A 56,637-nucleotide genomic window follows, 5' to 3' on the forward strand; every position below is an offset into this window, starting at 1 on the left:
CGTCTCGGGGCGGCGGTGGACCCGGCGGCCGAGGAGCATGCCGCGAACGCCTGGGACGAACAGCGGCTGCGGCTCTACCGGACCGGCCGCGACCATCTCCTCGCCCATGGCTACGAGCAGGTGTCGATGCGGATGTTCCGCCGTGCCGACGCCCCGGCGGAGGGCCGGGACGACTACGCCTGCCAGACCGACGGCATGATCGGTCTGGGCTGCGGTGCCCGCTCGTACACCGCTTCGCTGCACTACTCCTTCGACTACGCGGTGGAGATGCGGGAGATCCGCGGCATCATCGACGGGTTCACCGCGACCGAGGACTTCTCCCGGGCCGAGGTGGGCCGGTATGTGGACGCCGACGAGGCGCGCAGGCGTCATCTCCTCCAGTCGCTGCTCCAGGCCGTGGGCCTGCGGACCGAGGAGTACCGGCAGCGGTTCGGCACGGATCCGCGCGAGGACTTCCCGGCCGAGCTGGACCGCTTCGCGGCGCGCGGCTGGCTGGACGGGAGCGCCGGCGGCGATCTGCTGCGGCTCTCCCCCGAGGGGCTGGCCCACTCCGACGCGCTGGGCCCCGAGCTGTTCTCCCCTGCGGTACGGGCCGCGATGGCCGCGTACGAACGGAAGTGACTGCCGCCATGGACCTGACGATCCTCTACCGGGGCCCGCTGTCCTCCTGCGACTACGACTGTCCGTACTGCCCGTTCGCCAAGCGGCGCGACAGCCGGGAACAGCTGACGGCGGACCGGGCGGCGCTGGAGCGGTTCACCGCGTGGGCCGCGGCGCAGACCGGAGACCGGCTGTCCGTGCTGTTCACACCGTGGGGCGAGGGTCTGGTGAGGTCCTGGTACCGGCGGGCGCTGGCCGATCTGTCGCGGCTGCCGCACATCGGCCGGGTGGCCATCCAGACCAATCTGAGCGGCCGCACGGACTGGCTGGCCGGGGCCGACACGGACCGGGTCGCGCTGTGGTGCACGTACCACCCGGGTCAGACGCCGTACGAGCGTTTCCTCGGCAAGTGCCGGGAGCTCACCGCTCGCGGGGTGCGCTACAGCGTGGGCGTGGTCGGTTTCGACGCCCATCTCGACGAGGCGCGGCGGCTGCGGGCGGCGCTGCCCGAGGAGGTCTATCTCTGGGTCAACGCCGCCGAGGGGCACACCTACACGGACGAGGAGGCGGACCGCTGGACGGCGCTGGACCCGCTGTTCCCGTACAGCAGGCATCCGCACCGGTCGGCCGGGCTGCCCTGCCGCACGGGTGAGTCGGTCATCTCCGTGGACGGTGACGGCACCGTGCGGCGGTGTCACTTCGTCCGCGCGGAGCTGGGCAATCTCTACGACGGCAGCTACCGCCGGGCGCTCGGTCCGCAGGGCTGCCCGCTCGATGTGTGCGACTGCCACATCGGCTATGTGCATCTGGAGACGCTGCCGCTGTACGACGTGTTCGCGGGCGGGGTGCTGGAGCGGATACCGGCTCCGGGCCGTCCGGCCACGCCGCCGGCCGGGCTCGTGGTACCGAGCCCGGCCCGGCGTGCCCTGCCCCTGACGGTCCTGCGCGAGGCGCCGTGAGGGCGGTCCCCCCAGAGGGGAAGCAGGTCGGGTCAGAGGGGAAGCAGGTCGGGGCGCTTGGCCTCGGCATGGTCGCCGGAGGACTCGCCGCGCAGCCGCCGCCCGATCCACGGGACCAGGTATTCGCGCGCCCAGTGGATGTCGTCGCGCCGTTCCTCGAAGGTGCCGCGCTGTGCCTGCGGCGGCCAGGCCTGATCCGGATCGGCGGGCACGTCCACACCGAGCACCTGTGCCGCGCGCAGCGCGACGCGGGTGTGGCCCTCGGGGGACAGGTGCAGCCGGTCGTCGTCCCAGGCGCGCCGGTCCTGCACCGAGCGGAGCGACCACAGGTCCAGGACGGGGCAGTGGTAGCGGTCGGCGATGGACCGCAGATGGACGTTGTACGTCGCGATCTTGCCGCGCATGTGCCGCAGCACCGGCACACCGCGGGTGTCGAACCCGGTGGTGATCATGACGGTGCCGACCGCGTTGCTCAGATCGGCGACCGCGCGCTCGAAGCGCTCGGCCAGATCGTCGGGGTCGGTGCCCGGCCTGATGATGTCGTTGCCGCCCGCACAGAAGCTGACCAGCTCGGGGGCCAGCTCCTTGGCGCGGGGGACCTGCTCCTCGACTATCTGGTCGAGGAGGCGTCCGCGTACGGCGAGATTGGCGTACCGGAAATTCCCGTGCGCGGGATCCTCCGGGCTCGTCGCGGTGTCGGGGACCGGGAGCCGGTCCGCCAGCAGGACCGCGAACCGGTCCGCCCAGCCGACAAAGGCCCCGTCGGGGCCGGGGTCTCCGACTCCTTCGGTGAAGCTGTCGCCAATCGCCGCGTACGACCCGATGATCTCTGGTTGATTGTTTCTCGAATCGTCTGCCACAAGCGCATATCCTGCACCGTCGAATGTGACCTACGCGACCGTAATACGGGGTTGACGGGTGGTGAGATAGACCACCCGGTCAGTTTTTGGTAAAGCCGGAATAAGGACAGGGGCGGTGCGCCGACGCGCACCGCCCCTGTTCATGTCCGGCCGTCACCGCTCCATCAGATGGAGACGCCGTGCTGGCGCAGGTACGCGACCGGGTCGACGTCCGAGCCGTAGCTCGGGCCGGTGCGGACCTCGAAGTGGAGGTGCGGGCCGGTCGAGTTGCCGGTGGAGCCGGAGAGGCCGATCTGCTGGCCGCCGGTGACGGTCTGGCCCACGGAGACGCTGAGCGAGGACTGGTGCGCGTACTGGGAGTACATGCCGTCGGCGTGCTTGATGACGACCTCGTTGCCGTACGAGCCGCTCCAGCCGGCCGAGACCACGGTGCCCGGACCGATGGCGCGGACGACGGTGCCCGACGCGGCCTGGAAGTCCGAGCCGGTGTGGTAGCCGCTGGACCAGCTGGCGCCGGAGGCGCGGTACTGGGTGGTGACGTTGGCGTTGGCCACCGGGGTCGTCCAGCCGGAGCTGTTGCTCTGGGAGGCGCTGGTGCTCGTGGAGGTGGTGGACTTTCCGGCCTCGGAGGACGGGGCCGAGGAGCCCGCGGAGGAGGCGGCCTTCGGGGCCGACTGCACCTTCGGGGCCGCCGGGGCGGCGGGGGCGGCCTTCTTCGGCTCCGCCTTCGACGGGGCCGGCGCGGACTGCGCGGCATCGGCGGAACCGGACGCCTCGGCGCCGAGGGTCAGCTTCATGCCGGGGAAGATCAGGCTCGGGTTCTCGCCGACGACCTCGCGGTTGTCCTGGTACAGCTTCTGCCAGCCGCCCTTGAGCTTGTGCTCCGCGGCGATCTTCGAGAGGTAGTCGCCGGAGACCACGGAGTAGGACTTCGAGGCGCCGTGGGCGGTGGCCGCGGCACCCGGGGCGGTGTGCGCGGCGGCGACCGAGGCGGCGGTGGGCGCGGCCTTCTCCGCGGCGTGCGCTCCGGTGGCACCGATCAGCGGGAGGGCGAGGACGGCGCCGCCGGTCCCTGCGGCGAGGACACCGCGGACGATCGGGCCGGTCTTCGTACGACGGTGCTTACCCGTTGCGGGCATGGGGGAATTCCTCTCCGGCGCCTACGAGGTGAGCTGTCGGGTTCGGGCTGGAGATGCCCGGTCGCTCTCGGCGACTTCACCCCGAGCCGGTCCGGATCTCTCCGGGCCGGCGGCTTACCTGGGTCCCCCGCTCCTGCCACACGAGTGTGGGTGGGTGTGAATTCCGGGCGGCGGCAGGATTAGGCGATCCGTCCGGATTGACGGTGACCGTAAACGAGTCAGGACGACAGGAACAAGCCATCGGTTGCCTGCCGGAATCCCCGATTCAATTTCGGTCCGGAATTCCCGTCACACTCCGTGGATTACGGATCTTGGCATTCCGCGCGGCGCCCGGATCGCTCCCGGGCGCCGCCACCACACACCGTCACGGATATGATCCCGCTCACCAGCGGGCCATCATCTCTCCCATAAATAGGGCACGTTCTATTAAACGCCCCATTACGGACATGTCATGGTCATCGCTTCTGACGCAACCTCAGCACCCGGGCGTCCAGGTCGCCGCTCAGCCCGGTGTGCAGCCCGCGATGCAGCAGCACCGAACCCTGGTACTCCGCTCCGGTGTCCTGGCAGACATACGTCGCCGAGGCGTCCAGGCCGCGCAGCCGCAGGGCCGGCGGCCGCTGGCCGAACCGCTGTGCCTCAAGCCACATCAGCACCACGACCTCCTCGCCCAGCACGTAGCTCACCGCGCTCAGCCCGCCGCGCGGCGCCGCGAGCCGGTGCAGGGCCCCGTGCTGCACCACCGGGCGGATCTCCTTGTAGAGGGACACCCAGTCCCGCGCCTCGGCCAGCTCCTCAGGGCTCCACTCGGTGAGGTCGCCGCCGACCCCGAGCACCCCGGCCATCGCGCTGACGAAGCGGAACCGCAGCGAACTCACCCGGTTGTTCAGCTGGACGTTCGGGCTGTCGGTGACCCAGGCCGCCATCACCCGCGCCGGATGAATCTGCCCGAAGCCCTCCTGAATGGCGAGCCGGTCCAGCGGGTCGGTGTTGTCCGAGGTCCACACCTGATCGGTGCGGGAGAGCACGCCCAGATCGACCCGGCCCCCGCCGCCCGAGCAGGACTCGAAGGCCACGCCCGGGTGCGCGGCGCGCAGCCGGTCGAGCAGCGCGTACAGCGCTTCCACATGGGCGGTCCAGAGCTTCTGCGGGTACTCCTCGCCCGGCCAGCCGGCCTCGGTGAAGCAGCGGTTGAAGTCCCACTTCACATAGTCGATCGGAGCGCTGGAGAGCAGCGCGTCAAGCTGCTCCCACAGGTATTCCTGTACGTCCGGCCTGGCCAGGTTGAGCACCAGCTGGTTGCGGAACTCGGTCCGCGTACGGCCGGGGAAGTGCTGCACCCAGTCCGGGTGGGCCCGGTAGAGATCGCTGTCGGGGTTGACCATCTCCGGCTCGACCCAGATCCCGAACCGCATGCCGAGCCCGCGCACCTCGTCGGCGAGCGGCCGCAGCCCGCCGGGGAACCGGTCGGGGTTGGGCGTCCAGTCACCGAGCCCGGCCCGGTCGCTGGTGCGCCGCCCGAACCAGGCGTCGTCCACCACGAACAGCTCGACGCCCATCTCCGCCGCGCGCACGGCCAGCGCACGCTGCTGTTCCATGGAGATGTCGAAGCCGGTCGCCTCCCAGGAGTTGTAGAGCACCGGCCGCGGCGTGCTGGCGTCCGGGATCACATGGGCCAGCTGCCAGGCGTGCCAGGCCCGGCTCGCCCCGCCGAAGCCGTCCGGGCTCCACAGGCCGGCGAAGACGGGTGTGGTGTACGACTCACCCGGCGCGAGCCGCAGCAGGCCGGACTCGTCGTAGCCCGCGCCCCCGTTGATCTGCACGAGACCGTCGGGCAGCTGATGCACGGCGATCCGCCAGGAACCGGACCAGCCCAGAGCGCAGCCGTACACCTCCCCGTGCTCCTCGGTCGCGGCTCCGCCGGCGTCCAGCGCCACCCATGGCAGATGCTGGTGCCCGGTGTGCCCGCGGCGGCTGGAGAGGATCTTCTCGCCGTACGTGAGTTCCGACCGCACCAGCCGGGACTCCGCCGCCCAGCTGCCGTGCAGCTGGCTCAGCCGCCAGTTCTCCCGGGCCGGCAGCGTCCAGGTCGCCGCGTCGGCGCGCAGCAGTTCCAGGGGCGGGCCGTCCGGGCCGGCGTGGGTGACGGTGGTCCAGCGCTCGATCACATCGGAGTCGTCACGCATCCGGTAGTGGAGGGTCAGCGCGAGGCGGTGCGCGGCGTCCGTGAAGCTCAGCCGGAGTTCGTCACCGTCCGTCCCGGCGCCCCCGAACACCCACTGGGTCCCCCTGACCTCGTCGGTCCGTACGGAGAGCGCCGGGCGGACGAACCGGGGACCGCCCTCGACCGGGTACTCCTCGTGGCCGTCGAGCGGGGAATCGAAGCCGGAGCAGGTCGGGAGGGGCTCGGCGGCCAGCGCCTCGGCCGCGGCCGGCGTGAGGCGCGGCCCCCAGTGCAGATGCAGCAGCTCATCGCGGTCGGTGAGGTGGAGCGCATAGCTGCCGGTCGCGCCACTGAGCACCCAGGTACGGCCCGTGTCACCAGTCTCGATCATCATTTCCCTCACGTTCGAACAGTTCCGCACATCATCGACCACGGTGACGGTGCGGGGCAATGCCCGTGCGTGTACGCATGGCGAGCCGTGTGCCTCGTCCGAGATGATTGCCTGAGGAATCGATGTCGTATCGTCACGAGCGTGCCCTCGTCGGCGAGCAGCGCCGACGTCAGACACCCCAGGAGCCGCCGTGACTCAGCAGGTGCCGCAGGTCCCGCCGACAGAATCCGAGCTGACCGGAGTGCGTAATTTCCGCGATGTGGGTGGGCTCCCCACCACGGACGGACGCCGCGTGGCGTTCGGGCGGCTCTACCGCAGCGGCCACCTGGCGCACGCCACGGAGCAGGACACGGCGGTCCTCGGCAGGCTCGGCCTGCACACGGTCTTCGACTTCCGCAACGACGCCGACCGGAGGCTCGACGGTCACGACGTGGAGCTGGCGGGGGTGCGCAATGTCAGCATTCCGCTGTCCGACCCGGCCGACGGCGCCGAGTTCTGGCGGCTGGTCCGGGACGGCGACATCGCCCAGCTGCGCTCGATCCTCTCGGGCAGCAAGGGCATGGACCGGATGATCACCTCGTACCGGTCGATCATCCGGGACCGCACCGCCGAGCACAGCCGGGTACTGCACGCCCTGGCCGAGGACAGCGTCCCCGCCCTGATGCACTGCGCCGCGGGCAAGGACCGGGCCGGCCTCTCCATAGCCGTGTCGCTGCTCGCCGTGGGCGTGGAGCGGGATGCCATCGAGGCCGATTACCTCAAGTCCAACGACGCGCACCGCCGCTACCGGGTGCGACGCTCGGACACCTCGGAGACCGGAATGTCCCCGGAGGTCCTCGAACTGCTGAACCCGCTCTTCGGCGCGCACGCCGAGTACCTCGCCGCGGCCTTCGGCACCATCGAGGAGGTCTGGGGAAGCACGGACCGCTACCTCACCGAGGGGCTGGGCCTTGCCCCGGAGACACGGGAGCGGCTGCGCGGGCGGCTGCTGGACGAGGCGTAGGGCCTGTCCGGCAGGGGCGGTTACTTGTTGCCGCCCGCCACGGCGAACAGCAGGTACAGGAAGCCGGCGATGACGTGTCCGGCCACCAGGTAGGCGAAGAGCCGGATCACGACCCCGCGCGGCATCTTCCGTTCCTGCGGGTCGTAGTTCTTGGGCCGCTGCGGGGTCAGGGGGTCGTAGTTCTCGGAATCGGACATGACAGTCCTCTCTGCCGGCCGCACGGCCGGTGAAGCGAAGGGTTCAGCGGGGACGGTGACCGGGCGGGGCCCGGTCAGCGCCGGTGGATCCCGCTGCCGAGACACAGTTCGGCGGCGGGGCTCTGCATCAGCGAGTGGACGAAGAGCAGCTCCGCGCCGCCGCGGTCGACGGCCGCGATCCGGTGCGGGGTGAGCGAATCGAAGTGCGCGCTGTCGCCGGGGGCGAGATCGTGCACCGTCTCCCCCAGGATCACCCGCAGCGTTCCGTCGAGGACGTACAGCCATTCCTCACCGGGGTGGACCCGTACGAGATCGCCCTGCGCGCCGTACGGGACCCTGACGCGCAGGGCCTGCATGGCCCGGCCGGAACCGCCCGCCTGCTGGTACATCCAGCCGTCGGCCTCGGCGCCCTCGAAGCGGCCGCCGCGGACGATCGCGTCACGTTCGGGGGGTGTCTCGCCGAGCAGCTCGGAAACCGTCGTACCGTAGATACGGGCGAGCCCGAGCAGCATGGGCAGCGAGGGCTGTCTGCGGCCGGTTTCGAGCCGGGACAGATGGGCCGGTGAAAGCCCTGCCCGCTGGGCGGCGGTCTCCAGGGTGAGACCGCGGCCGTGGCGCAGTTCGCGCAGGCGGGGTGCGACGCCGGGGAGCTCGTCGGCCACCCCTCCGTCAGGAGGATTCATGACTCCATTGGGCCAGGATCTTTCCTCGGAGGCAAATTTCTTACCTCCGAGGCAAAGCATCCCCGAAGCCCGGCTCCCGCCCGTTCAGCACCCGCTCAGTGGTCGGTCAGCGGTTGGCGACGGCCTGCTTCACCAGGGTCCGCCCGAAGTCCCACATCAGTCCCCCGCCGCTGTGCGCCTCGTCCATGACGTCGGTGAACGCGGTCACGAAGCGCTCCACCTCCGGCTCCCCGATGACCAGCGGCGGAATCAGCTTGATCACTTCCAGATGGTCGCCGGAGACCTGGGTGAGGATGCGGTGCTTGCGCAGCAGCGGCACCACCACCATCTGCGCGAAGAGCCCCTTGCGGGCCGCCTGGAGCACGGTCCAGCGGCTGCGGAGCTTCAGCGAGGACGGGCGGCCGAACTCGATACCGATCATCAGCCCGCGCCCGCGCACCTCGTGCAGCAGCTCGTAGCGGTCGACGAGGGCGGCCAGCCGCTCCCGCAGCAGGTCACCGGTGCGCCGGGCGTTCGCGACCGTCTCCTCTTCCTCCATCACCGCGAGTACGGCGAGTCCCGCCGCCATCGCCTGGGCGTTGGAGCCGAAGCTCGCCGAGTGCACGAGGACGCGGTCCATCGACGAGTAGACACGCTTGAAGATCCAGTCCTTGCCGAGGGTCGCCCCGACCGGCACATAGCCGCCGGAGAGCGCCTTGGCGACACAGATGAGATCGGGTTCGACGCCTTCCTCGTGCTGGTACGCGTAGAAGTCGCCGGTCCTGCCGAGCCCGGTCTGCACCTCGTCGGCGATGAGGAGCGCCTTGTGCTGGTGCAGCAGTTCCTGTGCGGCCCGCAGAAAGCCCGGCGGCGCGGCGTGCACCCCCTTGCCCTGGACGGGCTCCACGATCAGGGCCGCCACATCGCCGCGCCTCAGCTCGCGCCGCAGGGCATCGAGGTCGCCGAGCTCGATCGCGGTGTCGGGAAGCAGCGGGGCGAAGCCGTCCCGGAAGCCGCTCTCGCCGTTGACCGAGAGCGAACCGGTGGTGAGCCCGTGGAAGGCGTGGGTGCAGTAGAGCACCCTGGGCCTGCCGGTGGCGTAGCGGGCGAACTTCAGCGCCGTCTCGATCGCCTCCGTACCGCTGTTTCCGAAGAAGACGCGGTCCAGGTGCGGGCTGTGGGTGAGCAGCTTCTCGGCGAGGAGGCCCGGCAGCGGCTGACAGTCGAAGCGGGTGAGGTCGGCCAGCGAGGCGTCCAGCACGTCGTGCAGCGCCTTGCGGACGACGGGATGGTGCCGGCCCAGGCCCATGACTCCGAATCCGGCGAGCATGTCGAGGTAGTCGTTGCCCTCGGAGTCCCAGAAGTACGCGCCCTCGGCCCGCTCGTAGACCTTGTCGAAGCCGATGGTGTGCAGCATGCGCGGAAGCTGGTGGTTGAGATGCCGCGCATGGAGCTCGTAGCGTTCGGCGCCGCGTTCCGCGAGGAGCCGCGTCAGGTCGAAGCCCTGGGGTCCGCCGTCCTTCATTGCCCGTTCCTCTCCTTCGGCAGGTGCTGCCGGGCCGCTGTCCGCCGCGCGGAATGTACGGCCGCCACCGGCCCGGCCCGGAGTGCCATGACGGAGCGGCACAGCACGGGCGGCCGGGGCCGGTGGCGGGCGGAGAACCGGCAGAACCGGTTCTCCGGCGCTCGGTTCGTCACCTGTTGCCGGTGACCGTCTCCCGCGCGGCGCGCAGTGATTCCTTCAGCGAGCCCATGGTGGCGAGCACCGCCGTGGGCTCGTACCCGCAGTGCGCCATGCAGTTGGCGCAGCGCGGGTCCTTGCCCCGGCCGTACTTCTCCCAGTCGGTCTCCTCGATGAGCTGGCGGTACGTCGGGACGTAGCCGTCGCTCATCAGGTAGCACGGGCGCTGCCAGCCGAAGAGCGAGTAGTTCGGGATCGCCCACGCGGTGCAGGGGAAGTCCGCCTTGCCTTCCAGGAAATCCAGAAAGAGGGGCGAGTGGTTCAGGCGCCAGCGCCCCCGGTTGCCGCCCGCGAAGGCCTTCTTGAACAGTTCGCGGGTCTGCTCGACGCCGAGGAAGTGCTCCTGGTCGGGCGCCTTCTCGTAGGCGTAGGCGGGCGAGATCATCATCTCGTCGACCTTCAGATCGTCATTGAGGAAGTTGAGGACCTCGATGATGGTCTGCGGGGTGTCGGTGTTGAAGAAGGTGGAGTTCGTAGTGACGCGGAAGCCGCGCTTCTTCGCCTCCTTCATCGCCTCCACCGCCTCGTCGAAGACGCCTTCCTTGGCAACCGATTCGTCGTGCCGCTCGCGCAGTCCGTCGATGTGCACGGCGAACGCGAAGTACGGCGACGGCGTGAATTTGTCGAGCTTCTTGCGCATGAGCATCGCGTTGGTGCACAGGAAGACATATTTCTTCTTCGCGACGAGCTGCCGCACGATCTCGTCGATCTGCGGGTGCATCAGCGGTTCACCGCCCGCGATGGACACCATGGGGGCACCCGATTCGAGCACCGCGCCGACGGCCTGCGCGACCGGCATACGCTGTTTCAGGACCCCGGCCGGATGCTGGATCTTTCCGCATCCCTCGCAGGCCAGATTGCACGCGAACAAGGGCTCCAGCTCGACGATGAGCGGGAACTTCTCGCGCTTTCGGAGCTTCTGTTCAAAGAGGTACGTCGCAACCTTGATGGACTGACGGAGCGGCATGGCCATCTAGCTCACCTCCTGGGGAGCAGCAAAGATCGGTGCCATTCATAGAAAGCCGGAAGGACGGCACGAAGAACGCGGAAGGCTGATATTCCACCGCGGACCGTGCCGATGCGGACGAGCTCATGCTCTGGAGCGTCCACGACCACCCGTACGGCCGCAACCGGGCGTGGGCCGTGGCGCAGGGCGGTGCGCAGTGTGGCGGCGGACTCCATGTCCACCGCGATGGCGCCGGTGGCCCTCAGTCCGGCCCGTTCGGGCCCGCGCACGACATGGTCGGAGCCGGTCAGCGGGCCGGTGTGGACGGTGCGTCCGGGCACCGTCCTGGCGAGCGCGTCGACGAGCAGGCCCGTCCCGGCGCAGGCGGTGGAGCCGTCCGTGTCCCGGGTCTCCTCGGCGACCACCAGATCCCCGGGGTGCATTCCGGGGGCCAGGCCGGCACAGAAGCCGGAGGCGATCACCGCGGCGTCCCGCGCCCCGGCCCTGCCCAGCACCCGCCCCATGGCCGTCTCGGCGGCCCTGGGGCCCATCCCGGTCCGTACGACGCTCAGCCCGGCCGGGGCTCCGCCGCCCCGGCCGCTGCGCAGGGCGAACTGTTCGATGCCGAGGGCGCAGGCGATCAGCAGTGGCGCGGCGGGGGCGGGCGGCCCCGGTACGTCGCCCATCAGGCCTCCCCGCCGGTGGCCGCACGGCCGGCGAACGGATCGCCGTGCACGAAGCGGCCCAGCGCGGTGAGCGGGAAGACCTGGCGGTAGAGGTGGTAATTGATCGAGAAGTCCCAGGGGAATCCGGTCCCGGTGAAGTGCGGCTCGTCCCAGGAGCCGTCTGCCTGCTGGGTTTCGGCCAGCCAGGTGACGCCGCGGGCGGCGGAGCGGCTGTCGCGCTCTTCCGCGGCGAGGAGTGCCAGCAGCGCCCAGGCGGTCTGGGAGGCGGTCGACTCGCCGTGCCCGATCCACTTCTCCTCCTGGTAGGAGCGCAGGTCCTCCCCCCAGCCGCCGTCGTCGTTCTGGACGGACTTCAGCCAGCTCACGGCCCGGCGGACCGACGGGTGGCCGGCCGGGATACCGGCGGCGATCAGCGCGGGCACCACCGACCCTGTGCCGTATACGTAGTTGACGCCCCAGCGGCCGAACCAGGCGCCGCACGCCTCCTGTTCGGCGAGCAGCCACTCGATTCCCCGCCGGGTACGGGGGTGGCGGGCCCGGCCCTCGACGGCGAGCATCTCCACGACATGGCCGGTGACATCCGCCGAGGGCGGGTCGATGACCTCCCCGAAGTCGCAGAACGGCAGGCGGTTGGGGAACGGGCTGGTGTTGTCGGCGTCGAAGGCGCCCCAGGCTCCGTTGCGGGACTGCATCCCGAGGTTCCAGCGCACTCCGCGTTCGATCGCGGCTTCGAGCCGGGCGGGGTCGGGGTGGTCGACGCGGCGCAGCGCCAGGACGACTTCGGCGGTGTCGTCGATGTCCGGGTAGTTGTCGTTGTGGAACTCGAACGCCCAGCCGCCCGGGGCGAGTCGGGGCTTGCGCACCGACCAGTCCCCCGGCCGTCCGATCTCCTCGCCGAGCATCCAGTCGGCGGCCCTCACCAGCGCCGGATGGTCGGGGCGGAGCCCGGCGTCGGCGAGCGCGATGGTGGCCAGGCAGGTGTCCCAGACGGGCGACTGACAGGCCTCGACCATGCGGGCACCGTCCTCGCGCCACACGGCGAAACGGTCCAGCGAGGCCAGCCCGGCGCGCATCACCGGATGGTCGAGGTCGTAGCCGAGCAGGTGGAGGGCGATGACGGAGTAGACCGCGGGCGGCTGGATGCCGCCCCAGCAGCCGTCGCTCTCCTGACGCTCGATGATCCAGCGGGCCGCCGCGTTCATCGCGATGCGCCGCAGCCGACGGGGGGCGGCCCGGTGGTACAGGTGCATCGCCTTGTCGAGCCGCTGGAAGAGTCCGTCCCAACTGGCCACCGGAGCAAGGCTCCTGGGCGGATTGGGGACCGCCGGATCGGTGTGCAGCTCGTCCAGGGTGAACGGGGCGGGCCGTACCGGCCGCTTCGCCGAGACGATGGTCAGCGGAACGATGGTCTGCCGGGCCCAGCAGCCGAAGTCATAGATGTTGAGCGGCAGCCACTTGGGGAAGAACATCAGCTCGGGCGGCAGTTCCGGCAGGTCCTCCCACCGCCACCAGCCGAAGAGGGCCAGCCAGATCCTGGTGAAGACCCGGGCGGCCGCGATCCCGCCCTGTTCCCTGACCCACCCGGCCGCACGCGTCATGTGCGGCTCTTCCGGCCGGTCCCCCGCCAGCCTCAGCGCCACATAGGCCTCGATGGTGGCGGCGAGGTCACCGGGCCCGCCGTGGAACGTCGCCCAGGTGCCGTCACCGAGCTGTTCGCCCCGGATGAACCGGGCTGCCGCCCGCACCGTCGCCGGGTCCTGGATCCCGAGGAACTGACGGAGCAGCAGATCCTCGGCGTCCATGGTCACATTGGTGGCGAGGTCGCCCTTCCACCAGCCCTGCTGGTCCTGCCTGCCGAGGAGGTGCTCCACCGAGCGTTCCGCGGCCCGCCGCGCGGCGGCGAGCACGTCGTCCGCGGCGATGGTTGATTCGGTCGGATCGCCTGCCGAGGCTGCGCGAGGGTTCGCGGCTCCGGTGCTTCCGTCGGTCGTCGCTGTCATGGCTTCCCCTTCGTGCAGTGTGGTCTCTGCTGTGCTGGGGTCTCCGTCGGCCGGTGCCCGTACGGGCACCGGCCGGCGACTGCGAGTCATATGCGAATGGTGATCATCTCTTTCGTACGACGACGAAGTCGGCGAGCGCGATGAGCTGCGCCCGTACGTGCTGCGGCATGTCGACACCCTGCAGCGCCTCGATGGCGACCGCATGCTGACGGCGGGCCTCCTGGGCGGTCCACTCACGGCCGCCCGCCTCCTCGATGAGTGCCGCGCGGGCGGCGAACTCCTCTTCGGAGAAGCTGTCGAAGTCGCTGCTCTTGGCGTCGGCGGCGAGCAGTTCGCCCAGGCGCTCGGAGGCCGGGCCGCCCGCCGCGAGCGCGGCGACGACCGGCAGGGACTTCTTGCGCTGGCGCAGATCGCTCCAGGTCTGCTTGCCGGTGGCCTCCGGGTCTCCCCAGATCCCGAGCAGGTCGTCGACGGCCTGGAAGGCGAGGCCGAGGTGGTAGCCGTATGCCTCCAGGATGTCCGCGGTGCGGTCGTCCGCGCCGCCGAGCACCGCGCCGATGGAGACGGCGCAGGCGAGCAGGGCGCCGGTCTTGTTGCCCTCCATCTCCAGGCACTCCTCGACGGTGACCCGCTCGCGGTGCTCGTAGGAGATGTCCTGGGCCTGGCCGTCGATCAGCTTGCGGGTGGCGGTGGTCAGCCTGCGGGCCGCCCGGCCCGCCTCGACGGTGCCGAGCTCCAGCAGGACCTCGTTGGCGAGCGCGAAGAGCGCGTCGCCGACCAGGATCGCCTGCGCGGGTCCGTGCACCTTCCAGACGGTGTCGCGGTGGCGGCGCTGCTCGTCGCCGTCCATCAGGTCGTCGTGCAGCAGCGAGAAGTTGTGCACGAGTTCGACGGCCACCGCGCCGGGGATACCGGCCTCGGCCGGCGCGCCCGCGGCTTCCGCGGACAGCAGGGCGAGCGCGGGGCGCACGGCCTTGCCGCCGTCGCCGTCGGCGGGCCGGCCCTGGGCATCGATCCAGCCGAAGTGATAGGCCGCGACGGTGTCCATGGGCGGCGCGAGCCGGTCCACGGCAGCCCGCAGCACCGGCGCTGACAGGGCCCGCCCGCGCTCCAGAAGCGCGGGAACGTCCGCGGTGTCCGCCACGGTGTCGAAAGCCGGATTCGCCGGGGTCACTGACTCTCCTCTTGTTCCGGTGGTACTGCTCATGCCGCCTCCTGCAGCGGATGTCCATGGGTGCGGCCGAGGTCGGCGAGCGCGGCGTCGGCGGCGCTGAAGCCACTGCGCACGGCGCCCTCCATCGTCGCGGGCCAGCCGGTGGCGGTCCACGCGCCCGCCAGGTGGAGGCCGGGCGCACGGGTACGGGGGCCGGGGCGCAGCCGGCCGACGCCCGGGGCGGGCGCGAAGGTCGCGGTGCGTTCCCGGGTGACGAAGAAGTCGCGGATACCGGCGCCCCGGGCGGCCGGCAGGAGCCGTTCCAGCTCGGGGAGGTAGCGCGCGCGCAGTTCGGCGACGGGCAGGTCGATCTCGTCCTGGACCGCGGACTGGGAGACCGCCAGATACTGTCCGCCGCCGGTCAGGCCGGAGGATTCGGTGCGGTCGAAGACCCACTGGACCGGGGAGCCGATCGCGGCGAAGAACGGTCTGCGCAGCACCTTGCGGTCATAGATGACGTGCACGTTCAGAATCGGCGCGGTGTCGATGTCGAGCAGCAGGCCGGGCTCGTCCAGGGCGCCCTCGGGCAGCAGGCCGTGTGTCTCGGTCTGCGGCACGGCCAGGACGACGGTGTCCGCCGCGATCCGTCCGCCGCCCGTGCCGACGGTCCAGCCGCCGTCCTCACCGCGGCTCAGGGAGCCCACTCTGGCGCGCAGCTCGGTCCGCACGCCCGCCGCGTCGAGCGCCTTGCGGGCGAGGGTGTCGTGCAGCTCACCGAGCGGCACGGTGGCCCAGCCGATGTCGGCGGCGCCCGGTTCGGAGAGCAGGCCGGTCTTGAAGACCATCGCGGCGAGCGCCATGGAGGCGTTCGGCGCGGTCGCATTGAGGGTGGCGACGCCGACCAGGTCCCAGAGGGCTTCGATGGTCCGCTCCGACTGGCCGTGCCGGCGCAGCCAGGTGGCGAAGTCGATCCCGTCGAGCGCGGGGTCGGCGGGGTCGAGGCGCTTGAGCGCGAGGGCGGCCCGGCCGACGCTCGCCTTCTCGGCCAGCGAGAGGTGCGGGTAGGCCGCGAGTCCGGCGGCCAGATGCAGCGGTACGGGGAGGTTGTTGCGGCGCAGCCGTCCCAGTCGGGGACCGGCGGCCCGGCCGACGTCGAGCACGGGCACGTCGAGGCGGTCCTGGAGCGGGGCCAGGCGGGCGCCGCCGATCCGGTCCAGGAACCAGCGGTAGCCGGTGCAGCAGCGCAGATAGACGTGCTGGCCGTTGTCGACGGTCAGGTCGCCGCGCTGGAAGGAGAAGGCGAGGCCGCCGAGCCGGGGCCGCCCTTCGAGCAGGGTCACGTCAAGTCCGTCGTCGGCCAGACGGAGGGCCGCCGTGACGCCGGCGAGACCGCCGCCGACGACCACCGCACGGGAGCGCGGGCTCTCGTCGCTCATGCCTCCCCCTCTCGTGGGACGGCCGCCACCAGGGGCGCCGCCATCCGGATCGTCGCAGTCAGGGACGCGCCGGGCCACCGGAGGGTTGACCGGCGGCCGGGCCGGGTGCGGCCCATCAGGCTCGCCCCCTGGCCGTGAGCCGCGAGACATGCCGGGCGTCGAGGCCCGAGAGCCCGCGTACCGCGACATAGGCCTTCTCGTGGCCCGGCAGCGACACCCGGCCGCGGAGCACGGCCTCGGGGTCGCGTTCGATGCGGTCGAGGAGGCGGCGGTAGATCCCGGCCATGGCGGCCACGCACGCTCCGCTGCGGCGGTCCAGCATCGGCAGCAGCCGGTAGCCCTCGGCGAACAGCGCGCGGGCCCGGCGGACCTCGAAGTGGACCAGTCCCGCGAAGTCCGAGCCGGGCGGCGGGGTCGCCGTGTGGAATCCGGCGGAGCAGCCGAACTTGGCGAGGTCGTCGGCGGGCAGGTAGGTGCGCCCGTTGCCGGCGTCCTCGCGGACGTCACGCAGGATGTTGGTGAGCTGCAGGGCGAGGCCGAGGGTGTCGGCGTACTCCGGGGCGCGTTCGACGCCGGGCGCGCCCGGTTCCGTACCGAAGACGCCCAGGCTGAGCCGCCCGATGGCACCGGCGACGCAGCGGCAGTAGACCCTCAGGTCGTCCCAGGTCTCGTAGGTCGCGCCGCGCACGTCCATCAGCACACCGTCGATCAGCTCGTCGAGCCCCCCGAGCGGCAGCGGGAAGCGGCGGGCGGCATCGGCGAGCGCGACGGCCACCGGGTCGGTGTCGTCCTCGTCGACGGCGCCGTCCCGGATCCGGCCGAGCACCTCGCGGGTCCCCTCCAGCCGGGTGCGCTTGGTCTCCGGGTCCAGCTCACCGTCCCCGATGTCGTCGACCCGGCGGGAGAAGGCGTACAGCGCCGACATGGCCTGCCGCTTCTCGTGGGGCAGCAGCCGGATCCCGTACGCGAAGTTACGCGCCTGCTGTCCGGTGACGGCCTCGCAGTAGCTGTATGCGGCCTGTACCGGTGCCGACATGTACGTCGCCTGTCCCTCCACGGTCCGGCTCATCCCTTTCCACGCGCTCTTCGCAAGACGACTCCCACTTCGCGCAGCAGGCTGGGCTTGGTGGGTCTGGGCGGTCCGGGCAGTACATCGAACCCGGCGGCCGAGATCGCCGTGAGGGCGGAACGCCCCCCGGCGACGAATCCGGCGAGGAGCAGCCTGAGCCTGCCGTGAACGCTACCCACCAGGGGGGCGCCTTCATTCAGCAGGTCCCGTGCGCGTTCCGCTTCGTATGCGACCAGGGCGCGCACGGACGCGCCCGCGGAGGGCACGGCCAGGTCGGACTCGCTGACATGGAACCGGGCCATGTCCTCGGCGGGCAGATAGATCCGGTCGCGGCCGAGGTCCTCGGCGACGTCCTGGAGGTGCTCGACGATCTGCAGGGCGGTGCAGACCGCGTCGGAGCGGCGGATGCGTTCGGGGCTGGCGGTGCCGGTGATCGCCAGGACCAGGCGGCCGACGGGGTTGGCCGAGAGTTCGCAGTAGGCGCTGAGCTCCTCGTACGTCCCGTAGCGGCGGATCTTCTGGTCCTGCCGGTTGGCCTCGATGAGACCGCGGAAGGGCTCGGGGGTGAGCGCGCGGCGCCGCACAGTGGGGCGCAGGGCGCGCAGCAGCGGGTGGCGCGGTCCGTCGCCCGTGGTGGCGAAGACCCGGTGCAGATCGGCCTCGAAGGCGTCGAGCATGGCGACCCGGTCGTCGCTCTGCGCGGCCTCCAGGCCGAGGTGGCGCGCGTCGGCGCCGCCGGGGTCGAGATCGCCGTCGCCGATGTCGTCGACGAGCCGGGCGTATCCGTAGACCGCCATCAGGTCGTCACGCCAGGCGCGCGGCAGGAAGAAGGGGGCGACGGGGAAGTTCTCGTCGGCGGCCTTGTCGAGCGTCGTGGTGGCGGCGGCGTCGGGGCGCGCCCGCTGGGTCCGCGTCACTGCGTACCGCCCGGCGCGGGGACGGCCGAACCACGTCGGAGCTGGAGATCTTCCGTCATTGCCGTCACATCTCCCGTTCTACACTGCCGACCCAAAACATCCCTTTTCGGACACGCCGCTGGCTCTTCCGAGTGCGCGGGCGCACTGCGGGTGCCGCCCCGAGGGGTTATCGCCCCACTTGCTACGAATCGGCACCGGTACAGCTTACGTTGTACAGCTCACAGCGCCCCGCCGGGGTGTGGCGCGCGTGAAACGTGCGCCACCCCGCCCGTCAACCTTCCCCGTACCCGGGGGAATTGACCTCATCCGACGGGAGGAGATCGTCCCCGGGGCCGTACTGCGCAGGGTCTCCCGGCGCCCCGGACACCGCGCCGCACACTCCCGTGGCCCCCGCCGGAGCGTTCCGGCGGAGGCCACGGGGGTACGGAGGGCTACTTGCCGGTCTCCCGCTCGTACGCCTTGAGGACTTCCTCGGTGGGGCCGTCCATCAGGAGCTCGCCCTTCTCCAGCCACAGCACCCGGTCGCAGGTGTCCCTGATCGACTTGTTGTTGTGGCTGACCAGGAAGACGGTGCCGGCCTCCTTGCGGAGTTCGCGGATCCGCTGCTCGGAACGGATCCGGAACTTGCGGTCACCCGTGGCCAGCGCCTCGTCGATCATGAGGACGTCGTGGTTCTTCGCGGCGGCGATGGAGAAGCGCAGGCGCGCGGCCATGCCGGAGGAGTACGTCCGCATCGGCAGGGTGATGAAGTCACCCTTCTCATTGATCCCGGAGAAGTCCACGATGCCCGTGTAGCGCTCGCGGATCTCCTCCCGGCTCATCCCCATGGCCAGACCGCCGAGCACCACGTTGCGCTCACCGGTCAGGTCGCTCATCAGCGCCGCGTTCACACCGAGCAGCGAGGGCTGACCGTCCGTGTACACCTTGCCGGACTCGGTCGGCAGCAGCCCCGCGATGGCGCGCAGCAGGGTGGACTTGCCCGAGCCGTTGGTGCCGATGAGGCCGATGGCCTCGCCCCGGTAGGCGGTGAAGGAGACACCCCGTACGGCGTGGACCTTCCGCACCCCCCGCGACTCGCCCTTGCCGCGGCGCACCATGCGGCTCAGCGCGGCGGTGGCGCTGCCCCTGCCGCCGCCCGCACCGTTGACGCGGTACACGATGTGGACGTCGTCGGCGATGACGGTGGGAACGTTGCGTCCCTGCGTGTTGTCCTCAGCCACGGCCGTACCGTTCCTCTGCCTTCCAGAAGTACACGAAGCCCGCGACGCCCGCGAGGAGCGCCCAGCCGAGGCCGACGGCCCAGACGTGCTGCGGGAGGTTCTCGGAGCCGTACCCGTCGATCAGCGCGAAGCGGACCAGGTCCATGTAGATGGCCGCCGGGTTGTACTGGAGCACGTCCGCGATCCACTGCGGCTTGTCCGCCAGCATCACGGGGATGGAGAACATGACGCCGGAGGCGTACATCCAGGTCCGCATGACGAAGGGCATCAGCTGCGCGAGGTCGGGGGTCTTGCTGCCGAGCCTGGCCATCACGAGCGCCAGACCGGTGTTGAAGAAGAACTGCATGGCCAGCGCGGGAACGACCAGCAGCCACGAGAGCGTGGGATAGCTGCCGAAGCCCACCGCCACGAGCACCAGCACGATCATCGAGTACAGCAGCTGCTGGAGCTGCTGGAGCGAGAAGGAGATGGGCAGCGAGGCGCGGGGGAAGTGCAGGGCCCGGACGAGCCCGAGGTTCCCGGAGATGGACCGCACCCCCGCCATCACCGAGCTCTGGGTGAAGGTGAAGACGAAGACGCCGGTCACCAGGAAGGGGATGAAGACCTCCTGGCTCATCCCCTTCCTGGTGCCCAGGATCAGGCCGAAGATCAGGAAGTAGACCAGGGCGTTCAGCAGGGGGGTCGCCACCTGCCACAGCTGGCCGAGCTTGGCCTGGCTGTACTGCGCCGTCAGCTTCGCCCTGGAGAAGGCCAGGATGAAGTGGCGGCGGCCCCAGAGCTGCCGGATGTATTCGAACAGCCCAGGCCGGGCGCCGCTCACGGTCAGGCCGTACTTCGCGGCCGTCTGGGCCGCGCTCAGCCCCTCGTCGGCGGACGACAGGGTGCCGAGGGCAACCCCACCGTCGTGGGTTGTGTCACTCACAAGTTGAAACTCTCGTCTTCAAGATGCGCAGCCAGGGGCGCGGCTCAGGCGGACAGGTCCCGGAAAGTTGAAATACGCCTCATGCTCTCAGAGGAAAGCCTCTCAGATCACAGGAGGTCGGCCCAGTCTCGTCAGCTGCCACACCGTACGCCACTTCATGGGGCGCCTGGGCCCGCAGGGCTTCGCCCAGCCTTCCCGGAATCCGCCGAACCATGCCCTGAGCGCGGGCCGCGAAGGCCTGCGTATCAGGGTCAGCAGCAGCCAGACCCCCACATAGACGGGCACCAGCGGTGCGGGCAGGTTCCGGCGGGCGAGCCAGACCCGGTTGCGGGCGACCATGCGGTGGTAGACCGCGTGCCGGGAGGGGGCGGTGGTCGGGTGGTTGAGCACCATGTCCGCGCGATAGTCGATCATCCACCCGGCGTCCAGCGCCCGCCAGGCCAGATCGGTCTCCTCGTGGGCGTAGAAGAATTCGTCCGGAAGTGCTCCCACCTCGGCGATGACCCGGGTGCGTACGACGTTGGCGCCGCCCAGGAAGGTCGTCACCCGCGAGGAGCGCATCGGGTCGGAGGCGCGCAGCCGGGGAACGTGCCGGCGCTGGGTGATCCCGGTGTCCGGGTCGGCGATCCGGAAGGTGATGATGCCCAGCTTCGGGTCCGTGTCGAACGCCTGCCGGCACAGCTCCGCGGTGTCGGTGTTCGGCAGCAGTCCGTCGTCGTCGAGGAAGAGCAGCCCGTCCACATCGGCACCGGACGGGCCGAACGCCTCGATGCCGACGTTGCGGCCGCCGGGGATGCCCAGATTCTCGGGCAGCTCCACCGTGCGCACACCGGCGGGGACGTCCGGGACCGGGGCCCCGTTGCCGACGACCACCACCTCGATCCGGTCACCGTCCTGTGCGGTGACCGAATCCAGGAGGGCGCGCAGCTCGTCCGGGCGGTTGCCCATGGTGATGATGACCGCGCCGAGTTTCATGGGTGAGCTCACTTCAGCCTGCTGGAAGCGAGCACGGACACGAGGTGGAGCAGTGTCTGCAGGAGCGCGATCCCGGCGAGGACGGCGACGCCCAGGCGCGAGAAGAACAGGTCGTCGCGGACGCTGTCCGCGATGGCCGCGGCGAGGATCAGCAGGGACGCCTCGACACCGAGGACCAGCCGGTGGAACTTCAGGGCCGCGGCGGCCCTGCGGGCCAGCGCCATTCCGGAGGAGCGCGGCTCGGACGCCGCCTCCTTCACCGGCGGCATCCCGCCCTGGTGGCGGGCGACGCCGACGAGGTCGGTCTCGGCCTTGATCAGGATCGCGCCGAGCGCGGCCAGGGTGCCCAGGAAGGCCCACAGCCAGTCGATGCGTCCCTCGCCCCAGAGGTCGGCGGCGCGCAGACCGAAGCCGGCCAGGACCGCGGCGTCGCACAGATAGGCGGCGACCCGGTCCAGGTAGACCCCTGCGAGCGAGTACTGCTTCTTCCAGCGGGCGATCTCGCCGTCCACGCAGTCGAGCAGCAGATAGAGCTGGACCATCAGAACGCCGAGCACCGCGCCCGTGATGCCCGGTACGAGCAGCGCCGGGGCGGCGAGGGCACCTGCGACCGTCATCACGTAGGTCAGCTGGTTGGGCGTGACCCGGGTGTTCACCAGATGCCGGTCGACGCGCAGGGAGACCTCGCGCATGTAGAGCCGGCCGGCCCAGTGCTCGCCGCTCCGCCGGTCCTTCACACCCGGGGGGTGCACGACCGGTCGAAGCTCAGCTACCGATGGCTTTTGCATAGTCTGCGTAAGCGTCCTTGATCTGGTCGGTGGACAGGTTGAGGTGTTCCAGGATCGTGAAGCGTCCCGGACGCGTCTGCGGGGCGTACTCGACGGCGGTCACGAACTCGTCGGCGGTGAAGCCGATCTCCTCGGGCCTGACCGGCAGGCCGTGGCGCCGCAGTACCGAGCTCATCAGCAGCGCTTCCTGACGGGCGCCGCGCAGATGCATGGCGAAGCACGCGCCGAGGCCGACCTGTTCGCCGTGGCTCGCCGCACGCTGGGGGTACAGCAGGTCGAAGGCGTGGTTGATCTCGTGGCAGGCGCCGGAGGCGGGCCGGGAGTCCCCCGCGACCGACATCGAGATACCGGTCAGCACCAGCCCTTCGGCCAGCACCTTCAGGAAGCCGTCGTCGCCGACCCCGCCCGGGTGGCGCAGCACGGCCTCGCCGGCCTGCCGCGCCATGGCGGCCGCGAGGCCGTCTATCTCCTCGCCGTTGACCTCGTGCGCCAGCTCCCAGTCGGCGACGCAGGAGATGTTCGAGACCGCGTCGCCGATGCCGGAGCGTACGTAGCGGGAGGGCGCCTCACGGATGATGTCGAGGTCGATGACCACGGCGATCGGGGTGGGCACCCCGTAGGAGCCCCGCCCGTTGTCGTTGTCCAGGGTCGCCACCGGCGAGCAGAGACCGTCGTGCGAGAGGTTCGTCGCGACGGCGACCAGCGGCAGGCCGACCCGCGCCGCGGCGTACTTGGCCACGTCGATGATCTTGCCGCCGCCGAGGCCGACCACGGCGTCGTACCGGTTGCCCTTGATGCCGTCGGCGAGCTTCACCGCCGAGTCGATCGTGCCGTCGGACACCGGGTACCAGTCGGCACCCGGCAGGACCGGTGCGAGCCTCTCGCGCAGGGCACGCCCGGAGCCTTCGCTGATCGCGATGGCGAGCTTGCCGGAGGAGGAGATCCGCTGGTCGGCCAGGAGGCCCGCCAGATCGTCCATGGCGCCGCGGCTGATGTCGACGACGACCGGGGACGGAATGAGCCGGGTCAGTACTGGCACGCGATCTCACGGCCCTTCGCGAGGTCGTCGTGGTTGTCGATCTCGACCCACGTCACTTCGCCGATGGGGGCCACGTCGACGGTGAAGCCGCGGTTGACGAGTTCCTGGTAGCCGTCCTCGTAGTAGAGGTCGGGGTCACGCTCGAAGGTGGTCCGCAGCGCGTCGGCGAGCTCCTCGGCGGCCTCGGGCTCGATCAGCGTGACGCCGATGTACTCGCCGGTCGCGGTGGCCGGGTCCATCAGCTTGGTGATCCGCCGCACGCCCTTGTCGCCCTCGGTGATGACCTTCATCTCCTCGTCGGCGAGGCTCTTCACCGTGTCGAGGGCGAGGATGATCTTCTGGCCCTTGCCGCGGGCGTCCAGGAGGGTCTTCTCGACGGAGACCGGGTGCACGGTGTCGCCGTTGGCGAGGATGACGCCCTGCTTCAGGACCTCACGGGCGCACCACAGGGAGTAGGCGTTGTTCCACTCCTCGGCCTTGTCGTTGTCGATGAGGGTGAGCGTGACGCCGTACTTCGCCTCCAGCTCGGCCTTGCGGTCGTAGACCGCCTCCTTGCGGTAGCCGACCACGATCGCGACCTCGGTGAGTCCGACCTCGGCGAAGTTGGCCAGCGTGAGGTCGAGGACCGTCCGCTCACCGTCCACGGGCACCAGTGCCTTGGGCAGGGTGTCCGTGTAGGGGCGCAGACGTCGTCCTGCACCGGCTGCCAGTACGAGGCCGATCATGCGAGTTCTCCTTCGTCGTGTACGGCGGGGGCCGAGGAGGACACCCAGAAGCGGATGGACTCCACGAGCACCACCAGAGCCACGGTCACCGCGAACGCGGTGAGAGCCGTGGTGAAACCTGAATGCTGGGTCAGTACGGCGGCGAGCACGGCCACCACAACGGTCCGGCCCTCGTGCCCGCCGATCGTCCGCACCAGCCACTGGGGCGGCGCGCCGGTGCCGCCGCGGATGCGGTACACCGTGTCGTAGTGATGGTAGGCGACGGCCGAAACCAGTCCGAAGGCCGCGGGAACGGCGTGCGGCACATCGCTGCGGGCCGCCAGGACCAGGATCGTGCAGTACTCCGCGGCCCGGAAGACCGGCGGGACGAGCCAGTCCAGTACGCCCTTGAGCGGGCGGGCGACGGCGAGGCCGGAGAGGGCCGCGTACACCCCGGCGGCGGCGACCGTCAGCCAGCCGCCGAACGGGAGGAACAGGGCTCCGGCGACCATCACCAGCGCGCCGAGAAGGGCGAGCGCCGGGGCGGTGAAGGTGCCGCGCGGCTTGGGCCCCACGGCGGCGACGGCCTGTGCCAGGGGGCCGGAGTCGGCCAGGTCCGCGAGGGCGCGGGCGGCCCGGTCGGTGCGGTGCGCCTTGCGGGTCAGCGAGCGCAGCAGCCGGCCGGCCGTGGTGTAGCAGGCGGCCAGGGCACAGCCGATGAGCAGGGCGCAGAACACGATCCGGGGGGTGGTGACCGCGGTGAGGACGGCGATCATCGCCCATCGCTCACCGATCGGCAGCACTATCATCCGGCGCAGCCAGACGGTCCAGCCGACACTGTCGAGCCGGTCGGACAGGGCGGCGGTCGGGCTCGTGTTGGAGACCGCGTCGTGATTGGCCTCGTTGAACGAGAAGTCGACGACATGGCGGCAGGCCTGGAGCACCATCGCGCCGAGCGCCAGGACCCAGACGTCGTCGCCGCCCCGGGCGGCGCCGAGCGCGAGACCCGCGTAGTACGCGTACTCCTTGGCCCGGTCGAAGGTGGCGTCCAGCCAGGCGCCCATCGTCGAGTACTGGAGCGAGTAGCGGGCGAGCTGCCCGTCGGTGCAGTCCAGGACGAAGGAGAGGAGAAGGAGGACACCGGCGGCGACATAACCGCCCCTGGTACCGGTCGCCGCGCTGCCCGCCGCGATGAGCGCGGTGATCAGCGAGGCGGTGGTGACCTGGTTCGGGGTGAGGCCGCGGCGGGCGCACCAGCGGGCGATGTAGCGGGAGTACGGGCTGATGAAGAAGGTGGTGAAGAAGCCGTCGTGGGCCTTCACCGCACTGCGCAGCCGTACCGCCTCGTCGTCCACCGCGGCGACGGCCGCCCCGGCGGCCGCGCGCTGCTCGTCCCCGGTGGGGACGGCGGCGGTGAGCGAGCCGAGTTCGGGCCGCTGCACGGCGACGCCCTCGGCGTCGAGCGCGACGGCGAGGCGGCCGGGCACGCTGCGGTCCTCGGCGGCCGGCGGCTCCTCGGGGCCGCCCGCGCCGCCCGCCGCGACGGTGCGGTGCAGGGCCCGGACGAGCGCGGCGCGGGCCTCGGGCTGCGCGGTGAGCGCGCCGGGGACGGTGGCGGCGGGGAAGCGGGGATCGGTCAGTCCGAGCCGCAGGGCGTGCGCATGCCCCACGAACCGGGGGTCGACGAGCGCGACGCGGCGGCTGGGAGGGACTGCCGCGAGCAGCCGGGCGGCGTCCGTGGCGTCGGTGGCGGTTTGTACCTCGAAGCCCAGTGACCGCAGATCGTCCGCGAGCGGCGATCCGGGTACCGGCGCACCGGTGAGGATGGCGGTCGACAGACGAACTCACTCCTTGGCGCTGGCGTGGACGACGCGCGGCAGTGCGGCCCGGATGCGGGCCGGCGGCGCGTCGGCTGAGGCTATCGGATGAACGGAAGGCCGAGTTCACCGCCCGTTTGTGCTCCGTTCGGGGCGGACCCGCGCTGTGCGGCGCCGTTCGCGATCATCATTGTCGATCAGCACCTCACCCCACAAACCGCGCGTGGACCAGCGCATAGGCTGGCGGTCATGACATGGCTGATCACAGGCGGAGCGGGGTATATCGGGGCACATGTGGCGAAGGCCATGGCCTCGGCGGGGGAACGGGTCGTCGCCCTCGACGACGTCTCGACGGGCATCGCGGGGCGGCTGCCCGCGGAGATCCCCCTGGTGCGCGGCTCCTTCTCGGACCGGGCACTGCTGGACCGGGTGTTCACGGAGCACGCGGTGACCGGTGTGGTGCACCTCGCGGCGCAGAAGCAGGTCGGCGAGTCCGTCGAGAAGCCGCTGCTCTACTACCGGGAGAACGTCGCCGGGCTGACCGTCCTGCTGGAGGCCGTGGTCGCGGCCGGTGTGCGGCGCTTCCTCTTCTCCTCCTCGGCCGCGGTCTACGGCGTACCGGATGTGGACCTGATCACCGAGGAGACCCCCTGCCTCCCCATCAACCCGTACGGGGAGACCAAACTCGCCGGGGAGTGGCTGGTCCGGGCGACGGGGCGGGCCCACTCGGTGTCGACCGCCTGCCTGCGGTACTTCAACGTGGCGGGGGCGGCGGCGCCGGAACTCTCGGACACCGGGGTGTTCAACGTCATCCCGATGATCTTCGACCGGCTGACGCGCGGCGAGGCACCCCGGATCTTCGGTGACGACTATCCGACCCCGGACGGCACCTGCGTCCGTGACTACATCCATGTCGCGGACCTGGCGGAGGCCCACCTCGCCATCGCGCAGCGCCTGGGCGGGCAGCACGCGGGCGGCGGGCAGCACGACGGCGGCGATCTGACCCTGAACATCGGCCGGGGCGAGGGCGTCTCGGTGCGGGAGCTGGCCGACGAGATCGCCGAGGTGACCGGTCACCGGGTGGAGCCGGTGGTCGAGCCGCGCCGGCCCGGCGATGCCGCGCGGGCCGTGGCCTCGGCCTCCCGGATGACCGCGGAGACGGGCTGGACCGCACGCCGGGGGGTCCGCGAGATGGTCGAGTCGGCCTGGGAAGGATGGTGCCTGCGGCACCCCGAGGCCCGCGCCGAATAGGCCCTGAACGATCACGTCACGGCTCTGACCTGGGAAGCGTTTGCGCAGGTCAGAGCAGATGACAACGGTGTTCAGTCCCGTGTTGCCGGATACCCCCCACCCGTAGTTCACTGGCCTCGTCGGGCGGTTGGCGTCCGAGCCGTTTCACGGACCTGGAGGCGTTTTTCATGGGGGCTGGCCACGATCACGGGCACACACACGGCGGACCCCCGCCGACGGGCACGGCGGCAGCCGCGTACCGGGGCCGGCTGCGGATCGCCCTGGGGATCACCCTGAGCGTGATGGTCATGGAGATCGTCGGCGGGCTACTCTCCGACTCGCTCGCCCTGATCGCCGACGCGGCCCATATGGCGACCGACGCCCTGGGCCTCGGCATGGCACTGCTCGCCATCCACTTCGCCAACAAGCCGGCCGGCCTCAACCGCACCTTCGGCTACGCCCGCGCCGAGATCCTGGCGGCGCTGGCCAACTGTCTGCTGCTGCTGGGCGTCGGCGGCTTCCTGGTCTTCGAGGCGGTCGACCGGTTCATCACCCCGGCCGAGACCAAGGGCGGCCTGGCGATCGCCTTCGCCGCGGTCGGCCTGGTGGCCAACTTGGTGTCCCTGTCCCTGCTGATGCGCGGACAGCAGGAGAGCCTCAATGTGCGGGGCGCCTATCTGGAGGTCCTGGCCGACACCCTCGGCTCGGTCACGGTGCTGGTGTCCGCCGGCATCATCATGGCCACCGGCTGGCAGGCGGCCGACCCGATCGCCTCGCTGGTGATCGGCCTGATGATCGTTCCCCGTACGGTCAAACTGCTGCGCGAGACCCTGAACGTCCTGCTGGAGTCGGCCCCCAAGGGCGTGGACATGGGCGAGGTACGGGCCCACATCACGGCGCTGCCCGGGGTGCTGGGCGTCCATGACCTGCACGCCTGGACGATCACTTCGGGGATGCCGGTGCTCTCCGCCCATGTGGTGGTGCACCAGGAGATGCTGGACTCGATCGGCCACGAGAAGCTGCTGCACGAGCTGCAGGGCTGCCTCGGGGACCACTTCGACGTGGAGCACTGCACCTTCCAGCTGGAGCCGAGCGGTCATGCGGAGCACGAGGCGAAGCTCTGCCACTGAGCACGCCGGGGTGCGGTGCGCGCGGCGATGCTAGGATTTCTTCGCTGAGACGTTCGAGTCTCATCATGGTGCGAGACCCTTCCCGAAAGGAGCTGAGGTTGATGACTGTCACGACGACCGCTGCCCGGCGCAGCGACCGGCCCCTCCTCGTCTCCCGGGTTCCCGGCTGACCCACGGCGCTTTCCGCGTCGCCGCGTCGGCCGGAGCCCTCACACCAAGGGTTCCTCCGTTGACCGACACCTCAGACACCTCGCGCGACGAATCACGTACCGAGGCGTTCTTCACCCTGCACCACGGCCTTCCCCGGCAGAGCCCCGGCTCCGACGCCACGACGCGTCGGCTGCTCGATCTCGCCGGACCTCTGCCCAGCCGCCCGCGCGTTCTCGACCTGGGATGCGGCCCCGGCCGTGCCGCCCTGCTGCTCGCCGCCGAGGCGGGCGCCGAGGTGACCGCGGTGGATCTGCACCAGCCCTTCCTCGACGAGCTGCGCGCGTCCGCCGAGGCCCGCGGTCTCGGCGACCGCGTCCATACCGTCAAGGCCGACATGGGCGGCCTCACCGGCCCCCGGTTCCCGGCCGGGTCGTTCGACCTGGTCTGGTCCGAGGGCTCGGCGTACTGCATCGGTTTCGACACCGCCGTACGCGACTGGCAGCGGCTGCTCGCCCCGGGCGGCTCCCTGGTGGTCTCCGAATGCGTCTGGACCACCGGCGCCCCGACGGCGCCGGCGCGTGACTTCTGGGCGCGGCACGGTGCGCCGCGCACCGTCACGGAGACCGCGGCGGCGGCCGTCGCCGCGGGCTGCCATGTCCTGGCCGTCCTCGTCCAGCCCGAGAGCGACTGGGACGAGTACTACGTCCCGCTCGCCGAGCGGGTGGCCGCCGCCGGTCCCTCGGCTCCCGGCATGGCGTGGGCGCTCGCGGCCACGCGTGAGGAGCTGGACATGCGGCGCGAGCACGGCGCGGAGTACGGCTACGCCGCCTATGTGCTGCGCCCCGCCGATCCGCGCTGGCGGGCCCGCCCCGAGACGGCGGCGGACCGCGAGGCGGTGCACGCGCTGAACACGGCGGCGTTCGGCACCCGGGCCGAGGCCGATCTGGTGGACGCCCTGCGGGCCGACGCCGGGGCCTGGCTGCCGGGGCTGTCGTACGTCGTGGAGGGCCCGGACGGTTCCCTCGCCGCGCACGCCCTGCTGACCCGGTGCCGGGTCGGCGACGCCCCGGCGCTCGCGCTGGCACCGGTCGCGGCCGCTCCCGGGCACCAGCGCCGGGGCGCGGGCGGGGCCGCGGTACGGGCGGTGCTCGACGCGGCCCGGGTGCGGGGTGAGGCGCTCGTCCTGGTGCTGGGCCATCCCGAGTACTACCCGCGGTTCGGTTTCCTGCCGGCGTCGCGTTACGGAATCAGGCCCGGCTTCGAGGTGCCCGACGAGGCGATGATGGCCCTGGTCCTGGACGATTCGGCGTCCGTGCCCACCGGCACGATCCGGTATCCGGCGGCCTTCGGCGTCTGACACGGTGTCCGCCCCGCCACGCCCGGACGGCGGGGCGGGGCGGACATACGGGACCCGCAGTACGGACCGGCGCCTTTTGTGCGGCAGACTTGACCGGACTCCAGGGGTCCGGCGCACGAGGCCGGGAACCAAAGCGAAGGATGGGTATGCCGACCACACCAGCCACCGCGACGCACAGCTCGTCGAACGGAACAGCAGAAGCGATCATGCTCGAACTGGTCGACGAGAACGGCAACACCATCGGCACCGCGGAGAAGCTCGCCGCCCACCAGGCTCCCGGTCAGCTGCACCGCGCGTTCTCCGTGTTCCTCTTCGACGAGCGGGGGCGGCTGCTCCTCCAGCGCCGCGCGCTCGGCAAGTACCACTCCCCCGGTGTCTGGTCGAACACCTGCTGCGGCCATCCGTACCCGGGCGAAGCGCCGTTCGCCGCGGCGGCCCGGCGCACCTACGAGGAGCTGGGCATCTCGCCCTCGCTGCTCGCCGAGGCGGGCACCGTCCGCTACAACCACCCCGACCCGGCGTCGGGCCTGGTGGAGCAGGAGTTCAACCACCTCTTCGTGGGGATGGCGCAGGAGCAGCCGGAGCCGGATCCGGAGGAGGTCGGCGAGACGGCCTTCGTGACCGCCGGCGAGCTGGCCGAGCGGCACGCCCGGGCGCCGTTCTCTGCCTGGTTCATGACGGTGCTCGACGCCGCGCGGCCCGCGATCAGGGAGCTGACGGGCCCGGCCGCGGGCTGGTGACCTCACGGGCGGTGGGGGCGGTCAGAGCTGCGTCTTCAACGGCAGCGCCGCCCAGATGACCTTCCCTCCGCCCGCGGTGTGCTCCACGTCGCAGCGCCCGCCCGCCTCCGCGGTGATCTCCCCGACGAGCAGCAGCCCGCGGCCTCCCGTCCGGGCGTGGTCGGTCTCCAGCGCGGTCGGGCGGTAGGGATGGCTGTCCTCCACCGACACCCTGACCCACTCGGCGTCGATCGCCACCTCGACCGCCAGTTCGGGCGAGAGCAGGGCGGCGTGCTTGACCACGTTGGTGACGAGTTCCGAGACGATGAGCAACAGCCCCTGGAGGATGTCGTCCTGGACCGGCACACCCTGCCGGTCCAGGAGATCACGCACGGCGTGCCGCGCACGCGGCACGGATACGTCGACGGCGGGGGCGGTGAAACGCCACACCCCTTCGTACGACGCGGGATGGGCCGGGAAACTCCCGCGGCTCTCCATGGACCGGCACCCGCTCTCGACTCGCACATCACTGACCGTCGAGTAAAGAGTGTTGGGAACCACTCGCTCCGGCCCGTGCAACTGACCGGAAATGGGCACCTATCGGCGCTATTCGATCGAGCGGGTTCGGTGATGCCGGTCGGGAGACTACTTCTGCCCTTCTTCCGGTGTCAGGCCCGGATCGCCGCGGTCCTCCTCCGGCGCGAGCCGGTCCGACATCAGCCCCACGATGCGTCGGCCGCCCACCCCGATGGCGATCAGACCGAGCCCGTCGAACAGCAGGGCGAGCGAGAAGAAACAGCCCAGGACGTACAGGCTGCTGTGCGGCCAGTCGACCAGGACCAGCACACCCAGCAGCAGCCCGAAGGCCCCCTGGAGCAGCGTCCAGCCGAACTGCGGACCGCGCACCACGACGCTGCCGACCAGCCGGAACAACCCGCCGGTCAGGAAGAGCAGCGCGGCGAACATGGTCAGTGCCTCGGCGGTGCCGTGCGGGTGGCGGATCACGACGACCCCGGCCGCGATGTTCAGAGCGGCGACCACGACGGCCAGCCAGAAGTAGTTGGTACCGCGGGACTGGACCGCGTGCAGCAGCCCGACCAGCCCGCCGACCAGCAGCAGCCAGCCGAAGAGCAGCATCGAGGTCAGGGTGGCGACGCCCGTGTAGACGAGACCGACGAGCCCCGCGACGACGAGCAGTCCCCCGAGGAGCGCCAGCCCGCCGAAACTGCGGCTGAGCTTCCTGCCTTCGACTCTGGGATCGGCCATCGACAGCTCCCTGCGGTGCACGCCCGGATCATGACCCCTTCTTGATCATAGGTTCGAACGGTATGGATAGCATCCGGCGCATGAAGCGTAGGGACCCTGTGGAGCACGGAGCCGGCGGAGACCTTCCCGATGCGCGGCTGGAGCACGGTGTCGACGGCGGCATCGCCACCGTCGTCATCAGCAACCCCGCGAAACGCAACGCGATGACGGCCGCCATGTGGCGGGCGCTGCCGGGCCTCCTGGAGCGGCTGACGGCCGATCCCGCCGTGCGGGTCCTGGTGCTCACCGGGGCCGGCGACACCTTCTGCGCCGGCGCGGACATCTCCTCGCTCCGCGATCCGGCCGATGATCCGCAGGCCCTGGCCGTGGCGGCCGAAGAGGCGCTGGCCGCCTTCCCGCTGCCGACGCTGGCCGCCGTGCGCGGGTACTGCGTGGGCGGCGGCAGCCAGCTCGCGGCCGCCTGCGACCTGAGGTTCGCCGAGGAGGGCGCGTCGTTCGGGATCACTCCGGCCAAGCTCGGGATCGTCTACCCCGCGTCGTCGACGCGGCGGCTGGTCGCGCTGACCGGCCCGTCGGCAGCGAAACACCTGCTGTTCTCCGGCGAGCTGATCGACGCCCGGCGGGCCCTGCGCACCGGGCTGGCCGACGAGGTGCTGCCGGCCGGCGGGCTGGACGGGCGCGTCGCGGAGTACACCCGGATCCTGGCGTCCCGCTCCCTGCTGACGCAGGCGGCGGCGAAGGAGTTCGCGGCGGGACGCGAGGACCGGGACGCGTACTGGACGGAGCAGGCGCGCGGCAGCGGCGACACCGCGGAGGGGGTCGCCGCCTTCCTGGAACGCCGCGCGCCCCGCTTCACCTGGACGGCCGGGGCCGCCGCGGACGCCGGGAGCCCGGCTACCGCAGAGTGAAGCGGCTTTTGCCGCGGAACTCCGCGACGAGCGCGGCGGGCGCCTTGCCGGGCGATCCGGCGTCGTACGGCGGCTGCGGGTCGTACTCGGTGAGCAGTTGCACGGCCTGGGCGTGCTCGTCCCCCGCGATCCGGCCGAGCAGGGTGAGGCCCATGTCGATGCCGGACGAAACCCCCGCGGCGGTGACGTACTTGCCGTCGAGGACGACACGCTCGCCGGTCGGCTCCGCTCTGGACGCCGTCGAAGAGGACGACGAGCACGGATCGCTGCTTCATGGGTGTCATCCTGGGCGGTGGGCCCCGGCGGCCGCAACGACGAGTACCCCACCTTTCCTGCCACGGCGGCGGTCCCCCGCATTCGGGCGGCACCGGGGGTTACGGAGCGTACCGACCAGTCGGTAACGTGCGGGCATGACTACACTCCCGCCCCGCGCCGGACGTCGCTGCCACAACGCCCTCAACCCGTTCCACTCCACCGTCTACTTCTCCCCCGACCTCGGCAAGGAGCTCGGGGAGCTCGGTATCGACGACGCGCACGCCGCCTACCTCGCCGCCCGGAGCGCCGCGCTGGGCGCGGTGGGAGCGGGCACGGTCACCGCGGCCTTCTACAACTTCAACCACGAGCTGGTGGCCCGCCATGTGCCGGCCGTCTGGTCCGTCGCCGCTCCCGGGGCGGTCCTCGGCGCGCGGCTGCGCGCGGCCGACTCGACCCTGCGCAGGCTGCTCGGGGAGGAGACCCTCGCCTCCGCCGAGCTGGCCGAGGCGGCCGGACTCGCGCTGCGCGCCACCGAGGCCTGCACCCGACACGCCCGGCCGCTGTACGCCGCCCACGCGGATCTGCCGGTGCCCGAGCAGCCGCACCTGGCGTACTGGCATGCCGCGACGCTGCTGCGCGAGCACCGCGGTGACGCTCATCTCGCCGCCCTGCTCGCCGCCGGTCTCGACCCGCTCGAAGCCATGGTCAGCCACACCGCCACGGGCAAGGGAATGGCTCCGGGCTGGATCCTGGCCACCCGGGGCTGGGGCCGTGAAGACTGGGAGGCCGCGGCCGGGCGGCTGCGGGATCGCGGCCTGCTGGACGGCGAGGGCGAGTTGACGCAGTCCGGCACGACGCTGCGGGCGGAGCTGGAGGAGGCCACCGACGAGATGGACCGCGCACCGTACGAGCACCTGGGCGCGGCCGGTGTGGAGCGGCTCACGGAGCTGGGGCGCGGCTTCCTGTTCGCGGCGGCCTCGGCGGGCGCGTTCCCCGGCGATCTGATCGGCAGGGGCTGACCGCGTCCCGGTGGTGTCCGGCCGTGTTCGCGGAGGGCGCGCGACACGGCCCCCGGCCACCCGGCACAATGCAGGCGAAGGGGACCACCCCCGCAAGAGCGTGCGGCGGTAGGAGCGGCAGGCTCTTTGCACGGCCAGCACAGCCAGTACGAGAAGGCGAGTCGGGAAAACCGTGACGACGTCCATCGAAGGCAGGATCGCCGAGGAGCTCGGCGTACGTGAGCGTCAGGTGAAGGCGGCCGTCGAGCTGCTCGACGGCGGATCGACCGTGCCGTTCATCGCGCGCTACCGCAAGGAAGCGACCGAAATGCTCGACGATGCGCAGCTGCGCACGTTGGAGGAGCGGCTGCGGTATCTGCGGGAGCTGGAGGAGCGGCGTTCGTCGATCCTCGATTCCGTACGTGAACAGGGCAAGCTCGACGAGGCGCTGGAGGCGCGGATCCGGGCTGCCGACACCAAGGCGCGTCTTGAGGACATCTATCTGCCGTTCAAGCCGAAGCGGCGCACGAAGGCGCAGATCGCCCGGGAGGCGGGGCTCGAACCGCTGGCGGACGGGCTGCTGGGCGACCCGTCGGTGGATCCGCTCGCGGCGGCCGCCGCGTTCGTCGACGCGGACAAGGGCGTCGCGGACGGGGCGGCGGCGCTGGAGGGCGCCCGTGCCATCCTCACCGAGCGCTTCTCCGAGGACGCCGATCTGACCGGTGAGCTGCGTGAGCGCATGTGGTCGCGCGGACGGCTCGCGGCGAAGGTCCGGGAGGGCAAGGAGGAGGCGGGCGCGAAGTTCGCGGACTACTTCGACTTCGCGGAGCCGTTCACCGCGCTGCCCTCGCACCGGGTGCTCGCGATGCTGCGGGGCGAGAAGGAGGAGATGCTCGACCTGGTCCTGGAGCCCGAGGCGCCCGAGGAGGCGGACCGGCCGGGCCCCTCCGCCTACGAGAACATGGTCGCCCGCCGCTTCGGTGTCGCCGACCGCGGCCGTCCCGGCGACAAGTGGCTCGGCGACACGGTGCGCTGGGCGTGGCGGACCCGGATTCTGGTGCACCTCGGCATCGATGTGCGGCTGCGGCTGCGTACGGCCGCGGAGGACGAGGCGGTACGCGTCTTCGCGTCGAACCTGCGTGATCTGCTGCTCGCCGCGCCGGCCGGGACGCGCGCCACCCTCGGACTCGACCCCGGATTCCGTACGGGCGTCAAGGTTGCCGTCGTCGACGCGACCGGCAAGGTGGTGGCCACCGATGTGATCCACCCGCACGTCCCGGCGAACAGGTGGGACCAGTCGCTGGCGAAGCTGGAGCAGCTGGCGAAGGCGCACCACGTCGATCTGATCGCGATCGGCAATGGCACGGCGTCCCGCGAGACGGACAAGCTGGCCGGTGAACTCATCGACAAGCACCCCGAGTTGAAGCTCACCAAGGTGATGGTGTCGGAGGCGGGCGCCTCCGTGTACTCGGCGTCGGCGTTCGCCTCGCAGGAACTGCCCGACATGGATGTGTCGCTGCGCGGTGCCGTGTCGATCGCACGGCGGCTCCAGGACCCGCTGGCCGAACTGGTGAAGATCGATCCCAAGTCGATCGGGGTCGGCCAGTACCAGCACGACCTGTCCGAGGTGAAGCTGTCGCGCTCGCTGGACGCGGTGGTCGAGGACTGTGTGAACGGTGTCGGTGTCGACGTCAACACCGCCTCGGCGCCGCTGCTTTCGCGGGTCTCCGGGATCAGCTCCGGGCTCGCCGAGAACATCGTCGCCCACCGCGACGGCAACGGCCCCTTCCGGTCCCGCAAGGCGCTCAAGGACGTGGCGCGGCTCGGTCCGAAGGCGTACGAGCAGTGCGCGGGCTTCCTGCGCATCCGTGACGGCGACGACCCGCTGGACGGGTCGAGCGTGCACCCCGAGGCGTACCCCGTGGTGCGGCGGATGGTGAAGACGACGGGCAGCGAGGTCGCCTCCCTGATCGGGAACGCGGGCGCGCTGAGGTCGCTGCGGGCGGCCGACTTCGTGGACGACACCTTCGGGCTGCCGACCGTGACGGACATCCTGAAGGAACTGGAGAAGCCGGGCCGCGACCCGCGTCCGGCCTTCCGGACCGCCACGTTCAAGGAGGGCGTCGAAAAGCTCGGCGACCTGGCCCAGGGGATGGTGCTGGAGGGGGTCGTCACGAATGTCGCCGCGTTCGGGGCGTTCGTCGACATCGGCGTCCACCAGGACGGTCTGGTGCATGTCTCGGCGCTGTCGAAGACGTTCGTGAAGGATCCGCGGGATGTCGTGAAGCCCGGGGACATCGTGAAGGTCAAGGTCATGGACGTCGACATTCCGCGCAAGCGGATCTCATTGACGCTGCGGCTGGACGACGAGCCGGGCGCGCCGGGCGGTGCCGGGCAGGGCGGTGGCCGGGGCAGCCGTCCGCCGAAGCAGCGACAGGGTCAGGGCGAGGGCCGGGCGGACCGCGGTCAGCGGGGCCAGGGCGGCCGGGAGCGGCGCGGCGGCGACGGCGGCGGTGCGGCCCGTGGCGGCGGCGCCTCCCGCGGCGGGCCGGGCGCCCCGGCTCCGGCCAACAGCGCGATGGCGGACGCCTTGCGCCGGGCCGGGCTGACGGATCCGCAGCGGGACGGCGGCCGGAAGCGCTGAGTCCGGGCGGGTGCGGGGGCGCTGCCCCCGCACCCGGGTGCCGTCAGAGTTCCTTGATTCCGCCGGCCGCGACCTCGACCCGCCTCGTCGTCCTTACGGCCTCCAGCATCCGCCGGTCGTGCGTGACCAGCAGCAGCGTCCCCGTGTACGACTCCAGCGCCGACTCCAGCTGCTCGATCGCGGGCAGGTCCAGGTGGTTGGTCGGCTCGTCGAGGACGAGAAGGTTGACTCCCCGGCCCTGGAGGAGCGCGAGGGCGGACCGGGTGCGCTCGCCCGGGGAGAGTGTCGTCGCGGGGCGCATCACATGGTCCGCGCGCAGACCGAACTTGGCCAGCAGGGTGCGGACCTCGGCGGGCTCGGTGTCGGGGACCGCCGCGCAGAACGCCTCCAGCAGCGACTCCGCGCCCAGGAACAGCTTCCGCGCCTGGTCGACCTCGCCGACCACCACGCCCGAGCCGAGCGTGGCGTGCCCCGAGTCCAGCGGGAGCCTGCCCAGCAGGGCGGCGAGCAGGGTGGACTTGCCCGCGCCGTTGGCGCCGGTGATGGCGACCCGGTCCGCCCAGTCGATCTGGAGCGACGCCGGTCCGAACGTGAAGTCGCCGCGCACGACCCGCGCCTCGCGCAGGGTGGCGACGACCGATCCGGAGCGGGGGGCGGTGGCGATCTCCATCCGCAGTTCCCACTCCTTGCGCGGCTCGTCGACCACGTCGAGCCGCTCGATCATGCGCTGTGTCTGCCGGGCCTTCGCGGCCTGCTTCTCACTCGCCTCGCTGCGTGCGTTGCGGCCGAGCTTGTCGCCGTCGGTGGCCTTTCGCCGGGCGTTCTTGACGCCCTTGTCCATCCAGGAGCGCTGCATATGGCCGCGGGCTTCGAGGGCGGCCCGCTTGCCGGCGTACTCCTCGTACCCCTCGCGGGCGTGCCGGCGGGCGGTCTCGCGCTCCTCCAGGTAGGCCGCGTACCCGCCGCCGTAGAGGTTGATCTGCTGCTGGGCGAGATCCAGTTCGAGGACCTTGGTGACCGTGCGCAGCAGGAATTCCCGGTCGTGGCTGATGACGACGGTGCCCGCGCGCAGTCCCGACACGAAGCGTTCGAGGCGCTCCAGGCCGTCCAGGTCGAGGTCGTTGGTCGGCTCGTCGAGCAGGAAGATGTCGTAGCGGGACAGCAGGAGCGAGGCGAGGCCGGCTCGGGCCGCCTGGCCGCCGGAGAGCGCCGTCATGGGGAGGTCGAGACCGATGGTCAGCCCCAGATCGGCGGCGACCTCCTCGGCCCGCTCGTCCAGGTCGGCGCCGCCGAGTGCGAGCCAGCGCTCCAGGCTCTCGGAGTACGCGTCGTCCGCGCCCGGCGCCCCGTCGACCAGGTCCTGTGTCGCGGCGTCCATCGCGCGCTGGGCCTCGGCGACCCCGGTGCGGCGGGCCAGGAACTCCCGCACGGTCTCCTCCGGGCGCCGCTCGGGCTCCTGCGGGAGATGCCCGACGGTGGCGGTGGGCGGGGAGAGCCGCAGCTCCCCCTCCTCCGGCAGGTCCAGCCCGGCGAAGAGGCGGAGCAGGGAAGATTTTCCGGCGCCGTTGACTCCGACGAGACCGATCACATCACCGGGCGCGACGACGAGGTCGAGTCCGGCGAAGAGTGTGCGGTCGCCGTGTCCGGCGGCGAGGTCCTTGGCGACGAGGGTGGCAGTCATCAGGGTGTCGATACTAATCGGCCGCGGGACGGTCCGGGGCGGCCGGACCGGCGGCCGGGGCGCGCCCGTGGGAGGCGGCCCCGCCGCGCGGGAGGTCCTGGGGAGCGCCCTCAGTCGGAGGGGTCGGACGTGTGGCGCCGGTCCGTGGTGATCTGCGCCGTCCCCGGGCCGATCCGGATCTCGAAGTCGCCGTCGTACCTGGCGTGGCCCTCGATCACGGCGGATTCGACGGCCTCCACCCCGAACTCCTGCCGGACGATCTGCGGGTCCTGGCGCAGGTCCCGCATCAGGGCCACGCACATCCCGATCATCACGATGGTGAAGGGAGCGGCCACCAGGATGGTGAGGTTCTGGAGCCCGGCCAGCGCGTCTCCCTTGCCGTTGCCGATGAGCAGCATGACGGCGGCGACGGCGCCGGTGACGACTCCCCAGAAGACCACGACCCACTTGGCCGGTTCGAGGACGCCCTTCTGGGAGAGCGTGCCCATCACGATGGAGGCGGCGTCCGCGCCGGAGACGAAGAAGATGCCGACGAGCACCATCACCAGGACGCTCATCACGGTGGGGATCGGGAACTCCTGGAGGACGCCGAAGAGCTGGGCCTCGGGGGTGTCGGCGTCGCCGAGCCTCCCGGCTTGCTGGAGCTTGATCGCCGAGCCGCCGAACACGGCGAACCAGACCAGGCTGACGGTGCTGGGGACCAGGATGACGCCGCCGACGAACTGCCGGATCGTCCGGCCCCGGCTGATCCTCGCGATGAACATGCCGACGAAGGGCGTCCAGGAGATCCACCAGGCCCAGTAGAAGACCGTCCAGCTGCCCAGCCACTCGGCCACGTCGTTCTTGCCGGTCGCCTCGGTCCGTCCGGCGAGCTGGGCGAGGTCGCCGAAGTACGCGGCGATCGACGTGGGCAGCAGGTCCAGCACGATGATGGTGGGACCGGCGATGAAGACGAACACGACCAGGATCAGGGCGAGCACCATGTTGGTGTTGGACAGCCACTGGATGCCCTTCTCCACACCGGAGACGGCGGAGGCGACGAAGGCGACGGTCAGGACCGCGATAATGGCGACCAGCAGTCCGGTGCCCGTCTTCTCCCGCCAGTTCAGCTCGTGGAATCCGCTGCCGATCTGGAGGGCGCCCAGGCCCAGGGAGGCGGCCGAGCCGAAGAGGGTCGCGAAGATGGCGAGGATGTCGATGAACCGGCCGACTCCTCCGTGGGCGTGCCGTTCGCCGATCAGCGGCTCGAAGACCGCGCTGATCGTCTGCCGCCGGCGTCGCCGGTAGGTGCTGTAGGCGATGGCCAGCCCGACCACCGCGTAGATCGCCCAGGGGTGCAGGGTCCAGTGGAAGAGGGTGGTGGCCATGGCCGTCTGCATGGCCTCGGCCTCGTCGGCGGGGTGCGTGCCCGGAGGCGGATCGATGAAGTGGGCGAGCGGTTCGCTCACCCCGTAGAACATCAGGCCGATGCCCATTCCGGCGCTGAACATCATCGCGACCCAGGAGACGGTCCGGAATTCCGGCTTCTCGCCCTCCTGGCCGAGCGAGATCTTCCCGTACCGGCTGATCGAGAGCCACAGGGCGAAGACCACGAAGCCGGACGCCGCGAGCATGAAGGCCCAGCCACCGTTGTGGATGAGGCCGTTGAGCAGCCTGCTGGAGACCTTTTCCAGCGAGTCGGTGGCGACCGAGCCCCAGAGCACGAAGGCGAGGGTGAGGACCGCCGTGACTCCGAACACCACCCGGTCGGTCGTGGGGCTCCTGCCGTGGGGCGCCTCGGCGGGGAGATCGGCCGTGACCGGCAGATCCCCCCGCCCACCCGTTCTCTGATCGTCCTGCGACACGAAAGGCACCTTTCACGGAGTCCGAAAATCGCTCTCCGTAGGCAGTACCACACAGGACGCGTATCTCAGGGGATCAACAAGCGGTATCGGCTTGACCGTTTGTGAGGTGATATGTCGCGCGTTCGTCCAGCAGGAGGGGAATCAGGTCGCGGGCCGACTGCCGCAGCGGTACGTATGCCCCGTCGCCCTCCCGCCGGGAGGTGACGCCGTGCAGGGCCAGTTCGTCCCGTACATCGGCGTACTGGGCGGCGTTCAGCCGGTAGCCGCACGGCGGGTCCTGCAGGATCTCGTCCGGCTCCGCCGGGTCGTTGTCCGCGCCGCCCAGATGGACCGGCCCCCGGTCCGCGAAGCCCGCGAGCCGCGAGGCCGTGGTGGCGGCCTCGATCCGGCCGCGCTGTTCACCGGTGAACGCGAACAGACCGTCGAGCGCCGCCTGCTGGGACGAGACCCTGCGCCGCTGGTTCAGCGCCCGGTCGGCCTTCTCCTCGTCGGTGAGCGCGTCGACCCGGGATTCGATGAGCAGACCGACCGCGTGCTTGATGCCCGAGGTGTTGCGCAGGATCCGCTCCTGGCCGTCGCCCGCCGTCTGCTTGACGGGGTCACCGGTCACCGGGTCGGTCCAGATGCCGTACAGGCCGCTGCTGAAGCCCGCCGCCGTCGCGGCGGTCCGCACATAGCGGTCGGACAGGGTCTGCGAGGCCTCGTGCACTCGGTCGGAGACATTGAGATTGCGCGGCCACAGGACGAAGAGGTCCTTGTCGTAGTACGGGGGCGTCGCCCCGTACTCGTGCAAGTCGTAGATGACATCGGGACGTCGGTCGCGGATCACCGCCGCCATGGCCCGGCCCTCGGCGGTCTCCAGGGCGATGTGGTCGCGGTTGATGTCGACACCGTCCGCGTTGCCCCGGGTGTTGGCCGCGCGCCCGTCGGGGTTGGCCGTCGGCAGGACCAGCACCCGGGTGCGGGACAGGAAGTCGCGGGTCTCCCGGTCCTCGGCGAAGGCGAGATCGCGGACCGTCGACAGGCACGCCTCGCGCCCGGAGGGCTCGTTGCCGTGCTGACTGCAGATCAGCAGCATCGTGTTCGACGTCGGCCGGTGACTGCCGATACGGACGAGCTGGAGCGGCCGGCCCTCCCCGGTCGTGCCGATCCGGTCGATGGAGACCCGGTCGCTCCCCCGGTCCACGGCGGCGAGGAAGGCCTGCTCCTCGGGCTGCCCCGTCCAGCGGGTCCCGTCGCTGAGCTCGAAGCCGGTGCGCGGCGGGCGGTGCGCGGCCTCGGCGGGAACCGTGGCGAACGGTACGGCGAGCGCGGCGGCCGACGCCGCCAGCACCATCGTGCGCACGGCCGCTGGACGGCGGTGCGGGGCGCCCGTCCGGCGCGGCGGGCGCACGGCGTCCGGCCGGCGGGACGAACGAGGGGCGAGGAATCGGAGTGCACGGGCGATGCGAGGGGTCATCAGCGGCTGCCTCCCGGGTGCAGGGACGGGCACGGGGGTACCCGCCGGCCTGTCGGCGTGTGCGGAAGGTACCCCGGTCAACTCCTGTGCGACAGGGGGCGATCACCCCGCGCCATGACGGCCGGATGGCGATCGTGTGACAGAAATAGCCATGAGCCGGTCAAAAACGCTCTCGTCTGGCTAGTGTCGCCACGACCGGTCGGAAGATCATCCGCCCCGACGACTTGGAGCATTCGTGCACCGCAGACTCATCGTCCCCAGCGCACTCGCGGCCACCCTCGTGCTGGCGATCCCGGCATCGGCCGCCGGAGGCACCGTGGGCGCCCCGGGTATCGGCGACCCCTACTACCCGGCCAGCGGCAACGGTGGCTACGACGTGTCCCACTACGACCTGCGGCTGAAGTACCAGCCCGCGACCGATCTGCTGGAAGGCACGGCGACGCTGCTGGCCACCCCCACCCAGCAGCTGACCCGCTTCAATCTCGACTTCGGCCTCGCGGTCTCCGAGGTGCGGGTCAACGGCAGGAAGGCCGGCTTCGCGAAGTCCGGGGAGCAGGAGCTGGAGATCACCCCGGCGGCCGCCCTCACCAAGGGCAAGCCGGTCTCGGTGGTCGTCCGCTACGCCGGAAAGCCGTCCGAACTGAAGGTCAACGGCTGGACCGCGTGGGCCCGTACCCCGGACGGCGGCGTCGCCGCGCAGGAGCCGGACTCGGCGGTGTGGTGGTTCCCGAGCAATGACCACCCGCTGGACAAGGCGACGTACGACGTGTCGGTCTCCGTGCCGGACGGCACCCAGGCGATCAGCAACGGCGTGCTCCAGTCGCAGAGCTCGAAGCTGGGCTGGACCAGGTTCAACTGGCGTTCGGACAAGCCGCAGGCGACGTATCTGACGACGCTGGCGATCGGTAAGTTCGACATCACGACCGACAAGACGGCGGACGGCCTGCCGGTCCTGAACGCGTACAGCAAGGACCTCGGCGCCAACGACGGGGCCGCGCGGGCCAGCATCGAGCGCACGGCCGAGGTCGCCGAGTGGCTGACCGAGGTGTTCGGCCCGTACCCGTTCAACGCCCTGGGCGGCTACGTGCCCAATGTGACCAGCGGTTTCGCCCTGGAGACCCAGACCAGGCCGTTCTACAGCCCGCGGCAGTTCGCCAACGGCGCCAATGTCTCGGTCGTCGTGCATGAGCTGGCGCACCAGTGGTACGGCGACAGCGTGTCGGTCGAGGGCTGGAAGGACATCTGGATCAACGAGGGCTTCGCCCGGTACAGCCAGTGGCTGTGGTCGGAGAAGGAGGGGGAGGGCACCGCACGGGAACTGGCCGACTACACCTACGCCCAGCACCCCGCCGACGACGCCTTCTGGACGGTGAAGCCGGGCGACCCGGGACCGGACAACCAGTTCGCCGGGGCCGTCTACGACCGGGGCGCGCTGGCGCTCCAGGTGCTGCGCGACGAGGTCGGCGACGACACGTTCTTCGCTCTGCTGAAGGGCTGGCCGGCCGAGCACGCGTACGGCAACGCGACCGTGGGCGACTTCGTACGGTACGCGGAGCGGGTCTCGGGCAAGCCGCTCGCGGGGCTCTTCGACACCTGGCTGTACCGGCCCTCGCGGCCGGAGCTCCCGGCGGCGGGCGCCGCGGCGGGCGGGCGGACCGGGGCACCGGCCGCGCGTGAGAGCGCGCGCCGCGCGGCACATGAGGCGGCCGGGCCCGAGCGGCCCGCGTCCTGGACGAAGATCGCCGCGACCAACACGGTGCACGACCACCGCTGACCCCGGCGGCAGGCCCCGGGCGCCGTCGCTCCCCCGCGGAGCGGCGGCGCCCCGTCCGCCCGCGGGGGCGGCGGATAGGCTGGTGGTGTTCGAGCAGTTCCCGCCAGTCCCGGCCCGCGACGGCCGGATTTCCGTGCGTACGAGGAGCGTCCCTTGCCCGGTCCGAGCCCCGACTCCCTCCGTGACGCCCGGCCCACCCTGGAGGCGGTGGCGGCCCGCGCGGGTGTCTCCCGGGCGACGGCCTCCCGGGTGGTGAACGGGGGCGCCGGGGTGCGGCAGCCGCTGGTGGATCAGGTGCGCAAGGCCGTCGAGGAGCTCGGCTACATACCGAACCACGCCGCACGCACGCTGGTCACCCGCCGCAACGGGGCGGTCGCCGTGATCATCGACGAGCCCGAGTTCCGGATCTTCTCCGACCCGTTCTTCTCCCGGCAGATCCGTGGCATCAGCCGTGAACTGATTCTGCACGACGCCCAGCTGGTTCTCCTCCTGGTGGAGGGGCGCGGCGATTTCGACCGGGTCACGCGCTATCTCGCGGGCGGCCATGTCGACGGCGTGCTGGCGTTCTCCCTGCACACGGACGATGAACTGCCCGCGATCATCAGCCGGTTCCGGGTGCCGACCGTGTACGGCGGCCGCCCCGGGTCCGGCTCCGGACCGGCGGTTCCCTACGTCGACTGCGACAACCGCGGTGGCGCCCGCGAAGCCGTACGCCATCTGGTCGCACTGGGCCGGCGGCGGATAGCGCATATCGCCGGACCGCGCGACCAGACCTCGGCCCTGGACCGCGTCGACGGCTACCACGACGCCCTGCCCCCGGGCGATCCCGGCCTCGTGGTGGACAGCGACTTCACCGCCGGGGGAGGCGCGCGGGCCATGACCCGTCTGCTGGACAGCCATCCCGGCCTGGACGCCGTCTTCGTCTCCAACGACCTGATGGCCTCGGGTGCCCTGCGGGTGCTGCGCGAGCGCGGCCTCCGGGTTCCCGAGGACGTGGCCGTGGTCGGCTTCGACGACATGGCGTCCGTCGCGGAGGTCACCGAACCGCCGCTGACGACGGTCCGGCAGGACGTCGAGGGCATGGGCCGGCTGATGGTCCGGCTGCTGATGCGGCGGCTGGACGGAACCGGGGACGAGGCGGCCGCGTCCGTCATCACCCCGACCGAACTGGTCCTCCGCGCCTCGGCCTGACCCGGCGCCCGCGCTTCCCGGCGACGCCTCCCCCACCCCACCCTCACCCCGCCCGCGCGGGCCCGCTGCCGCGCGCTCGCGAGGATACGAGTGCCGACGCCCGCGCCCCCCTTCCTGGAATCCGTGTCAGCAGTGTTGACGCCGCTCGTGAAACAAGTCGATAGTATTTGTAACTTTGACTCCCAGCACCCCATGGATCGTCAGACAGCCTTGATCTCAAGGGAGTTGAAGGAAACCGCTACCGTCACCACGCGTTCCGGGAGTGTGCGCCATGGGCCGCTACAGCCGTCTCCGCGAGATCCGCCGGATGGATCCCACCCGCGACTACGCCGAAATCCTCCGGCTGCTCACGCAGTACGAGTTCCCCTGGGACTACCGCCAGGGCGTGAGCATCGCGTTCCTCCGCGACTTCGGGGTCCCCCGGATCTCCGTACTCCTCGACCGCACCCAGGAGTTCGAGCGGGCCGGGCAGAAGCGGTACGACGACACCGTCCTGATCGGGTACGAGATGGCCAGGGACGGCTTCGACTCGGCGCGCGGCCGGGCCGCGGCCCGCCACCTCAACCGGATCCACGGCAGATACCGCATTCCCAACGAGGACTTCCTCTATGTGCTGGCCACGACCGTCGTGGGGCCGAAGCGGTGGATCGACCGGTTCGGCTGGCGGCCCCTGTGCGCCCAGGAGATCGAGGCGCTCACCCAGGTCGGGCGGAAGACGGCGGCCATGATGGGCATCGACGGTGCTCCCGAGACGTACGAAGGGTTCGAGCGGCTCCTCGACGCCTACGAGGAGCGGATGTTCGCGTACGACCCGGCCAACCGGCGGGTCGCGAACGCCACGTTCCGGACGATGGCGAGCTGGTATCCGCGCCCGGTGCGCCCGCTGGCCGCGCGCTTCTCGCTCGCGCTGCTGGATGAGCCGCTGCTGCGGGCGCTGGGCTTCCGGGTGCAGCCGCTCCCGGTCAGGGCGGCCGCGTCGGGTGCCCTGCGGGCCCGGTCGCGGCTGGTGCGGTTGCTCCCGGCCCGGCCCGGGTGGCTGCCGTCGCGCCCGCAGCCACGCTCGTACCCGTTCGGCTGGCGGCTGGATGACCTCGGCCCGCACTGGGCCCGGAGCCGTCCTCTGGAGCCCCTGCCCGACGAGGTCCGGGGCGCCGCGGCGGCGCCCCCGGCGCGGAAGCCCTCCTGAGCACCCGCCCAGGGCGGAGCCGCGCCGGCCGGGAAGACCCACTGTGAAGCCCGGCTGTGAAGCCCGGCCGGCCGTGCGGCCTCAGCCGGCGGCGAGCAGGGGGACGAGGTAGCGGCGCGCGAAGGAGCGGACCTGCTCGTCGTCGTCCAGCTCGAAACAGCTGACCGGGTTGAGCAGGAACGAGACGGTGATCCGCACCATCAGTTCGGCGACGGGTGTCGGATCGCTCTCCGGCCGGCCCTCGGCCCGCCGCACCTGGCGCAGCCGGCCGGCCACGTATCCGCGCATGGCGAGGAAGGCGGGCCCGCTCTCCAGGGTGAGGAAGGGGAGCATGATCTCCGGTTCGAGCCGCAGCAGACCGCCGACGAGCGGGTGCTCCCGGATGTGCTTGAGGACGGCCGTGAAGCCCTCGACGAGCCGGTCCTCGATGGTGGGCAGCGCGGCGACCGCGTCGTCGATCTCCACCACGAACCGGCGGTACTCACGCAGCAGACAGGCCGAGACGAGGCTGTCCTTGTTCCCGATCCGCCGGTAGACGGTCACGCGCGAGACCCGTGCCCGCTTGGCGACGTCGTCCACGGTCGACCGGCGCAGCCCGAAGGTGATGAACTGCTCACGCGCCGCGTCGAGGATCTGCTCGCTCAGCGCGTCGGACGGCGGAGTCTCCGTGAGCGCCCTCGCGAGCAGTGCCTCGTTGGTACTCAGCGCCGGCATGAGCCCTCCCCCGTCCCTGCGGTCCGACTCCACCATAGCCATGCCGGGAGGGAGCGACGCGTTCCCTCACCCCGTAACTCTCCGCCGTTCGGGCGGCGTTCCGGAAGGCAGCGCGCCGGACGGCTGCCACCGGGGTCAGTCCGAGCCGTAGTCGTACACCGTCACGGGTATGCCGGGGGCGACGAGGCGCTGTGCGATCAGCGGCTCGATCCTGGACCACGTGCCGCCCGCCAGCCCGCAGCCGATCCGCGGCATATGGACCGAGGCGCCCAGCTCCGCGGCCCGTCCGGCCACCGCGCCCAGAGCTGCGTCCACCGCCTCGTACCGCACGGGCACCCCCTTGCTGCCCGTCCGCATCCCGTGCTGCCCGATCATGTTCGCCACCCAGGTGTACGGAGCGACCTGGACGAACTGCGCGGCCCCCAGGGCGAAGTCATTGCCCGCCCGCTCCCGGTGCCAGCGGCGGTACTCCTTCTCCGGCTCGGGCCAGCGGCGCGAGACGGCGAGCACGAAGCCCTTGCCCCAGCCGCCCAGGTCGTTGCAGACATGTGCGATGAGCTTGACGCCCTTGCCCTGCGGGGCCGTGGCGTCTCCCCGTACGTAAGTGATCTCCGGCATCCCCCCACCCTACGAACCAGCACGGACAATCACGCCCCCGTCGTCCGCCCACCACTTTCACAACAGTGGTGAGACAGCAATACTGATGAACCGGACGGTGCACGGGCACGGGCACGGCCGAGGGAAGCGAGGAGCAGACATGGTGACCGGGACCGACGATCCGACGCTCACCGTCGACGAGCTGGCGGCGCGCGCCGGAGTCACCGTGCGCACGGTGCGTTTCTACAGCACCCGCGGTCTGCTGCCGCCCCCGGTCATCGGTCCGCGCCGGGTCGGGCGTTACGGGCACGAGCACCTGTCCCGTCTCGCCCTGATCGAGGAACTCCAGCACCAGGGCATGACGCTGGCCGCCATCGAGCGGTATCTGGAGCAGCTGCCGCCCGATCTGAGCGCGCACGATCTGGCGATCCACCGGGCCCTCGTGGCGTCCTGGGCGCCGGACAAGGCGGAGCACACGACCGGGGCGGAGCTGGAGAGGCGCGCCGGGCGGGCGCTCACCGAGGCGGACGTGGACCGGCTGGCGGCGATGGGGGTGCTGGAGCGACCCGAGGAGGCCGGGGGGAGCTACCGGGTGGATCCGGGGCTGCTGCGGCTCGGGGTGGAGCTGCTGGACGTGCCGATCGCGCACGAGACGATCCTGGCGGCGCGCACGGTCCTGGTGGAGCACACCCGGGCGGCCGCGCAGGAGCTGACCCGGCTGTTCCGGGACGAGGTGTGGAACCCCTACCGGGAGCGCGAGTCGGACCCGGAGCATGTCGCGGCGATGAAGTCGCTGTCGGCCCATATGCAGCCGATGGTGGTGCAGGCGCTGGTGACCGCGTTCCAGCGGTCGCTGCGGCAGGAGCTGCGGGCCGCGTTCACGGCGGAGTGAGTGCGCCGTGGACGCGGCCCGTGCAGCCCGGGGTCAGTCGTGGAAGGTCTCGCCCTTCGCGGCCTTGTCCACCAGCAGTGCGGGGGGCAGGAACCGGTCGCCGTACCGCTCGGCGAGTTCGCGGGCACGTGCCACGAAGCCGGGCAGGCCGCCCTCGTACCCGTTGATGTACTGGAACACACCACCGGTCCACGGCGGGAAGCCGATGCCCATGATGGAGCCGATGTTGGCGTCGGCGACGGAGACGAGGACGTTCTCCTCCAGGCAGCGGACGCTGTCCAGCGCCTCGGAGAACAGCATCCGCTCCTTCATGTCGATGAAGGGCACCTCGGCGTCCGGCTTCGCGAAGTGCTCCCGCAGCCCCGGCCACAGGCCCGTCCGCCTGCCGGCCTCGTCGTACTCGTAGAAGCCCGCGCCACCGCTGCGTCCGGGCCGCCCGAACTCGTCGACCATCCGGTCGATGACCCCGTCACCGGGGTGTCCGGCCCAGGTCCCGCCCGCTTCCTCGACGGCCCGCCGGGTCTCGTCGCGGATCCTGCGCGGCAGAGTGAGGGTCAGCTCGTCCATCAGGGAGAGCACCTTGGCCGGGTAGCCGGACTGGGCCGCCGCCTGCTCGACCGACGCGGGCTCGACGCCCTCGCCGACCATGGCGACGCCCTCGTTGATGAACTGGCCGATGACGCGCGAGGTGAAGAAGCCGCGTGAGTCGTTGACGACGATCGGCGTCTTCCCGATCCGGCGGACCAGGTCGAAGGCGCGGGCCAGTGCCTCGTCACCGGTCCGCTCGCCCTTGATGATCTCGACGAGCGGCATCTTGTCGACGGGCGAGAAGAAGTGGAGGCCGATGAAGTCGGCCGGCCGCGACACCCCTTCGGCCAGGACCGTGATCGGCAGCGTGGAGGTGTTGGAACAGAGCAGCGCGTCGGGCTCGATGACGTCCTGGATCTCCTGGAACACCTTGTGCTTGAGCGAGGTGTCCTCGAAGACCGCCTCGATCACCGCGTCGCAGCCCGCCAGATCGGCCGGGTCGCCGGTCGGGGTGATGCGGGCCAGCAGTTCGTCGCGCTTCGCCTCGGTCGTACGGCCCCGGGAGAGCGCCTTGGCGAGGAGCTTCTCGCTGTACGCCCTGCCCTTGGCCGCCGCCTCGGCGGAGACGTCCTTGAGGACGACGTCGATGCCCGCCCGCGCGCAGGAGTACGCGATTCCGGCGCCCATCATCCCGGCGCCGAGGACGGCCACCCTGCGGACCGGACGCTCCGGGATGCCCTGGGGCCGGTTGGCTCCCGAGTTGACGGCCTGGAGATCGAAGAAGAACGCCTGGATCATGTTCTTGGCGACCTGGCCGGTGACCAGCTCGGTGAAGTAGCGGGCCTCGATGGTGAGCGCGGTCTCGAAGTCGACCTGCGAACCCTCGACCGCGGCGGCCAGGATGTTGCGGGGCGCGGGCATGGGGGCGCCGGCGATCTGCTTCTTCAGGTTGGCCGGGAAGGCCGGCAGATTGGCGGCGAACCGCGGGTTGGACGGGGTTCCGCCGGGGATCTTGTAGCCCTTGACGTCCCAGGGCTGCAGCGACTCGGGGTTCGCGTCGATGAAGGCACGGGCCTTGGTGAGCATCTCCTCCCGGGTGGCGGCGACCTCGTGGACCAGACCGTTCTCCAGGGCGCGCCGCGGTGTGTACTGGGTGCCCTGGAGCAGCACCTTCAGCAGCGCGTCGGCGATGCCCATGAGGCGTACGGTGCGGGTGACCCCGCCGCCCGCGGGCAGCAGGCCGAGGGTGACCTCGGGAAGGCCGATGCGTGAGCCGGGCGCGTCGAGGGCGACGCGGTGGTGGGCGGCGAGCGCGATCTCGTAACCGCCGCCGAGGGCCGTGCCGTTGATGGCGGCGACGACGGGCTTGCCGAGGGTCTCGATGCGGCGCAGCGACCTCTTGATCGCCATACCGGTGTCGAAGACGGCCTGGGCGTCCTCGGGGCCGGCCTTGATCATGTCCTTGAGGTCGCCGCCCGCGAAGAAGGTCTTCTTCGCGGAGGTGTAGATGATGCCGCGGATGGAGTCCTTCTCGGCTTCCGCGCGGTCCGCGACCGCGGCGATGGAGTCCGTGAACGCCTGGTTCATCGTGTTGGCGGACTGGTCCGGGTCGTCCAGTACGAGGGTGACGACGCCGGTCTCGTCCTGTTCCCAGCGGATGGTCGTGCTCTCGGTCATTGCTCTTCTTCTCCGTAAGCAGGGGTGGCCGGGACGGTCAGAGTCGTTCGATGACGGTGGCGACGCCCATGCCGCCGCCGACGCAGAGGGTGACCAGGCCGTACCGCTGGTCGCGCCGCTCCAGTTCGTCGATGAGCGTGCCGAGGATCATCGCCCCGGTCGCGCCGAGCGGGTGGCCGAGCGCGATGGCTCCGCCGTTGACGTTGACCTTGTCCAGGGAGAGGCCCATGTCCCTGACGAAGCGCAGGACGACCCCGGCGAAGGCCTCGTTGATCTCGACGAGGTCGATGTCGCCGATGGTCAGCCCGGCCTTGGCCAGCGCCTTGCGGGTGGCGGGGGCGGGGCCGGTCAGCATGATGGTCGGCTCGGAGCCGGAGACCGCGGCGGAGACGATCCGGGCCCTCGGGGTGAGGCCGTAGCGCTCGCCGGCCTGCTGGGAGCCGATCGCGACGAGTGCGGCACCGTCCACGATGCCGGAGGAGTTGCCCGCGTGGTGGACATGGTCGATCTTCTCGACCCAGTGGTACTTCTGCAGCGCGACCGCGTCGAAGCCGCCCATCTCACCGATCCCCGCGAAGGACGGCTTGAGTGCGGCGAGCGAGTCGGCGGTGGTGCCGGGCCGCAGGTGCTCGTCCCGGTCGAGGACGACCAGTCCGTTGCGGTCCCTGACGGGAACGACGGAACGGGCGAACCGCCCGTCCTTCCAGGCCTCGGCCGCGCGCTCCTGGGACAGGGCGGCGTACTCGTCGACATCGCGGCGGGAGAAGCCCTCGATGGTGGCGATGAGGTCGGCGCCGATGCCCTGCGGGGCGAAGCCGGTCTGGAAGCTGGTCATCGGGTCCATCGCCCAGGCACCGCCGTCCGAGCCCATCGGGACCCGGGACATCGACTCGACACCCCCGGCCAGGACGAGGTCCTCCCAGCCCGAACGGACCTTGGCGGCGGCCAGGTTGACCGCTTCGAGGCCGGAGGCACAGAAGCGGTTCTCCTGGACCCCGGCGACGGAATCGGGCAGCCCGGCCGCGATGGCGGCGATCCTCGCGATGTCGGAGCCCTGGTCCCCGAGCGGGCTGACCACGCCGAGGACGATGTCGTCGATGGCGGCGGGGTCGAGGTCCGGGAAGCGGCCCCGGATCTCGTGGATGAGGCCGACGACCAGGTCGATCGGCTTGGTGCCGTGCAGGGCGCCATTGGCCTTGCCGCGGCCGCGCGGGGTGCGGATCGCGTCGTAGACGAATGCTTCGGTACTCAAGACAGCTGCCTTTCGGGGTGGTTCGGCGACAGAGGTGGTTCGGCGACAGAGGTGGGGCGGTGGCCGGGCGGCGCGGGTGGCGGGCCGGGCCGAACGGGGGTCAGGCCAGCAGCGAGCGGCCGATGATCTCCTTCATGATCTCGGTCGTGCCGCCGTAGATGGTCTGGATGCGGCCGTCGGTGAACGCCCTGGCGACCGGGTACTCCGCCATGTAGCCGTAGCCGCCGTGCAGCTGGAGGCAGCGGTCGGCGACGCGCTTTTGCAGTTCGGTGGCCCACCACTTGGCCATCGAGGCGTGGACGGCGTCCAGTACGCCCTCCGAGTGGTCGACGACGCACCGGTCGAGGAACGTGCGGGTGACCGCGCACTCGGTGGCCATCTCGGCGATCTCGAACCGGATGTGCTGGAGCTTGGAGAGCGGGCGCCCGAAGGCCTCTCGCTCCTTGACGTACCGGGTGGTGATCTCCAGGAGGTGCTCGGCACCGGCGATCGCGGCGACCGCGATGCCCATCCGCTCCTGGGCGAGGTTGGTCATCAGATGGATGAAGGCGCCGTCCCGCTCACCCAGGAGGTTCTCCTTGGGGACCCGGACGTCGTGGAAGAACAGCTCGGCGGTGTCCTGGGACTTCTGGCCGATCTTGTCGAGGTTGCGGCCCCGCTCGAAGCCCTCCGCCCCGCGCTCCACGACGATCAGGGACAGCCCCTTCGCACCGCCTTCCGGAGTGGTCTTCGCGACGACGATCACCAGGTCGGCGAGGATGCCGTTGGAGATGAAGGTCTTCGAGCCGTTGAGCAGCCAGTGGTCACCCCTGTCCTCGGCCGTGGTGCGTATGCCCTGGAGGTCCGAGCCCGCGCCCGGTTCGGTCATGGCGATGGCGGTGATGGTCTCGCCGGAGCAGAAACCGGGCAGCCAGCGGCGCTTCTGCTCCTCGGTGGCCAGGCCGGTGAGGTAGGGGCCGATGATGTCGTTGTGCAGGCCGACGGCCAGTCCGGCCGCGCCGGCCCGGGTGAACTCCTCGGCGAGCACCGCGCTGTAGCGGAAGTCGGCGTTGCCGCCGCCGCCGTACTCCTCGGGAACGGCGAGGCCGAGGAGGCCCTGCCGCCCTGCCGCGAGCCAGGCCTCGCGCGAGACGATGCCGTCCTTCTCCCACTGTTCGTAGTACGGGAGGACTTCCTTGGTGAGGAAGGTGCGGACCGTCGCGCGGAACGCGTCGTGCTCCTCAGTGAAGATCTGCCGCTGCACGGGGCCCCCTGGAGCCGGTTGTCGACGGTGGAGTCCAGCCGGGCGGCGTCGGGCCGTGCGGCATGGCGTTGTGCGGGGTGACGCCGGGCGGGGCGAGGTCCGCCCCGCCCGGTGGTGCGTGCTCCATCAGGCGCCGCCGTCCTTCCCCGCGGCGTCCGGGGCCGCGGTCCGGAGGCCCGGTACGTCCCAGTCCGCGGCGACGTCCTCGGTGTCCGCGCCGGGCCTCGCGGGCCCTCGGCGTACGGATACGGGCGTCTCGGAGAACCGCGGAGCGGGCGCGGGCTGGGTGAGGCCGCCGTGCTCGACGAAGGTGGAGCGGGCCGCGAGATGCGGATGGTGCGGGGCCTCGCGGAGCGAGAGGACGGGAGCGACACAGGCGTCCGTCCCCTCGAACACCGCGGTCCATTCCTCGCGCGTGCGGGTCAGGAACCGCTCGGCGACGGCGGCGCGCAGGTCGCCCCAGCGGGCGAGGTCCTTGCGGTCCGGGACCCGGTCCGCGATACCGAGCAGGGTGACGAACTCGTCGTAGAACCGCTGCTCCAGCGGTCCCACCGCCATGTACTGCCCGTCGGACGTCTCGTAGGAGCCGTAGAAGGGGCAGCCGCCGTCCAGGAGGTTCGAGCCGCGCCGGTCCTGCCAGCCGCCGGCCGCCAGCATCGCGTGGATCATCGTCGCGAGGTGCGCGGCGCCGTCGACGATCGCCGCGTCCACGACCTGGCCCGCCCCGCCGGGTGTGCGGGCGTGCTGGAGCGCGGCGAGGACACCGACGACGAGGTAGAGCGAGCCGCCCGCGTAGTCGCCGACCAGGTTGACGGGCACGGTGGGCGCCTCACCGGGCTTGCCGATCATGGAGAGGGTGCCGGTGAGGGCGATGTACGCGATGTCGTGCCCGGCCCGTTCCGCGAGCGGCCCGTCCTGGCCCCAGCCGGTCATCCGGCCGTAGACGAGCCGGGGGTTGCGGGCCAGACAGGCTTCGGGCCCGACCCCGAGCCGTTCGGCGACGCCCGGCCGGAAGCCCTCGATCAGGATGTCGGCGCGCTCCACGAGGTCGAGGACCGCGGCGGATCCGCCCCCGTCCTTGAGGTCGACGAGGACCGATCGCTTGTTGCGGTTGGTGAGGTCGTACGCGGGATCGATGCCGAGGCCCGAGCCGCCGGGGCGGTCGACCCGCACCACATCGGCCCCGAGGTCGGCCAGCAGCATCGCGGCGAACGGGCCGGGCCCGATCCCCGCCAGCTCGACGACACGTACCCCGGTGAGCGGGCCTCGCGGACTGTGCTCTGTCCTTGCCATCCAGGGCCTCTCTGGTGTGACACAACCGATGTAACATCAATGATGCTAAGAACGTGCCACGCTCCGCACAACCCCTGCGGCCTTCCGTTCGGAGCCGCGCCCGGCCCGTGTACCGGCATCCGGCCCGGTCGCGGTCCGGCCCTGTCCGGCGGATGAGCCCACAGCAGAGCAAGCGCTTGGTTTGTTCCCCTCGATCCTGCCTCATCACTCCGCCGCCCGGCCGCGCGCCACCATGTCCGGCTCCGCTAGCCTCTGCCTGCCACATCGGCACCGGCCCCTGCGGAGGTATGCGTGAACAGGCAGAACGGGGCGAAACGCCCTTATGACGTCGTCCTTTTCGGTGCCACCGGCTTCGTGGGCGTGCTCACCGCCGAATATCTGGCCGCGCACGCCCCGGCCGGTCTCCGCTGGGCGCTGGCGGGCCGTGACCGGACCAGGCTGGAGCGGCTGCGCGAGCGCCTCACCGCGATCGAGCCGGGCTGCGCCGCGCTGCCGCTGCTGGAGGCGGACGCGGAGGACGCCGCCGCGCTGGACGAACTCGCCGGGTCCGCCCGGGTGGTGGCCACCACGGTGGGCCCCTACGTCTGGTACGGCGAGAAGCTCCTCGCCGCCTGTGCCGAGGCCGGGACGGACTACGTGGACCTCACCGGCGAGGCGGAGTTCATCGACCGGATGTATCTGGCACACGACGCGCGGGCCCGCGAGACGGGGGCGCGCCTCGTGCACGCCTGCGGCTTCGACTCGGTGCCGCACGACCTGGGCACGTACTTCACGGTCCAGCAGCTGCCCCGCGACGTACCGATCACCGTCGACGGCTTCGTCCGCAGCAACGCGGTCTTCTCCGGCGGTACGTTCGCCTCCGCGCTGACCGCGATGGGCCGCGGCCCGCAGATGCTCCGGGCGGCCGGGGAGCGGCGTCTGCACGAGCCCCGGCTCGTCGGCCGACGGGTCCGGACCCCTCTGGGCACCCCGCACTTCAGTCCGCGGACCGGCACCTGGGCGCTTCCGCTGCCGACGGTGGACCCGCAGATCATCGGACGCTCGGCGCGGGCGCTGGAGCGCTACGGCCCCGATTTCCGCTATCGCCACTTCGCCTCGGTGAAGCACCTTCCGGTGGCCGTCGGCGGGACGGCGGCGCTCGGCACCCTGCTGGGGGCGGCCCAGATCGCGTCCGTGCGCGAGTGGCTGATGAGCCGTTACGAACCGGGGGACGGGCCCGACGCACAGCGCAGGAAGCGCAGCTGGTTCACGGTCCGCTTCGTCGGCGAGGGAGGTGGCCGCCGGGTGTACACGGAGGTGTCGGGCGGCGACCCGGGCTACGACGAGACGGCGAAGATGCTCGCCGAGTCGGCGCTCTGTCTGGCCCTGGACGAGCTGCCGGCGAGCTCCGGGCAGGTCACGACGGCGGTGGCGATGGGGGACGCCCTGCTGGAACGCCTGAAGTCAGCCGGTCTGGGCTTCCGGGTCGCGGCGGTGCGCTGAAACGGTCCTTCGGCGGTTGCCGCCGTCACAGGAGCCAGGCCACCAGGGTGTAGAGGATCGCCCCCAGCCAGACGAGCCCCACGGCACCGCCGAGCAGCATGCCCACCGCGATCCGGCGCTGGGCGGGGTGCAGCGGTGCCGTGCGGATGGCCGTACGAGAAGTGTTCATACGTACCAGCCTGCCGATCAAGATCGGCGGGCGCTATCCGTACACGTACTCAGGACCGCTGCTCAGGGCCGTCGCCGCCGTCGTCCGGGGCGGACACCCGCGCGGTCTCCTCGCGCAGCACCTGCCGGCACAGCGCGTCGGCCATGCGGGTCGTCTCCGGCTGCCGGAAACGCCGGGCCAGCCGCAGGGTGTGGGCGCAGGCGTTGTCCAGGCCGATCCGGTTGCCGACGGAGACGAAGACCGGCTTCGTGCCGTTCTGGGTGCGCAGGGCCCGGCCCACCACCTCGTCGCCGTCGAGCAGCGGTGAGGTGTCGCCGCGCAGCGGCCCGGGTGCTTCGTACGAAAAGGTGAACGGATTCTTGCCGACGCCGATGACCGGCAGGCCGGTGAGGACGCCGAGGTGGCTGGCCAGCCCGAAGCGGCGGGGGTGGGCCAGCCCGTAGCCGTCGCAGATGACGACGCCGGGGTCGACGGTCAGCGACTCCAGGGCCGCCAGCACGGTGGGCATCTCCCGGAAGGCGAGGAGACCGGGGATGTACGGGAAGGTGACGCGGCCGACGGCGGTGGCCTCGTCGACCACGTCCAGGGTCGCGGCGTCCAGGACGACGGCCGCCGCGACGACGATGTCCCGCTCTTCGTCGTAGGCGACATCCACCCCGGTCACCAGGCCGGTTCCGGGTTCCGGCCCGGTCTCGTCGAGCACCACCCGCGAACGCAGGGCGTCCTGGATCGCTCGTGCCTCGGCCTCGTCGGCGGGCGTCTCGACGGGGGGCGGCCCGTCGGCCGGCAGGGGGAGATTCGTCATAGTGCGGCCCAGCTTAGGCAACGGGCGCGCGGACGGACGCGGCGGGCGGGCCGGGGCGCCCTCGCACGGCTGTCCGGCGGCCCCGGCGGGTGGCCGGGATCCCGTAGCCTGACGATCATGTTCGTACTCGAATTGACCTACACCGCTCCGGTCGAGCGCGTCGAGGCACTGATGCAGGACCACGTCAGCTGGCTGGACGAGCAGTACGCGGCGGGCGTGTTCATCGCCTCGGGCCGCAAGAATCCCCGGGACGGCGGGGTGATCATGGCGGTCGGGGACGACCGCGCGCAGATCGAGAAGATCGCGGCGGCCGACCCCTTCGCGGCGCACCAGGTGTGCGCGTACCGGATCACCGAGTTCATCGCGACGAAGACCTCGCCCGAACTGACCTCGTACAAGCAGCAGTTGCCCGTCCGATAGCCGTACGGCGGCCCGGTCCGCGTGCGCGGAGGCCCGTCGTACGGCTGCGGCGGGCCGCCTCAGGAACCGAGCCGGGCCACCCTGCCGCGCTCCCCCGCGGCCCAGCAGCCGAAGTCGGGGGTGCAGTCGACGGTGTCGTACGAACCCGTGTCGACCGTGCGCCAGGTCCGGCCGCCGTCGCGGGTGAGGTCGGTGCCGGTCGGGCCGACGGCCAGCGCGGCGGACCTGCTGTGCGGCAGCCAGGCGACACCGGAGCGGTAGGCGGCGGGCGGGGCCGCCGACCGGCGCCAGCCGCGGCCGCCGTCGGCGGTCACCGCCGAGGCGTTCGGTGACGCCTGGTCAGGACGGTAGTCGCCGCCGACCGCGATGCCGTGCTTCCGGTCGC

Annotated in this window: 50 protein-coding genes, 1 pseudogene and 1 riboswitch (2 of these 52 running past the window's edge); of the genes and pseudogenes, 16 read left to right on the forward strand and 35 right to left on the reverse strand. The window is 71.4% G+C overall.

Annotation, left to right across the window (positions count from 1 at the left end; translation table 11 throughout):
• A protein-coding gene (locus ACIGJO_RS16625; protein ID WP_399958416.1) for an STM4012 family radical SAM protein crosses the window boundary here: on the forward strand, window positions 1-621 show its final stretch. The gene continues 744 nt to the left of window position 1, outside the view; 621 of the gene's 1,365 nt are visible here — the last part of the coding sequence; the start codon falls outside the window, past its left edge; it ends in the stop codon at window positions 619-621.
• An 8-nt stretch (window positions 622-629) separates the two neighbouring features.
• The gene (locus ACIGJO_RS16630; protein WP_399958419.1) at window positions 630-1,559 is read left to right on the forward strand and encodes an STM4011 family radical SAM protein; all 930 of its coding nucleotides are present in this window, start codon (window positions 630-632) and stop codon (window positions 1,557-1,559) included.
• 32 nt (window positions 1,560-1,591) lie between these two features.
• Here the strand turns inward: ACIGJO_RS16630 and ACIGJO_RS16635 are convergent, their stop codons facing one another.
• From ACIGJO_RS16635 to ACIGJO_RS16645, 3 genes are all read right to left on the reverse strand, one after another.
• Window positions 1,592-2,419, reverse strand: coding sequence for an SGNH/GDSL hydrolase family protein (locus tag ACIGJO_RS16635; protein WP_399958422.1), 828 nt, complete (start codon window positions 2,417-2,419; stop codon window positions 1,592-1,594).
• A 164-nt stretch (window positions 2,420-2,583) separates the two neighbouring features.
• A complete protein-coding gene (locus ACIGJO_RS16640) occupies window positions 2,584-3,558 on the reverse strand; it encodes a peptidoglycan DD-metalloendopeptidase family protein (protein ID WP_399958424.1) in 975 nt (324 codons plus the stop codon).
• Window positions 3,559-3,563: 5 nt separating this feature from the next.
• Window positions 3,564-3,721: riboswitch (cyclic di-AMP (ydaO/yuaA leader) on the reverse strand.
• 292 nt (window positions 3,722-4,013) lie between these two features.
• Entirely contained in the window at window positions 4,014-6,113 is a 2,100-nt protein-coding gene (locus tag ACIGJO_RS16645; RefSeq protein ID WP_399958992.1) for an alpha-galactosidase, read from the reverse strand.
• A 190-nt stretch (window positions 6,114-6,303) separates the two neighbouring features.
• Between ACIGJO_RS16645 and ACIGJO_RS16650 the strand changes: the two genes are divergently transcribed.
• The gene (locus ACIGJO_RS16650) at window positions 6,304-7,116 is read left to right on the forward strand and encodes a tyrosine-protein phosphatase (RefSeq protein WP_399958427.1); all 813 of its coding nucleotides are present in this window, start codon (window positions 6,304-6,306) and stop codon (window positions 7,114-7,116) included.
• A 20-nt stretch (window positions 7,117-7,136) separates the two neighbouring features.
• Here ACIGJO_RS16650 and ACIGJO_RS16655 read toward each other — a convergent pair whose 3' ends face one another.
• The 17 genes from ACIGJO_RS16655 to ACIGJO_RS16735 form a co-directional block, all read right to left on the reverse strand.
• Window positions 7,137-7,313, reverse strand: a complete 177-nt coding sequence (locus ACIGJO_RS16655) for a DUF6126 family protein (protein WP_266925869.1) — start codon at window positions 7,311-7,313, stop codon at window positions 7,137-7,139.
• Window positions 7,314-7,387: 74 nt separating this feature from the next.
• The gene (locus tag ACIGJO_RS16660) at window positions 7,388-7,996 is read right to left on the reverse strand and encodes a helix-turn-helix domain-containing protein (RefSeq protein WP_399958432.1); all 609 of its coding nucleotides are present in this window, start codon (window positions 7,994-7,996) and stop codon (window positions 7,388-7,390) included.
• Between the two features lie 106 nt (window positions 7,997-8,102).
• Window positions 8,103-9,500: an aspartate aminotransferase family protein gene (locus ACIGJO_RS16665; protein ID WP_399958435.1), complete on the reverse strand. Its 1,398-nt coding sequence runs from the start codon at window positions 9,498-9,500 to the stop codon at window positions 8,103-8,105.
• Window positions 9,501-9,669: 169 nt separating this feature from the next.
• On the reverse strand, window positions 9,670-10,689 hold the full coding sequence (gene hpnH, locus ACIGJO_RS16670) for an adenosyl-hopene transferase HpnH (protein WP_399958438.1): 1,020 nt from the start codon (window positions 10,687-10,689) through the stop codon (window positions 9,670-9,672).
• Window positions 10,690-10,694: 5 nt separating this feature from the next.
• On the reverse strand, window positions 10,695-11,348 hold the full coding sequence (locus ACIGJO_RS16675; RefSeq protein WP_399958440.1) for a 1-hydroxy-2-methyl-2-butenyl 4-diphosphate reductase: 654 nt from the start codon (window positions 11,346-11,348) through the stop codon (window positions 10,695-10,697).
• Window positions 11,348-13,348 carry a squalene--hopene cyclase gene (gene shc / locus ACIGJO_RS16680; protein WP_399958443.1) on the reverse strand — a complete coding sequence of 667 codons (2,001 nt, stop codon included), beginning with the start codon at window positions 13,346-13,348 and terminating at the stop codon, window positions 11,348-11,350. The genes ACIGJO_RS16675 and shc overlap by 1 nt, the downstream gene beginning before the upstream one ends.
• Before the next feature lie 103 nt (window positions 13,349-13,451).
• The gene (locus ACIGJO_RS16685) at window positions 13,452-14,555 is read right to left on the reverse strand and encodes a polyprenyl synthetase family protein (RefSeq protein WP_399958445.1); all 1,104 of its coding nucleotides are present in this window, start codon (window positions 14,553-14,555) and stop codon (window positions 13,452-13,454) included.
• Window positions 14,552-15,937, reverse strand: a complete 1,386-nt coding sequence (hpnE, locus tag ACIGJO_RS16690) for a hydroxysqualene dehydroxylase HpnE (RefSeq protein WP_399958448.1) — start codon at window positions 15,935-15,937, stop codon at window positions 14,552-14,554. The genes ACIGJO_RS16685 and hpnE overlap by 4 nt, the downstream gene beginning before the upstream one ends.
• Before the next feature lie 115 nt (window positions 15,938-16,052).
• A complete protein-coding gene (gene hpnD / locus ACIGJO_RS16695) occupies window positions 16,053-17,006 on the reverse strand; it encodes a presqualene diphosphate synthase HpnD (protein WP_399958450.1) in 954 nt (317 codons plus the stop codon).
• Complete coding sequence (hpnC, locus tag ACIGJO_RS16700) at window positions 17,003-17,923, reverse strand: squalene synthase HpnC (protein ID WP_399958453.1); 921 nt, start codon at window positions 17,921-17,923, stop codon at window positions 17,003-17,005. Before hpnC ends, hpnD begins: the two co-directional genes overlap by 4 nt.
• Before the next feature lie 431 nt (window positions 17,924-18,354).
• Complete coding sequence (locus ACIGJO_RS16705; protein ID WP_329946135.1) at window positions 18,355-19,143, reverse strand: ABC transporter ATP-binding protein; 789 nt, start codon at window positions 19,141-19,143, stop codon at window positions 18,355-18,357.
• Entirely contained in the window at window positions 19,136-20,065 is a 930-nt protein-coding gene (locus ACIGJO_RS16710; RefSeq protein WP_329946136.1) for an ABC transporter permease, read from the reverse strand. Before ACIGJO_RS16710 ends, ACIGJO_RS16705 begins: the two co-directional genes overlap by 8 nt.
• A 102-nt stretch (window positions 20,066-20,167) precedes the next feature.
• Entirely contained in the window at window positions 20,168-21,040 is an 873-nt protein-coding gene (locus ACIGJO_RS16715) for a glycosyltransferase family 2 protein (protein ID WP_399958457.1), read from the reverse strand.
• A gap of 8 nt (window positions 21,041-21,048) precedes the next feature.
• A complete protein-coding gene (locus ACIGJO_RS16720; RefSeq protein WP_399958460.1) occupies window positions 21,049-21,828 on the reverse strand; it encodes a CDP-alcohol phosphatidyltransferase family protein in 780 nt (259 codons plus the stop codon).
• Window positions 21,806-22,867 carry an iron-containing alcohol dehydrogenase family protein gene (locus ACIGJO_RS16725; RefSeq protein ID WP_399958463.1) on the reverse strand — a complete coding sequence of 354 codons (1,062 nt, stop codon included), beginning with the start codon at window positions 22,865-22,867 and terminating at the stop codon, window positions 21,806-21,808. The genes ACIGJO_RS16720 and ACIGJO_RS16725 overlap by 23 nt, the downstream gene beginning before the upstream one ends.
• Entirely contained in the window at window positions 22,855-23,592 is a 738-nt protein-coding gene (locus ACIGJO_RS16730) for a phosphocholine cytidylyltransferase family protein (protein WP_266925844.1), read from the reverse strand. The genes ACIGJO_RS16725 and ACIGJO_RS16730 overlap by 13 nt, the downstream gene beginning before the upstream one ends.
• A complete protein-coding gene (locus ACIGJO_RS16735; protein WP_399958994.1) occupies window positions 23,589-25,352 on the reverse strand; it encodes a DUF5941 domain-containing protein in 1,764 nt (587 codons plus the stop codon). The genes ACIGJO_RS16730 and ACIGJO_RS16735 overlap by 4 nt, the downstream gene beginning before the upstream one ends.
• Before the next feature lie 285 nt (window positions 25,353-25,637).
• Here ACIGJO_RS16735 and galE point away from each other — a divergent pair, with 285 nt between their 5' ends.
• The 4 genes from galE to idi all read left to right on the forward strand — a co-directional run bounded on the left by galE (window position 25,638) and on the right by idi (window position 29,995).
• A complete protein-coding gene (gene galE / locus ACIGJO_RS16740) occupies window positions 25,638-26,639 on the forward strand; it encodes a UDP-glucose 4-epimerase GalE (RefSeq protein ID WP_399958467.1) in 1,002 nt (333 codons plus the stop codon).
• 167 nt (window positions 26,640-26,806) lie between these two features.
• Complete coding sequence (locus ACIGJO_RS16745; RefSeq protein WP_399958470.1) at window positions 26,807-27,748, forward strand: cation diffusion facilitator family transporter; 942 nt, start codon at window positions 26,807-26,809, stop codon at window positions 27,746-27,748.
• A 229-nt stretch (window positions 27,749-27,977) separates the two neighbouring features.
• Complete coding sequence (locus ACIGJO_RS16750; RefSeq protein ID WP_399958473.1) at window positions 27,978-29,255, forward strand: GNAT family N-acetyltransferase; 1,278 nt, start codon at window positions 27,978-27,980, stop codon at window positions 29,253-29,255.
• Between the two features lie 146 nt (window positions 29,256-29,401).
• Complete coding sequence (idi, locus tag ACIGJO_RS16755; RefSeq protein ID WP_399958476.1) at window positions 29,402-29,995, forward strand: isopentenyl-diphosphate Delta-isomerase; 594 nt, start codon at window positions 29,402-29,404, stop codon at window positions 29,993-29,995.
• Between the two features lie 21 nt (window positions 29,996-30,016).
• On the opposite strand, the gene ACIGJO_RS16760 is transcribed toward idi, so the two are convergent.
• The gene (locus ACIGJO_RS16760) at window positions 30,017-30,472 is read right to left on the reverse strand and encodes an ATP-binding protein (protein WP_399958479.1); all 456 of its coding nucleotides are present in this window, start codon (window positions 30,470-30,472) and stop codon (window positions 30,017-30,019) included.
• 147 nt (window positions 30,473-30,619) lie between these two features.
• The gene (locus ACIGJO_RS16765) at window positions 30,620-31,240 is read right to left on the reverse strand and encodes an HdeD family acid-resistance protein (protein WP_399958482.1); all 621 of its coding nucleotides are present in this window, start codon (window positions 31,238-31,240) and stop codon (window positions 30,620-30,622) included.
• Between the two features lie 80 nt (window positions 31,241-31,320).
• Between ACIGJO_RS16765 and ACIGJO_RS16770 the strand changes: the two genes are divergently transcribed.
• Window positions 31,321-32,148 carry an enoyl-CoA hydratase/isomerase family protein gene (locus ACIGJO_RS16770; protein ID WP_399958484.1) on the forward strand — a complete coding sequence of 276 codons (828 nt, stop codon included), beginning with the start codon at window positions 31,321-31,323 and terminating at the stop codon, window positions 32,146-32,148.
• On the opposite strand, the pseudogene ACIGJO_RS16775 reads toward ACIGJO_RS16770, so the two are convergent.
• Window positions 32,135-32,377 (reverse strand): annotated as a pseudogene (locus ACIGJO_RS16775) (DJ-1/PfpI family protein); the annotation flags it as partial. The gene ACIGJO_RS16770 and the pseudogene ACIGJO_RS16775 overlap by 14 nt on opposite strands.
• 181 nt (window positions 32,378-32,558) lie before the next feature.
• Here ACIGJO_RS16775 and ACIGJO_RS16780 point away from each other — a divergent pair.
• Window positions 32,559-33,422: a hypothetical protein gene (locus tag ACIGJO_RS16780; protein ID WP_399958487.1), complete on the forward strand. Its 864-nt coding sequence runs from the start codon at window positions 32,559-32,561 to the stop codon at window positions 33,420-33,422.
• Window positions 33,423-33,594: 172 nt separating this feature from the next.
• On the forward strand, window positions 33,595-36,045 hold the full coding sequence (locus ACIGJO_RS16785) for a Tex family protein (protein WP_399958490.1): 2,451 nt from the start codon (window positions 33,595-33,597) through the stop codon (window positions 36,043-36,045).
• 43 nt (window positions 36,046-36,088) lie between these two features.
• Here the strand turns inward: ACIGJO_RS16785 and ACIGJO_RS16790 are convergent, their stop codons facing one another.
• The 3 genes from ACIGJO_RS16790 to ACIGJO_RS16800 form a co-directional block, all read right to left on the reverse strand.
• A complete protein-coding gene (locus ACIGJO_RS16790; RefSeq protein ID WP_399958493.1) occupies window positions 36,089-37,726 on the reverse strand; it encodes an ABC-F family ATP-binding cassette domain-containing protein in 1,638 nt (545 codons plus the stop codon).
• A gap of 110 nt (window positions 37,727-37,836) precedes the next feature.
• The gene (locus ACIGJO_RS16795; protein WP_399958496.1) at window positions 37,837-39,570 is read right to left on the reverse strand and encodes a BCCT family transporter; all 1,734 of its coding nucleotides are present in this window, start codon (window positions 39,568-39,570) and stop codon (window positions 37,837-37,839) included.
• A 73-nt stretch (window positions 39,571-39,643) separates the two neighbouring features.
• On the reverse strand, window positions 39,644-41,029 hold the full coding sequence (locus ACIGJO_RS16800; RefSeq protein WP_399958499.1) for a M14 family metallocarboxypeptidase: 1,386 nt from the start codon (window positions 41,027-41,029) through the stop codon (window positions 39,644-39,646).
• Between the two features lie 235 nt (window positions 41,030-41,264).
• Between ACIGJO_RS16800 and ACIGJO_RS16805 the strand changes: the two genes are divergently transcribed.
• The 3 genes from ACIGJO_RS16805 to ACIGJO_RS16815 all read left to right on the forward strand — a co-directional run bounded on the left by ACIGJO_RS16805 (window position 41,265) and on the right by ACIGJO_RS16815 (window position 45,180).
• Window positions 41,265-42,803, forward strand: a complete 1,539-nt coding sequence (locus ACIGJO_RS16805) for a M1 family metallopeptidase (RefSeq protein ID WP_399958503.1) — start codon at window positions 41,265-41,267, stop codon at window positions 42,801-42,803.
• A gap of 153 nt (window positions 42,804-42,956) precedes the next feature.
• Window positions 42,957-43,994: a LacI family DNA-binding transcriptional regulator gene (locus tag ACIGJO_RS16810; protein ID WP_399958506.1), complete on the forward strand. Its 1,038-nt coding sequence runs from the start codon at window positions 42,957-42,959 to the stop codon at window positions 43,992-43,994.
• Between the two features lie 271 nt (window positions 43,995-44,265).
• A complete protein-coding gene (locus tag ACIGJO_RS16815) occupies window positions 44,266-45,180 on the forward strand; it encodes an oxygenase MpaB family protein (protein WP_399958509.1) in 915 nt (304 codons plus the stop codon).
• Between the two features lie 81 nt (window positions 45,181-45,261).
• Here ACIGJO_RS16815 and ACIGJO_RS16820 read toward each other — a convergent pair whose 3' ends face one another.
• On the reverse strand, window positions 45,262-45,894 hold the full coding sequence (locus tag ACIGJO_RS16820; RefSeq protein WP_399958511.1) for a TetR/AcrR family transcriptional regulator: 633 nt from the start codon (window positions 45,892-45,894) through the stop codon (window positions 45,262-45,264).
• A gap of 135 nt (window positions 45,895-46,029) precedes the next feature.
• On the reverse strand, window positions 46,030-46,512 hold the full coding sequence (locus ACIGJO_RS16825) for a macro domain-containing protein (RefSeq protein WP_399958514.1): 483 nt from the start codon (window positions 46,510-46,512) through the stop codon (window positions 46,030-46,032).
• A 139-nt stretch (window positions 46,513-46,651) separates the two neighbouring features.
• Here ACIGJO_RS16825 and ACIGJO_RS16830 point away from each other — a divergent pair, with 139 nt between their 5' ends.
• Window positions 46,652-47,383, forward strand: coding sequence for a MerR family transcriptional regulator (locus ACIGJO_RS16830; protein WP_399958517.1), 732 nt, complete (start codon window positions 46,652-46,654; stop codon window positions 47,381-47,383).
• Window positions 47,384-47,416: 33 nt separating this feature from the next.
• Here the strand turns inward: ACIGJO_RS16830 and ACIGJO_RS16835 are convergent, their stop codons facing one another.
• From ACIGJO_RS16835 to ACIGJO_RS16850, 4 genes are all read right to left on the reverse strand, one after another.
• Entirely contained in the window at window positions 47,417-49,588 is a 2,172-nt protein-coding gene (locus ACIGJO_RS16835) for a 3-hydroxyacyl-CoA dehydrogenase NAD-binding domain-containing protein (protein WP_399958520.1), read from the reverse strand.
• Window positions 49,589-49,625: 37 nt separating this feature from the next.
• On the reverse strand, window positions 49,626-50,840 hold the full coding sequence (locus tag ACIGJO_RS16840) for an acetyl-CoA C-acetyltransferase (protein WP_399958523.1): 1,215 nt from the start codon (window positions 50,838-50,840) through the stop codon (window positions 49,626-49,628).
• Window positions 50,841-50,940: 100 nt separating this feature from the next.
• The gene (locus ACIGJO_RS16845; RefSeq protein WP_399958526.1) at window positions 50,941-52,083 is read right to left on the reverse strand and encodes an acyl-CoA dehydrogenase family protein; all 1,143 of its coding nucleotides are present in this window, start codon (window positions 52,081-52,083) and stop codon (window positions 50,941-50,943) included.
• A gap of 126 nt (window positions 52,084-52,209) precedes the next feature.
• Complete coding sequence (locus tag ACIGJO_RS16850; protein WP_399958529.1) at window positions 52,210-53,376, reverse strand: CaiB/BaiF CoA transferase family protein; 1,167 nt, start codon at window positions 53,374-53,376, stop codon at window positions 52,210-52,212.
• 291 nt (window positions 53,377-53,667) lie between these two features.
• Here ACIGJO_RS16850 and ACIGJO_RS16855 point away from each other — a divergent pair, with 291 nt between their 5' ends.
• Window positions 53,668-54,858 carry a saccharopine dehydrogenase family protein gene (locus ACIGJO_RS16855; RefSeq protein ID WP_399958533.1) on the forward strand — a complete coding sequence of 397 codons (1,191 nt, stop codon included), beginning with the start codon at window positions 53,668-53,670 and terminating at the stop codon, window positions 54,856-54,858.
• Between the two features lie 25 nt (window positions 54,859-54,883).
• On the opposite strand, the gene mmpA is transcribed toward ACIGJO_RS16855, so the two are convergent.
• Window positions 54,884-55,027, reverse strand: coding sequence for a morphogenic membrane protein MmpA (gene mmpA / locus ACIGJO_RS16860; RefSeq protein WP_266925802.1), 144 nt, complete (start codon window positions 55,025-55,027; stop codon window positions 54,884-54,886).
• A gap of 49 nt (window positions 55,028-55,076) precedes the next feature.
• Window positions 55,077-55,832, reverse strand: coding sequence for an endonuclease V (locus ACIGJO_RS16865; protein WP_399958537.1), 756 nt, complete (start codon window positions 55,830-55,832; stop codon window positions 55,077-55,079).
• 117 nt (window positions 55,833-55,949) lie between these two features.
• Between ACIGJO_RS16865 and ACIGJO_RS16870 the strand changes: the two genes are divergently transcribed.
• Entirely contained in the window at window positions 55,950-56,252 is a 303-nt protein-coding gene (locus tag ACIGJO_RS16870) for a YciI family protein (RefSeq protein WP_399958540.1), read from the forward strand.
• Window positions 56,253-56,311: 59 nt separating this feature from the next.
• Here the strand turns inward: ACIGJO_RS16870 and ACIGJO_RS16875 are convergent, their stop codons facing one another.
• On the reverse strand, window positions 56,312-56,637 hold the 3' portion of the coding sequence (locus tag ACIGJO_RS16875; RefSeq protein ID WP_399958543.1) for a WD40/YVTN/BNR-like repeat-containing protein. 820 nt of this gene lie beyond the right edge of the window; 326 of the gene's 1,146 nt are visible here — the last part of the coding sequence; its start codon lies beyond the right edge, outside the window; the stop codon is at window positions 56,312-56,314.

The organism is Streptomyces sp. NPDC079020 (assembly GCF_044542225.1).
Classification (GTDB): domain Bacteria; phylum Actinomycetota; class Actinomycetes; order Streptomycetales; family Streptomycetaceae; genus Streptomyces.

Excerpts from the sequence above, each read along its gene's own strand:
- ACIGJO_RS16800 (WP_399958499.1), bottom strand. The coding sequence starts at position 41,029 with ATGACCCCTCGCATCGCCCGTGCACTCCGATTCCTCGCCCCTCGTTCG.
- galE (WP_399958467.1), top strand. The coding sequence starts at position 25,638 with ATGACATGGCTGATCACAGGCGGAGCGGGGTATATCGGGGCACATGTG.
- ACIGJO_RS16830 (WP_399958517.1), top strand. The coding sequence starts at position 46,652 with ATGGTGACCGGGACCGACGATCCGACGCTCACCGTCGACGAGCTGGCG.
- ACIGJO_RS16665 (WP_399958435.1), bottom strand. The coding sequence starts at position 9,500 with ATGAAGGACGGCGGACCCCAGGGCTTCGACCTGACGCGGCTCCTCGCG.
- idi (WP_399958476.1), top strand. The coding sequence starts at position 29,402 with ATGCCGACCACACCAGCCACCGCGACGCACAGCTCGTCGAACGGAACA.
- hpnD (WP_399958450.1), bottom strand. The coding sequence starts at position 17,006 with ATGAGCCGGACCGTGGAGGGACAGGCGACGTACATGTCGGCACCGGTA.
- ACIGJO_RS16760 (WP_399958479.1), bottom strand. The coding sequence starts at position 30,472 with ATGGAGAGCCGCGGGAGTTTCCCGGCCCATCCCGCGTCGTACGAAGGG.
- ACIGJO_RS16660 (WP_399958432.1), bottom strand. The coding sequence starts at position 7,996 with ATGAATCCTCCTGACGGAGGGGTGGCCGACGAGCTCCCCGGCGTCGCA.
- ACIGJO_RS16825 (WP_399958514.1), bottom strand. The coding sequence starts at position 46,512 with ATGCCGGAGATCACTTACGTACGGGGAGACGCCACGGCCCCGCAGGGC.
- shc (WP_399958443.1), bottom strand. The coding sequence starts at position 13,348 with ATGACAGCGACGACCGACGGAAGCACCGGAGCCGCGAACCCTCGCGCA.
- ACIGJO_RS16850 (WP_399958529.1), bottom strand. The coding sequence starts at position 53,376 with ATGGCAAGGACAGAGCACAGTCCGCGAGGCCCGCTCACCGGGGTACGT.
- ACIGJO_RS16645 (WP_399958992.1), bottom strand. The coding sequence starts at position 6,113 with ATGATCGAGACTGGTGACACGGGCCGTACCTGGGTGCTCAGTGGCGCG.
- ACIGJO_RS16835 (WP_399958520.1), bottom strand. The coding sequence starts at position 49,588 with ATGACCGAGAGCACGACCATCCGCTGGGAACAGGACGAGACCGGCGTC.
- ACIGJO_RS16745 (WP_399958470.1), top strand. The coding sequence starts at position 26,807 with ATGGGGGCTGGCCACGATCACGGGCACACACACGGCGGACCCCCGCCG.
- hpnH (WP_399958438.1), bottom strand. The coding sequence starts at position 10,689 with ATGGCCATGCCGCTCCGTCAGTCCATCAAGGTTGCGACGTACCTCTTT.
- ACIGJO_RS16675 (WP_399958440.1), bottom strand. The coding sequence starts at position 11,348 with ATGGGCGACGTACCGGGGCCGCCCGCCCCCGCCGCGCCACTGCTGATC.
- ACIGJO_RS16655 (WP_266925869.1), bottom strand. The coding sequence starts at position 7,313 with ATGTCCGATTCCGAGAACTACGACCCCCTGACCCCGCAGCGGCCCAAG.
- hpnE (WP_399958448.1), bottom strand. The coding sequence starts at position 15,937 with ATGAGCGACGAGAGCCCGCGCTCCCGTGCGGTGGTCGTCGGCGGCGGT.
- ACIGJO_RS16765 (WP_399958482.1), bottom strand. The coding sequence starts at position 31,240 with ATGGCCGATCCCAGAGTCGAAGGCAGGAAGCTCAGCCGCAGTTTCGGC.
- ACIGJO_RS16770 (WP_399958484.1), top strand. The coding sequence starts at position 31,321 with ATGAAGCGTAGGGACCCTGTGGAGCACGGAGCCGGCGGAGACCTTCCC.
- mmpA (WP_266925802.1), bottom strand. The coding sequence starts at position 55,027 with ATGAACACTTCTCGTACGGCCATCCGCACGGCACCGCTGCACCCCGCC.
- ACIGJO_RS16630 (WP_399958419.1), top strand. The coding sequence starts at position 630 with ATGGACCTGACGATCCTCTACCGGGGCCCGCTGTCCTCCTGCGACTAC.
- ACIGJO_RS16640 (WP_399958424.1), bottom strand. The coding sequence starts at position 3,558 with ATGCCCGCAACGGGTAAGCACCGTCGTACGAAGACCGGCCCGATCGTC.
- ACIGJO_RS16790 (WP_399958493.1), bottom strand. The coding sequence starts at position 37,726 with ATGACTGCCACCCTCGTCGCCAAGGACCTCGCCGCCGGACACGGCGAC.
- ACIGJO_RS16720 (WP_399958460.1), bottom strand. The coding sequence starts at position 21,828 with ATGCAAAAGCCATCGGTAGCTGAGCTTCGACCGGTCGTGCACCCCCCG.
- ACIGJO_RS16685 (WP_399958445.1), bottom strand. The coding sequence starts at position 14,555 with ATGAGCAGTACCACCGGAACAAGAGGAGAGTCAGTGACCCCGGCGAAT.
- ACIGJO_RS16715 (WP_399958457.1), bottom strand. The coding sequence starts at position 21,040 with ATGAAACTCGGCGCGGTCATCATCACCATGGGCAACCGCCCGGACGAG.
- ACIGJO_RS16865 (WP_399958537.1), bottom strand. The coding sequence starts at position 55,832 with ATGACGAATCTCCCCCTGCCGGCCGACGGGCCGCCCCCCGTCGAGACG.
- ACIGJO_RS16820 (WP_399958511.1), bottom strand. The coding sequence starts at position 45,894 with ATGCCGGCGCTGAGTACCAACGAGGCACTGCTCGCGAGGGCGCTCACG.
- ACIGJO_RS16815 (WP_399958509.1), top strand. The coding sequence starts at position 44,266 with ATGGGCCGCTACAGCCGTCTCCGCGAGATCCGCCGGATGGATCCCACC.
- ACIGJO_RS16870 (WP_399958540.1), top strand. The coding sequence starts at position 55,950 with ATGTTCGTACTCGAATTGACCTACACCGCTCCGGTCGAGCGCGTCGAG.
- ACIGJO_RS16730 (WP_266925844.1), bottom strand. The coding sequence starts at position 23,592 with ATGATCGGCCTCGTACTGGCAGCCGGTGCAGGACGACGTCTGCGCCCC.
- ACIGJO_RS16780 (WP_399958487.1), top strand. The coding sequence starts at position 32,559 with ATGACTACACTCCCGCCCCGCGCCGGACGTCGCTGCCACAACGCCCTC.